The organism is Bradyrhizobium iriomotense (genome assembly GCF_018130765.1).
In the GTDB taxonomy this organism is placed as follows: domain Bacteria; phylum Pseudomonadota; class Alphaproteobacteria; order Rhizobiales; family Xanthobacteraceae; genus Bradyrhizobium; species Bradyrhizobium iriomotense_A.
Window position 1 is genome coordinate 54,915 of sequence record NZ_JAFCJZ010000029.1, and the last position, 54,135, is coordinate 109,049.

Consider the following 54,135-nt stretch of genomic DNA (forward strand, 5'->3'; position numbering starts at 1 on the left):
CAGATCCTCGGCGCGGATCGGGTTCTGCGCGATGTCGGCGATGACGCCGTCGATCACCTGCTCGACCTCGCTGAAGCTGACGCCGGGCTTCGGCGCGGCCGAGATCGCGAACTGGGTCGGGTCGAGCGAGATGCTCGAATAGCTGGCGCTGGCGGAGACCGCGAGCGGCTTGTCGACGACGAGCGCGCGGTAGAGATAGGAGTTGCTGCCGCTGCCCATCAGCTGCGCCAGCACGTCGAGGGCAGCGCTCTCGCCGGCTGCGGCCGTGGTTGCGGAGGGCGCCAGATAGTAGCGGCGCAGGCTCGGCTGCTCGACGCGCGGGTCAGCCAGCGTGACGGTGCGCGGGGCGGCCGGCTCCGGCTCCTGCGGGCGGACGCGGCGCGCCGGGATCGCGGGCTGCGCCGGGATGGAGCCGAAATTACGCTCGACCAGCGGGCGGATGTCGGCGGCCTCGACGTCGCCGGCGATCACCAGGATCGCGTTGTTCGGCGCGTAGAAGCGGCGGTAGAAGGCCAGCGCATCCTCGCGATCGAGCTTCTCGATCTCCTGGTGCCATCCGATCACCGGCCGGCCATAGGGATGGTTGAGATAGAGCGCGGCCATGATCTGCTCGCTGAGCCGCGCCTCGGGATTGTTGGCGACGCGCATATTGTACTCTTCGAGCACGACGTCCCGTTCGGGCAGCACGTTCTCGTCCTTGAGGATCAGGCCGGTCATGCGATCGGCCTCGAACTCCATCATGGTCGGCAGCTGCTCTTTCGGCACGCGCTGGTAGTAGTTGGTGTAGTCGACCGAGGTCGAGGCGTTCTCGTTGCCGCCGACGCGAAGCACGGTCTGGGAAAATTCGCCGACCGGATGCTTCGAGGTCCCCTTGAACATCAGATGCTCGAGGAAATGCGCGAGCCCGGATTTGCCCGGCGTCTCGTCGGCCGAGCCGACCTTGTACCAGATCATCTCCGTGACCACGGGCGTGCGGTGATCGGGGATCACGACGACCTGGAGGCCGTTGGGAAGCGTGAAGCTGGCGGGTGGTGCCGATGTCACCGTGGTCTGGGCAACGGCGGCGCCGGCCGACAGGACACTGGTCAAAAGCAGCGCGGCAAGGAGGCAGGCAGCCGATCGGTTAGCGGACATCATGATCCTTATGACAGGCCGAGCCCGGATGTCCGGCTCGGAAGGCACGGCATGGTATACCGTGCGGCTGAGGCTTCGCGTCACGAAGCAGAGAACTCAACGCTTAGGCAAGTTACTGATAAGCAATTTATAGACCGCGTCCGGCGTGCAGCAGCCGCCGGTGCCAGGTTGGCGTCTATCGGGATGTCACGACGGACGAGGAACGCTATTGTTCCTTGTCCTTGCCCGACATGATGTCGAAATAGGTCCGCCGCGACTTGTCCGGCCCGGCGCCATAGGCGTAGTTCGGCGACGGCGTCTGGTAGCCCGGCGGCGGCTCGACCAGCGACTGACGCGGCGGCTCCGACTCGAACTTCTTTTCTTCGGAGCCGTTGCCGCCCTTCATCATGTTCCACAGACCACCGGAGAAACCGAGCTGGGCGGGGCTGAGCGAGGGGTTGCCGTTGGTGCCCGGCTGGATCGGGTCATTGCTCGTGCGTTCCGGGGCGGCGACCTGGCCGGCCTTCATCTCGGCGGGCGTCAGCGGCCGGGCCGCCTGCCAGCTCTCCGTCGCCTTGACGGCCTTTTTCCGCTGGGCGATCGCTTCCTTGCGGCGCTTCTCGTCGGGGTCCTTCGGCCAGTTCGGCGCGTTCTTGGCTTCGGTCCCGGCGGGCGGCGGCAGGTCGAGCTTGGGCGGCACCACCAGCGGGGAGCGCTCGCGGTACTCGATACCCTTCTTCTCCATGCTCTTGGCGCCGATGCCGGACATCAGGTTATCGATGAGCTTCTCTTCGAAGGTCATGTCGTCGTCATCGTCGCCGTCGTCGCCGGCGCGGGCCGCGCCTGCCGCCATGACGAGACCGATGCCGAGCGCGACGGCGGACAATTTCAATGCCTGCCAGAACCCCGACCGGGGATCTCGAACCATCGAACCGCTGGTCTTCGAGCTGCGCATCACTGTACCTGTTCCAAATTGTGGCAGTTTGCCGCTCGCACGCGGCTTAAACCCTCGCAAAAGCAAGGTTCCACCTGCCGGTCGTATCGGCCGGGATCAGGGCGCTTTTGCGGCGGGTACCCCCAGGAAGGAATCATACAATAGCCCCGCCACCCCAGCAACGATGGCCACGTCCGCGAGGTTAAACACGTACCAATTATAGGTATTTCCGCCGATATCGATGTGAAACAGGGCGAAATCGACCACCGCGCCATAGGCCAGGCGGTCGATGCCGTTACCGATAGCGCCCCCGATGATCAGACCGAGCGCGATCGTGGCGAGCAGGGTGTGCGAGCGGGCCATCCAGATCGCCAGCGCGACCACCGCAACGGCCTTGACCGCCATCAGCGCGATCTGCGCCGCCTGGCCGTCGTTCTGGAGCCAGCCGAAGCTGATGCCGATGTTCCAGGCCAGCACGAGGTCGAAGAACGGCGTGACCTTCACCACGCCGCGACGGGCGAGGTCGAATCCGTTCAACAGCCAGAGTTTTGAGGCCTGGTCGAGGATGACCGTGACCACGGCCGCGAGGATGCCGGCGCGGAGCGGGGTCATGGCTGGCCGATCAGACGCTCACGCCCAGCGCCTTCCACTCGCGCAGCGCCTTCGCGTCGCGCGGGGTGACGTCGGGATATTCGGGGTCTTCGCCGACCGTCGGCGAGATTTTCCAGGAGCGGGCGCATTTGGTGCCGACGGCCTTCTCGACCACGACGGCAACGCCGGGCACGGCATCGAGACGGAACGCCGAAGCCGGCGCCTCGCCCTCACGCACCTCGTAATTCGAGGTGATGCAGATTTCGGCGAGGTCGGTGTCGAACAGCGTCATCAGCACGTTCCGGTCGGCGACATAGATCACCGGCGAAGCCTCGAGCGAGGAGCCGATGTTCTTGGCGGCGCGTTCGAGCTCGAGCGCGCCGGTGACGACGCGGCGGACGTCGCGGATCATCTCCCATTTCGCGGCGAGCTTGTCGTCGAGGAATGCGTCCATTGCACCGGGGAACACCGTGAGATGGACTGACGGTTCGGCCTGCGGCCTGTACATCCGCCAGGCCTCCTCGGCGGTGAAGCTCAGAATCGGAGCGAGCCACTTCAGGACGGACTCGCACAACAGATCGATCGTCGTCAGCGCCGCCCTGCGCGCTGGCGAGGACGGCGGATCGCAATACAGGGTGTCCTTGCGGATGTCGAAGTAGAAGGCCGACAGCTCGCTGTTCAGGAAAGCGGAGAGCGTGGCGACGACGGTCTTGTAGTCGAACACGGTGTAAGCCGAACGAATGACGGCGGCCCGCTTTGCAAGCTCGTGCAGCATCAGCCGTTCGAGCTCGGGCATCTCGGCATGAGCGACCTTCTCGCTCGCCTTGAAGTGATGCAGCGTTCCGAGCATCCAGCGGACCGTGTTGCGCAGCTTGCGATAGGTCTCGATCGTGTTCTTCAGGATCTCCGGGCCGATGCGCTGGTCGTCGGCATAGTCGGTGGCGCAGACCCAGAGGCGCAGGATGTCCGCGCCCGAATCCTTGATCACCTTCTGCGGCTCGACGGTGTTGCCGATCGACTTCGACATCTTGCGGCCGTTCTCGTCGAGCGTGAAGCCGTGGGTGAGCACGATGTCGTAGGGCGCGCGGCCGCGCGTGCCGGCGCTTTCCAGCAGCGAGGAATGAAACCAGCCGCGATGCTGGTCGCTGCCTTCCAGATACATCACGGTGTCGTTGCCGCCGTCGACCTTGCGGACGATGTTGCCGAGCTGCGGGAAGTTCTGGCGATCCTCGAGCACGAAGGCGTGCGTGGAGCCGGAATCGAACCAGACGTCGCAGATGTCGTCGACCTTCTTCCAGTCCTCACTCGCGCGCGAGCCAAGGAAGCGCTCGCGGGCGCCGTCCATGTACCAGGCGTCCGCGCCTTCCTCCATGAAGGCTTCGGTGATGCGCTGGTTGACGATCTCGTCCTGCAGGATCTCGGCCGAGCCGTCTGCCTTTTCGCGCACGAACACGGCGATCGGCACGCCCCAGGCGCGCTGGCGCGAGATCACCCAATCCGGGCGATTGGCGATCATGCCGTTGATGCGGTTCTCGCCCGACGGCGGCACCCATTGCGTGACCGAGATCGCATGCAGCGCGCGGGCGCGCAGCGTGTCGCCCTTCTTCGCATGGCCGTCCTCGCTGATGTCCTTGTCCATCGCGATGAACCATTGCGGCGTGTTGCGGAAGATCACCGGTTTCTTCGAGCGCCACGAATGCGGGTATTGGTGCTTGAGCCGGCCGCGCGCGAGCAGCTTGCCGCCCTCGATCAGCGCCTTGATCACGGCCTCGTTGGCATCGCCCTTCTCGCCCTTGTCGTTGAGCACGCGCTTGCCGGTGAAGCCGGGGGCCTGTGCGGTATAGGCGCCGTTCTCGTCGACGGTGTAGGGGATCGCGGTCGAGATGCCGCGCGCATCGAGCTCGCGGGTGTTGGCCATCCAGACGTCGAAGTCCTCGCGGCCATGGCTCGGCGCGGTGTGCACGAAGCCGGTGCCGGTATCGTCGGTGACATGTTCGCCGGCGAGCAGCGGCACGATGAACTCGTAACCGCCGCCGAGGCCACGCAAGGGGTGGGCGCATTCGACGGCATCCAGCGTGTCGCCGGGAATGTCGCGCACCTTCTCGTAAGCCGTGACGCGCGCCTGCTTGAACACGTCTGCCGCCAGCGCCTCGGCCAGGATCAGGAGATCGCCGTTCCTGGCCCAGTTGTCCGCGGGCGCATCCGTCACCTTGTAGAGGCCGTAGGCGATCTTCGGCGAGAACGAGATGGCGCGGTTGCCCGGCAGCGTCCAGGGCGTGGTGGTCCAGATCACGACGCTGGCGGAAGCCAGCACGCCATGCGCGGGCGAGGTGACCGGGAATTTCACCCAGACCATGTCGCTTGTGTAGTCCTCGTACTCGACCTCGGCCTCGGCCAGCGCGGTCTTCTCGACCACGCTCCACATCACCGGCTTGGAGCCGCGATAGAGCGTGCCGTTGGCGGCGAACTTCATCAGCTCGCGCGCGATCTGCGCTTCGGCCGGATAGGTCATCGTCTGGTAGGGATGATCCCAGTCGCCGATGATGCCGAGCCGCTTGAATTCCTCGCGCTGCACGTTGATCCAGTGCGTCGCATAGGCGCGGCACTCCTTTCGGAAGGCCACCATCGCGGTGGAGTCGCGGAAATCGGGCTTCTGCTTGCCCTTCTTGCGGTAGTTCTCCTCCTCGATCTTCCATTCGATCGGCAGGCCGTGGCAGTCCCAGCCCGGCACATAGTTGGAGTCGAAACCGAGCATCTGCTGGCTCTTGGTCACGACGTCCTTGAGGATCTTGTTCAGCGCATGCCCGATATGGATGTTGCCGTTGGCGTAGGGCGGGCCGTCATGCAGCACGAATTTGGCGCGGCCTTCGGCTTCCTTGCGCAGCTTGTCGTAGAGGCCGATGTCGTTCCAGTATTTCAGGATCTCCGGCTCGCGCTGCGGCAGGCCGGCGCGCATCGGGAATTCGGTCTGCGGCAGGAACAGGGTTTTGGAATAGTCGTTGACTTCAGACTTTTGGGACTTCTGCGGCTTTTCGGACATGAGGATGACTGGCTCGGAAGGGCGCGGGAACGGATGGCGACATGGAATCGCGGGGGTGAAACGACAAAATCCCGGTCTTGCGCCGAGCCAAAAGCTCAGGCGGAAGCCGGGCCGCTAATCCCTATGATGCGCCGCGCAAACATGGGCTCTCCATAGCAGCCGGGCGGAGGAAGCGCAAAGGTCCGGCAGAGGCGGTTTTCGGCCTCAATCGACCGCGCCGAGCCGCGGAAACGCATCCGGGGCGGCGGCCAGGATCGTGCGGGCGCGGGCGGAATCGTCGTCCATCTGGCGGATCAGGGCCTCCAGACTGTCGAATTTCAGCTCCTCGCGGATGAAGCCGACAAAGGCGCAGTCCAGCGTCTGCCCATAGAGGTCGCCCTTGAAGTCGAACAGGAAGATTTCGAGCAGGGGAGCGCCATTATCAAAGGTCGGACGGCGGCCGAAGCTGGCCACCCCGTCCAGGCGCTCAGGCCCGCGGCCGACCCGGACCGCGTAGATGCCGTGCTTGAGGCCGCAATTGGCGTCCAGGCGGATGTTGGCGGTGGGATAACCGAGGTCGCGGCCGCGCTTCTCGCCATGGATCACCTCGCCGGTGACGAACCAGGGCGCGCCCAGCATGGTGGTGGCCTCGTCGAGCTGGCCCTCGGCGAGCGCGATCCGGATGGCGCTGGAGGACACCGGCCGCTCGTCGATATCGACATGCGGCTGTACGTCGACCTCGATGCCGAGGCGGGGTGCCTCGTTCACAAGCAGGCCTGGCGAGCCGACCCGCCCCTTGCCGAAATGGAAGTCGTAGCCGACTGCGATGCCGCTGACGCCAAGGCGCCGGATCAGGTCATGGTGAATGAAGTCTTGCGCGCTGGTGCCGGCCCTTGCCTTGTCGAACGTCATGACCACGGCGCCGGCGAGCCCGGTGCCGGCCAGTAGCCGCAGCTTGGCCCGCTCGTCCGTCAGGCGGAATTGCGGGGTGTTGGGGCTGAAAAACCGCCGCGGATGCGGCTCGAAGGTCAATGCCAGCGCAGGGCGGCCATGCGTCCGGCCCATTTCCAGGGCGGCGGCGATGACGGCCCGGTGGCCGAGATGAACCCCGTCGAAATTGCCCATGGCGACCACGGCGCCCCGGGGAATAGCGGAATCCGGCGTGCTGTCGCGAATAACGGTAAATTGCGGGGCCATCAGGGGAATTCTCGAACCGGCGGGACCGGCCGGGACCGTGGCTTGAGCCGCCCGATGAAGTCAAGCGGGGAAAGAGGGCCTGATTGAACACGATTTCAATTCTTCGGGGGCGGCCCCAGTTAACGCGCTGTTTAACGCCTTGGTGCTAGTCCTTGGAACGTGGAACTGCACGGGCCTCCCGCCTGGCAGGTCCGATCGTAATATTCCTGGGTATGCGTTGGGGGAGTCGAGATGGCGGTTGATTTGTCGATGTCGGTTCTGGTGGTTGATGACTACAGCACCATGATCCGAATCATCAGGAATCTGCTGAAGCAGCTTGGCTTTGAGAATATCGATGATGCCAGCGACGGTTCGGCGGCGCTGAACAAGATGCGCGGCAAGAAGTACGGGCTCGTGATCTCCGACTGGAACATGGAGCCGATGACGGGTTACGACCTGCTGCGCGAAGTGCGCGCGGATCCGAACCTCGCCACCACGCCCTTCATCATGATCACGGCGGAATCGAAGACCGAGAACGTGATCGCGGCCAAGAAGGCCGGCGTGAACAATTATATCGTCAAGCCGTTCAACGCGGCGACGCTGAAGACCAAGATCGAAGCGGTCTTCCCGGACATGGCGAGCGCGTAAGCGCGATCGAAACTATTCAGTGAATTCGGAGAGCCCGGGCTTTGTCCCGGGCTTTCTGTGTTGGGATTGTCATTCCGGGGCGGTGCGCCAGCGCCGAACTATGGTGCGCGATTGCGCACCTGAGAATCTCGAGATTCCGGGTTCGCGCTTCGCGCGCCCCGGAATGACAGAAGTTAGGCCATCACCACTTCAATTCGCGCATCAAGGCCTTCGGCGGGTGGCCGAACAATTCCATCACCGAGGCCGGGTCGAGCTGGTCGAGGCCTTCGAACTCCTCGGCATGGATGCCGCGGGTGACGAAAAGGCAGTCGATGCCGAACTCGCGCGCGCCGGTAAGATCGGTGCGGACGGAATCGCCGATCGCCAACACCTTTTTCCGATCGATCTGGTGGCCCTGGCGCTCGCCGGCAAGCCGCATGGCGCGCTCGTAGATCGGCCGGTGTGGCTTGCCGTAGAAGATCACCTCGCCGCCGAGCTCGCGGTACAGCTCGGCGATCGCGCCGGCGCAATAGATCAGTCGGTCGCCGCGCTCCACCACGATGTCGGGGTTGGCGCAGACCAGCGTCAGCTTGCGCTCGCGCGCCTTCAGCATCATGCCGCGATAGTCTTCGGCGGTCTCGGTCTCGTCGTCATAGAGACCGGTGCAGACGATGTAGTCGGCTTCTTCCAGCGGTGCGGTCGTCGCATCGAGGCCGCGGTAGATCGAGTTGTCACGCTCGGGGCCGAGCCAGAACATCTTGCGACCGGGATGCTCGGCGACATAGAGCCGGGTCAGGTCGCCCGATGACACGATCGCGTCATAGGTCTCGTCGGCGACACCGAGCTTGCGCAGTTGCCGCTGCACGGAGTCGGCCGGGCGCGGCGCGTTGGTGATCAGGATCACCGTACCGCCACGGCTGCGATAGGTGTGCAGCGCCTCGCAGGCTTCGGGGAAGGATTCGAGGCCGTTGTGAACGACACCCCAGATGTCGCTGAGCACGACGTCGACGCCGCCCACGAGCTCGCGCAGGCTTTCGGCGAAATGCAGCGTGGTCATGATGCGTGCGGCCGATCAGATGCGGCGCGCGAGCGCCGCGTTGCCGGTAATGCGCTGTGGCGAAGGCGCCGAAGGCGTCGCGCCTGAGCTTTGTGTGCCGGAGCCATTGGGTCCCTGAGTGTCCTGCGCCTGGTTGGGCGAGGCCACGCCGGTAGCAGATGCCCCCTCCGGCCGCAATGGCCGGGGCGGCGCGAACAGGAACCCCTGGCCGAACCGCACGTCATAATCGAGCAGATCGACCACGGCGCGCTCGCCCTCGATCCGCTCGGCGATCAGGTCGATGCCGAAGCGGCCGAGCAGGTCCGAGAGGTCGGACGGGTGGATGTCGGACGTCGAGGCCTGCCTGGGGTCGAGCAGCAGGGTGGCCGGCACCTTGATGAAGCGCACGCCGCGGTCGGCGAGCTCGCGCGGCTCGATCCGGAGATCCGTGACATGGTCGATCGAGAAGCGGAAACCGCGCTGGGCAAGCGCGGCGAGGTTCTCGGTCTCGGCCGGACCGAGATTGCGGAAGGTCGACTGCTTGAACTCCAGCACCAGTGACGGCGCCAGCGCCCGGTTGGCCTCGAGGAAGTCGAGGCATTGCGCGAAGGTGGTGGAATTGCCGAGCGTGGAGGCCGCGACGTTGCAGAACACGCCGACATCCTTGTTGCGCACCATCAGGCGCCGCAGCACCTGCACACAGCGCAGCATCACCATGTTGTCGATGCGCCCGATCAGCCCCGAGGCCTCGGCGATGCTGATGAAGTCCTCGGCAGCGATCAGCTGGTCGCGCTCGTCACGCACCCGCGTCACCGCCTCGTAGAACCGCACCTTGCGCTGCGGCAGCGTCACCATCGGCTGGAGGAAGATGTCGATGCGGTTCTCGTCGATCGCGTTGCGCAGGGTCGCCAGCAATTGGGTCTGGTTGCGTCCGTTGGCGGCCTGGACCGCATTGGCGGTCTGGGTCTGAACCGCCGCTGCCGGCCGCGGCTGCACCACGGGAGGCGGAGGGGCGGGGGAAAACGGCGGCGGCGCGGCCTGTCGCTCCTCGAACGGTGCGATCAGGTCGATCGGCGCTTCCGGCTCCGCTCTCGCCGCCGGCGCTGCAGCAGGCCCAGGTGCGGCGCCGGCCAGCAGGTCCTCATGAGCCGACACGGTGGTGGCAAGCTGCCTGACCAGGCCGCCGAGCTCGTTGATCTCGCCGACCACCGACTGGATGCGGTCGGAATTGGTCGAATTGGACGAGGCGATGCGCCCCTCCATCGCCGCCAGCCGGCGGCCGAACTCGGCCACCTGGCGGGCGAGGTCGGCGGTGCCGCGGGAGAGATCAGCGATCTGGCCGCCGACGTCGCTGCGGTCGCGCAGCCGCATCGACACCGCATTGTAGAGGATCAGGAAGGTCAGCGCGGTCAGCGCCACGATCGCGGATTCGGTTCCGCTGATGCCGGCGACCGCGTAGAGCACCAGCCCGAGCGAAGCCGCGACCAGAACCATGCAGATGGCGATGAAGATCGTCGAAATGCGAATCATGCCGCGCGTTACGCCTCAAGAGCTGGAAGCCTCACCCGGGAAAACACGGGCCGCTGTGCGACCCCGTCACGCCTCATGCTCCCCCAAGCCGCAGAAGCTTAACATCATTGTTGATTCGAGGGGATAGCAGCCTGTTCGGGCTTCAAGTGAGGCCAGCCCGGCGAAAGCCTTCGAGGTAGCGCTCGCGGTCATCGGCGAGCTTGATCGGCATGAACTCGGCGATCCAGGCGAGCGAGACGTTCGGTTGGGCGCGGCGCAGTTCCCTCAAGGCCGCGGCGGCGATCTCGCGATGCCCGGCCATGCCGGCGGCCGCAGTCAGCACCCGGTGCGCGCCGACGAAGTCGCTGCGCTGGCGCAAGGCCTCCTGTGCCAAGCGGATGGCCTCCTCGTCGTCGCCGCCGAGGAAACGGGCATAGGCGGCGATGCCGAAATAGACCGGGGCATAGGGGTCGCGCGGGCTGAGGCGGATCGCCCGCCGGGCCGCCTCGTCGGCCTCCTGCCAGCGGCCGCAATAGCCGAGCGCCAGGCCATAATAGCCCTGTGCCAGCGCGAAGTTCGGATTGAGCTGGAGCGCCGTCTCGAACTCGGCCAGCGAATCCTCGAACCGTCGCGCGAACAGATGGACGTGGCCGAGCGCGTTGTGGGCCCAGGCATCCTCGTCGTCGGCGCGGATCGCGGCACGCGCCGCGCGCTCGGCGGCGGGTATCGCAATGGCCATGTCCATCCAGCCCATATGCGCGGTGAACATGTAGCTGGTGCCGAGCAGGCCGAGCGCCTTGCCGTAGGTGGGGTCGAGCGCGATGGCCTTCTCAAGCAGGGCCTGCGCCACCACGTGATCCTGCCGCGTCACCCGCCAGTAGTGCGAGAGCGCGCGCATGACGAGGTCCCAGGCGTCCATGCTGTCGGGCGGCTTGCGCTGGGCGCGAAAATTCTCCGCGGCATAGAGCTGCGGCTCGATCGCGGCGACGATCGCCTCGGTGATCTCATCCTGGACGGCGAAGACGTCGGCGAGCTCGCGGTCGTAGCGTTCGGCCCAGAGATGGCTGCCGGTGGCGACGTCGTTGAGCTGCGCCGTGATGCGGACGCGCTCGCCATCCTTGCGGACGCTGCCCTCGACGACGTAGCGCACGCCGAGCTCTTCGGCGACCTGCCGCAAATGAACCGTGCGGCCCTTGTAGATGAAGGAGGAGTTGCGCGCGATGACGAAGAACCAGCGCAGCTTCGACAGCGCGGTGATGATGTCCTCGCTGATGCCGTCGGAGAAATAATCCTGCTCGGCCTCGCCGCTCATGTTGGTGAAGGGCAGCACCGCGATCGCGGGGCGATCGGGCAGCGGCAGGCCCGTCGGTGGCGGCGCGGGTGCCTCGTCTGCCCCTGCTGGTTTGGCGGCGCGGGCCAGCTCGGTCACCGCGCCGACGAACCGCACGCCCTTGCGCGCGACGGTGCGGATCAGCCGTTGCTCCTCGCCATTGTCGCCAACCGCGCGGCGCGCTGCGTTGATCCGGCTCGTCAGTGTCGATTCCGAGACGACGCGGCCGTTCCAGATCGCATCGAGCATATTGTCCCGCGTCACCACGCGATCGCGGTTGCGGACGAGGTAGGTCAGGAGATCGAACACTTGCGGTTCGAGCGCGACGAGCGTGTCCGCGTGCCGCAATTCGCGGCGCTCGGGGTCGAGCAGGAAATCCTCGAACTGAAACGTCACGCGTCCCCCTCGGCTCCCGCTAGGAAAATCAAGGCGCTCTCAGCGTAAAATAACGCCGCTCTCAAGGCCAGCGAACCGCATGCGCCCTATCGTCCCGGCGTTTTCAACCGCAGGAGATTGCCATGTCGACATCCGCCGCGCTCAAGCCAGCCGCAGCCCAGCCTGATCTTGCCGCCGTCAAGCAGCGCCAGCACGGCGCCTGGTCGTCGGGCGACTATGCCGTCGTCGGCACCACCTTGCAGATCGTCGGCGAGCAGCTCTGTGAGGCACTCGACATACGCGCCGGCAGCAAGGTGCTGGACGTCGCCGCCGGCAACGGCAATGCGACGCTGGCCGCGGCGCGGCGCTGGTGCGACGTCACGTCCACCGACTACGTGCCGGCGCTGCTCAAGCGCGGGCGCGAGCGCGCGGCGGCCGAACATCTCATGATCGAATTCCGCGAGGCGGATGCCGAAGCGCTGCCGTTTGCCGACGCCAGCTACGACGTCGTGCTCTCGACCTTCGGCGTGATGTTCACGCCGGACCAGGACAAGGCGGCCTCCGAGCTCGCGCGGGTCTGCAAATCCGGCGGCAAGATCGGCCTCGCTAACTGGACGCCGCAAGGTTTCATCGGCCAGCTGTTCAAGACCATCGGCAAGCACTTGCCGCCGCCGGCCGGGGTGAAGTCGCCGGCCCTCTGGGGCACACAGGCGCGACTTGAGGAGATGTTTGGCAGTCAGGCCTCGGAAATCGCCGCCGAGCCGCGCATGTTCGTGTTCCGCTATCGCTCGCCGGAGCACTGGCTCGAAATCTTCACGACCTTCTATGGGCCCACGCTGAAGGCGTTTGCCGCGCTCGACGAGACCGGCCAGGCGGCGCTGAAGCGCGATCTCCTGGCGCTGCTCGGAGAGTTCAATCATGCCGACGACGGCACGATCGTCGTGCACAGCGAATATCTGGAAGCCGTGATCACCCGGCGCTGATACGCCCGGGATGCGGTCAGGCCGGCCCCGGCCTGACCGCCATCTCATCAAAATGGCGTGGCGGCGCCGACGGTATCGGCCGAGACGGCTTCGCAGCTGCCGAGCGGCTTGGGGCGACCGGTCGTCGTGTCCCGCAGGGTCTGCCGTTCGATCTCCGAGTTCAGCTCGGCGCCGAACATGATGACGATCGCCGACATCCACATCCACATCATCAGGCCGATCGCGGCGCCGAGCGAGCCGTAGGTCGCGTTGTAATTGGCGAATTCCGAGAGATACCAGGACAGCAGCGCCGAGCCGGCGATCCAGAGGATGGCGGCCGTCACCGCGCCGACGCTCAGCCATTGCCAGCGCGGCGAATCGCGACTGGGTGCGAAGCGGTAGAGGATCGCGAGCGCCACCAGCAGGATGAGGAACAGCAGCGGCCATCGTGCCAGCGCCACGATCAGCTTGCTTTCGGGCGCCATGCCGAGATGGTTGAGTGCGAGCGGGAAGGCGACGACGGCGCCCACCATCAGCAGCAGCGCCACAATGCCGCCCGCCGTGAAGGCCAGCGACACCAGGTTCAGCTGGATGAAGCTGCGCTTCTCGCGCTCTTCATAGGCGACGTTGAGGGCGTCGAAGATGGCTTTCACGCCGGCATTGGCGCTCCAGATCGCGAGCGCGAGGCCGACCAGGAAGGTGATGCCGAGCGTTGCATTGCCGTGCGAGACGACACGTCCGACCTGGTCCTCGACGATCTGGAACGCCCCCTCCGGTAACATCATCGCGAGCGTCTGCAGATTGTCGGTGATGGTCGAGGGATTGGCGAACAGTCCGTAGGAGGAGACCAGCGCGGTCACGGCGGGGAAGATCGCGAGCAGTCCGAAGAACACGACCCCGCCCGCGGTCGCGAGCAGGCGATCATCATCGATGCGCTGATAGGTGCGCCAGAAAATGTCCTTCCAGCCGGCCCAGGGGATCGCGAACGGGCTCTTTGAGCGCCGGCCATGGCCCGGTTGCACGGCTGCGTCCGCGGGGCTGGTTTCCGGTGAGTTCGCCTCGCTGTTGCGGTGGTCCGATGGAGGACCGGATCGGCCGAAGCCGGAGTCCTGAAAATAGTGCTCTGCCGTGAGCACGAAGACGGCCGTCGCCGCCACCAGCAGCCAGCTGTCGATTGGCTCGGAGCGTCGCACCAGCATGTCACGTCTCCAGCCTCTGCCCGTGGCGTCGCCGGCGCGCCGCCGTGATGCCCAGCAGCCCGAGCGCTGCGAGCATCAGGCCAAGCTGCACGGACCGGTTGGTGCGAGCTGGCCAGGTCCTGTTGCCATGGCCGCGCTCGCCCGGCGCGAGCGGCGCCAATGGAATTGTCGTTGCGACCTCCTTCACGGCCTGCTTGACCGTTCCGCGCGGGATACGGGGCGTTGCGACCGCCACGCGCAGACGGCTCGCGAGCGGCACGATCGGCTTGGGCTTGCGTTTCATCTGTGCCATCGCCACCCCGGCACAGACCGCAGCCAGCACCAGCAGCACTGTGCTGACCGCGCCAAACCCCCAGAACTGCCCGTAGGTGATGGCGACCCAGCGGTACAGGGCGATCAGCCCGACGAAGAAGGCTGCGATAACGAACAGGCCCGCGACCGCGAACAGCCCGCCGGCCACCGCGTAAGACGTCACCTTGCCGGTGGCGTGGCTGGTCTGGTCACGCAGATAGGATTGAGCAGCGCGTTTGACGTGATTGAGCTTGAGCGCCATGCCGGCGCGCAGCAATTCGCCCGATGGCGCGAGCATGCGAACATCCTCCGAGCGCGAGACGATGCGTCGGGGGATGAACGTGGCGGAATTTGACTTGTTCCGTCGAAGTGGGGCGGCCGCGGCGGATCAGCCGAGATCGGCAGCCGAAATCCAGAACACTTCGCCCTCGGAGTCTTCCGTGTCGAGCCAGAGCAGCGGCAGTTCCGGAAAGGCCTCGTCGACCAGTTCGCGGCCGCGGCCGATCTCGCAGATCAGTCCGCCGCCAGGCGTCAGGTGATCGGGCGCATCGCGTAGGATCTTCCGCACCACGTCGAGACCATCGGCACCGCCGTCGAAGGCGAGTTTTGGCTCGGCCCGGCACTCCGGCGGCAGCGCGGCCATGCCTTCGGCATCCACGTAAGGCGGGTTGGTGATGATGAGGTCGTACCGCGCATCGCCAAGCGGAGCGAACAGGTCGCCGCGATGCAGCGTGACTCGCTCATCGAGCCCGTGCTCGGCGACATTGCGTGCGGCGACCTCGATCGCGCCCTTGGAAATGTCGACGGCATCGACCACAGCGTTCGGGAAATGATACGCAGCGAGGATCGCCAGACACCCCGAGCCCGTGCAGAGATCGAGCACGCGCTCGACCGTCGTGGGATCGTCGATCAGCGAGCCCGCCTCGCCGTCGCCGCCGAAATGCGACTCCAGGAGCTCGCCAATGAAGGAGCGCGGGACGATGACGCGCTCGTCGACATAGAAGGGCAGGCCGCGCATGTAGATCTTGTTGACGAGATAGGCGGCCGGTTTGCGCGTCGTGACGCGCTTATGGATCAAGTCGAGGATGGTCTTGCCTTCCGCGGCGGTGACGCGCGCGTGGGCAAAGCCCTCGAACTGGTCGGGATTGAGATGGAGCGCCTCGGAGACAAGGAAGGCGGCTTCCGCGACCGGGTCGGTCGTGCCATGGGCAAAGGCGAGTCTTGCTTCAACGAAGCGGCTGACCCCATAGCGGACGTAGTCGATCAGCGTGACAAGCTCCCCGGGCCCCACCTTCGCAAGTTTCGGCGCGGCGCGGCCGCGCGCGGTCTTTTTCGCAATTTTTGCCATCAGGATTTGGTCCAGCGTGCGGCGGCCTCGTCGTCACGGGCCTGGGCCTCGACCCAGCCGGTGCCGGTGGCGCTCTCTTCCTTCTTCCAGAACGGGGCGCTGGTCTTGAGGTAATCCATCAGGAACTCGGCCGCCTGGAATGCGGCCTGGCGATGCTGCGAGGCGGTCAGCACCAGCACGATGTTCTGGCCCGGCATGAATCGTCCGACGCGGTGGATCACCGTGACGCCATTGAGCGGCCAGCGCGAAATGGCCTCGTCGGCATGGCGCCTGATCTCTTCCTCCGCCATGCCGGGATAGTGCTCGAGCGTGAGCGCGGCGATCTTGGCGCTGTCGTCGTCGGCACGGCAGATGCCGGAGAAGCTCACGACCGCGCCGATGTCGGTCCGGCTCTTGGTCATGACCGTGATCTCGCGCGCGATGTCGAAATCGTCTTCCTGGATACGGATGGTGACGGGGCAGCTGGTGACGGGGGAGGTCATGAGCCTACCCGCCGGTCATCGGCGGGAAGAACGCGATCTCGCGGGCGCCCGCGATTGCGGTGTCCTGTTTGACGTGGGCATGGTCGATCGCGGCGCGGATCACCTTTGGCTTTTCGAACGCATACGCATAAGCCTCGCTCCGGCCGGACAGCCAGGCGATCAACTCCTCCACGGTGCGCACGGTCGCCGGCGGCTCGATGGTCTCCTCGGCCTTGCCGACGCGCTCACGCACCCAGGCAAAATACTTCACCTTCATCCCTCATCCTCCTTGATGAGATGATGGATGCCGGCGCGGAAATAGTCATAGCCGGTGTAGATGGTCAGGATCGCCGAGGCCCACAGCAGCGCCAGTCCGATCATCGTAACGACGGGCACCACCTCGTCGCCGGCAGGTCCCGCGAGCAGGAAGCCGATCGCGACGAGTTGGACCGTGGTCTTCCACTTCGCAAGCTTGGTCACGGGGACGCTGACGCGGAGCGCGGCGAGGTATTCGCGCAGGCCCGAAACCAGGATTTCGCGGCACAGGATCACGATGGCGGCCCACAGCGACCAGCCGTGGATGATGCCGTCGGCGGCCAGCATCAGCAGGCAGGAGGCGACCAGCAGCTTGTCGGCGATCGGGTCGAGCATCCGGCCGAACGCCGATTGCTGATTCCAGATCCGCGCGTAATAGCCGTCAAGGTAATCGGTGACCGCAGCCGCGATGAAGATGGCGACCGCGAGCCAGCGCAGCCAGAGCGGCTGATCCAGAATCGACTGCGCGTAGATGCATCCGACCACGACCGGGATCGCGGCGATCCGGCCATAGGTCAGGATGTTGGGGAGGGACATCGCGCGGCTGGTCGTCCCTCGTGTCGTGGCGATGTTCATCCGTCCTACCAATACCGCTCAAGGCTGAAGGTCAACCGTCCCGCTCACAAATGGGATGCGGGATGCGACGCCCTTATGACCATGGCTCCCCTTGGGTCCCCTTGTAGTTCACCCCGGCTGGGGATGGAAATATTCGAAAATCCTGCGGGCGCTTTCGGCGCTCACCCCCGGAACCTTGCCGAGATCGGCGATCGAGGCCCGTTCGATCTCCTTCAGGGTTCCGAAATGGTGCAGCAAGGCACGTTTGCGTGACGGGCCGATCCCCGGAATCTCCTGCAGACCGGCCTCGCGGATGTCCTTCTTGCGCAGCTTGCGGTGCGAGCCGATGACGAAGCGGTGGGCCTCGTCGCGCAGGCGCTGGATGAAATAGAGCACGGGGTCGCGCGGCTCCAGCTTGATCGCCTCGCGCTCCGGCATGAACAGGGTCTCGCGACCGGCATCCCGGTCCGGCCCCTTGGCGACCGACATCAGCGACACCTGGGTCAGGCCGAGATTGGCAAAGATCTCGCGCACCGCGTTGAGCTGGCCGCGGCCGCCGTCGATGATCACGAGGTCGGGCCATTGCGGGAAGTCGTCGTCCTTGGCCTTGGCGCCCTCTTCGGGCGGATTGATCAGGCGCTTGAAGCGGCGCTCCAGCACCTCGCGCATCATGGCGAAGTCGTCGCCTGGCGTGATCCCTTCCGACTTGATGTTGAACTTGCGGTACTGGTTCTTCACGAAGCCGTCGGGGCCGGCGACGATCATGGCGCCGACCGCATTGGTGCCCTGGATGTGGCTGTTGTCGTAGACCTCGATGCGCTTGGGCGCATGCGGCAGGCTCAGCGTCGTGGCCATGGCCTCCAGCAGCCGGCTTTGTGTTGCGGTGTCGGCGAGCTTGCGGCCGAGCGCCTCGCGCGCATTGGTCAACGCGTGGGCGACGAGCTCCTTCTTCTCGCCGCGCTTGGGCGCGGTGACCTCGACCTTGTGGCCGGCCTTGATCGAGAGTGCGTTGGCAAGCAACTCGCTCTCCTCGATCTCGTGCGAGAGCAGGATGACCTTCGGCGGCGGCTTGTCGTCGTAGAACTGGGCGAGGAACGAGCCGAGCACTTCCTCCGGCGTGAAAGTCTTTTCCGCGCGGGGGAAATAGGCGCGATTGCCCCAGTTCTGGCCGGTGCGGAAGAAGAACACCTCGACGCAGGAGAAGCCGCCCTCCTGGTGGATGGCGAAGACGTCGGCTTCCTCCACCGTGCGCGGATTGATGCCCTGCTGCGACTGGATCGCCGACAGCGCGGCGAGACGGTCGCGGTAGAGCGCGGCGCGCTCGAACTCGAGCTCGCCTGAGGCCTTCTCCATCTCTCCGGCGAGCTCCTGCTTCACCGCGTGGCTCTTGCCGGAAAGGAAATCGCTCGCCTCGCGCACCAGCGTTGAATAGCCGCCGAAGTCGATCTCGCGGGTGCAGGGACCGGCGCAGCGGCGGATCTGGTAGAGCAGGCAGGGGCGGGTGCGGCTCTCGAAGAAGGAATCGGTGCAGGAGCGGATCAGGAACGCGCGCTGCAACGCCGTGATGGTGCGGTTGACCGCGCCGGCGGAGGCGAACGGGCCGAAATAGCGGCCGGGCCGTGTCTGCGCGCCGCGATGTTTCAGGATCTGCGGCGCCCAATGGTCGCCGGTGATCAGGATATAGGGAAACGACTTGTCGTCGCGCAGCTGCACGTTGAAGCGCGGCCGGAGCTGCTTGATGAGATTGGCTTCCAGCAGCAGCGCCTCGGTCTCGGTGTTGGTCGAGACGATCTCCACGGTCACCGTGGCTGCGATCATGCGCAGGATGCGCGCCGGCTGCGGCGCGCTCTGGCGCGCGTAGTTGGACAGGCGCTTTTTGACGTTCTTGGCCTTGCCGACATAGAGCACATCGGCGTTGGCATTGAGCATGCGGTAGACGCCGGGCGAGGTCGGGGCGAGCCGGACCGCGCGCTCGATCGCCTCGTGGCCGGTCGCCAGCGGCTCTTCGCCGACCGCGCCGCTCTCTTCGAGGATATCAGGCAGCAGCGCATCGTCCTCGTCGTCGCCGCCTGTGGTGGCGGGATCGACGTCCGGCGCCGCCAACCCCGCGGGCGGCGTGTCGTTCGTAGCGGCCTGCGGCGATTTGCGCGCGCGGTCGTCCGGATTGTCGGTGGAATCGTGAACCATGATGCGAATTTAGGCGCTGGGGGTGCCGATTTGAAGTTCCGGCGGTGCCGCACACACAGGATGGCGATGCAGTTCCCGGTAACGCTTGCTTAAGCCTGTTAACAGCGCGGTAACCCGGCTTAACAGCCCTTTAACTTAAAACTCTCGATAAATCCGACGCGAAAGGGTCTTGGTTCCGTAACCATGCGGTTTTGCCTCGCGCGGCGGCGCGGGCATCGCGGGGCGGCAGTTGCGTTGGAGTTGAGTGATGAAGAGGCTCGTTGTGCGCGCAGCCGCGTTGGTTGCAGCCGGCTGGACAGCTTCGGCAGGGGCCGCCGACATGAATTATGGAGGGCGCGCGCCCTATACCGTCAACCAGCCGCTCAATGCGTATAGCTGGGCCGGTCCCTATCTCGGCGGCAACATCGGCTACGAATGGGGCTCGGTCGACAACAATCCCTCAAAGCCGGCCGGCTTCGTCGGCGGCGTCCAGGCCGGCTACAATTTCCAGAACGGCCCGTGGGTGTTCGGCGTCGAGGGCGACATCCAGGCTGCTGGCGCCGACGACACCTTCGCGCCGTGGAAGTTCTCCAACCCGTGGTTCGGCACGCTGCGCGGCCGCGCCGGCTATGCCTTCAGCAACGTGCTGTTCTACGGCACCGCGGGCCTTGCCTTCGGCGAGCTGCGCGCGCAGACGTTCGGCTGGACGGAGTCGCACACCACCGCCGGCTGGACCATCGGTGCCGGTGCGGAAGTCGGCCTCGCGCCGAACTGGAGCGCCAAGCTCGAATATCTCTACATCGATCTGTCGACGAGCCAGTTCGCAATTACCGGCGTGTCGAATGGCTACAGCGCCAGCGTTGTGCGCGCAGGCGTGAATTATCACTTCTGATAGCTGAAGAAGAAAATACCGGACCACAGCCTCCCGGCCGCTCGCGGCCGGGACTTTTTTTCGCGTCAGGCGTTTCGCGGGCAGGCCCGCTAGGACAGGATCACCAGGTTGACTGCCTTGGGTCCCTTCCCCTTCTTGTCCGGTTCGACTTCGAAAGTAATACGCTGTCCTTCGGCAAGGTCTTTCAGTCCCGCACGCTCTACAGCCGTAATATGAACGAAGACATCGCGACCGCCGTCATCAGGCTTGATGAAGCCGTAGCCGCGTTCGCCGTTGAAGAACTTAACTGTTCCCGTCATGGCCATCGGGAAACTCCCCCTCATTGCTCCTCCGTCGCGACGCAGACGCACGTCACGACATGACCGGGCGTTACGAAGCCCGTGAGAGCTGGCCATCCTTGGTCGGACCTCATTGGCCCGGCGGGATCTTTCTTAGGCCTTCACTCCGCCGCAACCATTCGCGGAAGCGGAACGTAAAGCCAGTCACGGAAACAGCATAATACGGTTCTTTGCAGATTGACTACCGCTACTGCATATTTTTCCCAAGAATGCCGGAGTGTTACGGCTTCGGCACCTCTAATCGGAATCTGGCAGCTCCGCCCTGGCCGAGCGGCATTTCCAGCTCGGGCAGGATGGTCTTGAGCTCGCTGTGCAGCGTGTAGGGCGGGTTGACGATCAAGAGCCCGGTGGAGGTGAGGGGCCCGCCATCGGCTTGCGGCGCAGCGCTGAATTCGAGACGCAGGCATTTGCCCGGTGGTTTTGCTGCGGCTGCGAGCCGCGCCACTGATTGTGCCAGCGTGTCGGTGGCGCGGCGGTTCTTGGCAGGATACCAGATTACATAGATACCGGTCGGCCACTTCGCGAAGGCTGCGGAGAAGGCTTCGCCCAGCCGTTCGAACTCGTCCTTTGCCTCGAACGGCGGATCGATCAGCACGAGACCGCGCCGCTCTTTTGGCGGCACGAAGGCCGGCAGCGCCATCCAGCCGTCGAGATCGACCACGCGGGCCTGCTCGTCGCGGCGCAGCACGTCGATCAGCGCCTTGCGCGCCTTCGGCTCGAGCTCGCAGGCGACGAGGCGATCCTGCGGCCGCAGCAGGCCGCGCGCGATCAGCGGCGAGCCCGGATAGGCCTTGAGCTCGCCCTTCGGATTGAAGGCGCGGACGATGTCGAGATAGGGCTTGGTCAGTGCGATGGTCTCGTTCGACAGGCGCGCCTGCATCAGCCGCGCGATGCCGGTCAGCCATTCGCCGCCGCGGCGCGCCTCGTCGCTCTCGAGATCGTAGAGGCCGGCGCCGGCATGGGTGTCGATGACGCGGAACGCCCCCGGCTTGTCCTGCAGATAGGTGATGATGCGCGCCAGCACGATGTGCTTGATGACATCGGCGAAGTTGCCGGCGTGGAAGGCGTGGCGGTAGTTCATGACGGAGAGTTACGACATCGGCGCCATGAAAGTAACTCCCGTCATTCCGGGGCGGTGCGTCAGCACCGAGCTATGGTGCGCAATTGCGCACCTGAAAATCTCGAGATTCCGGGTCTTGGTGCTAACGCACCATCCCGGAATGACGCTGAAAGTGTTGCGCCTCTACCCACCCCTGATCGGCGGCATCGTCACCTGGTCGCGGCGGCAGGCGCGACGGTCGATCTCCTCGCAGGCGCGGAATTGCAGGTCCTTGCTGAGGCAGATGCGGACCTCGGACAATCGCGTCCGGTTGCAGGTGACCGAGACGGCGGCGCTGCTGAGGCCCGGATTGGCCTTGATGAAGGCCTCCTCGACGTCACCGGGCGCCACGGTCTTGGCCTGCGACAGATCGAGATATTCGGCCGGAATCTTGATCGCGGCGCGCGCTTTGCGGATCGTCTCGAAATAGCTGCGATCGGCGAGGCCCGAGCAGGTGCCGTGCTTGTCCCACTCGTTGAAGATCAGGCCCGGCGCCGGCATCAGGTCGAGCATCGAGGAGACGATGCTGCGGTTCAGCCGCGGCGCCGGCCGCTGGCAATATTCCGGAAAGCCGTTCTCATATTGCGGCCACAGCCCATGCACCACGAAGGCGTAGGGCCGGCCGCTGCACTGCATCTGGGAGCGGCCGCCACGCTCGGCCGCTTCCTCGCAGAACGAGGGCGACCACGACAGCGACAGCACATAGAAATCGAATTCGCCCGGCGTGTTCTGCCGCCTGTCCTGCGCCTTCGCGCCGACGGCGAGCGACGCCAGGCTGGCGGCAAGGGTGAGTGAGATCACAAGACGGGAGAACGAACGCAATCTGGAATGAAACATGGCGACGCCCCTCAACTAGACTGTGCAAGCGAGCCTAGCAGGCGATGAGAACATTTCAAGAACAAATTTCGGGCGCTGATCGTTCGGCCGCTTGATCGGGCCGAATCAGTGCGTTCGAATTACTGCCTCGCGGCGCGGCAGGCCGGGTTGTAGGCCCAGTTGCGATCGAGCCCGACCACGCACCATTCGACGCCATTGCCGTAACCGGCAAAGCCGCCATCCTCGATGATCGAGAAATGCACCCTGCGCACCTTGCCGTCAGTGAGCATGGCCTCGCCGGTGCAATAGCGGCGCGGGATGTTGTCGGACTGCCAGGGCCGGAACGCGACCTCGCGAACGCCCGAGAAGCCCGTGATCTTCAACGAGGAATTCCAGAACGAGCTTTCCTTCTCCCAGAACTGGGTGGCGATCGTCGGCAGCGCCCTGTCGCAATCGGCGACGGCGCCGTCATAGCGCGGCCCGCTCAGCCAGAAGTTGAGCTCCAGCGGATTGGCGGCCCGGGCCTCGCCGAGCGACAGCGCCCCGAACATGAGGCCGAGCACGGCGGCGAAGCGGAGCGATTTCAGGGAGGGGGCGCGCATGGGCAATCCGGACAGCTGGGTCTTCGAAGCTGGGACGGTGCCGCGAAGGCCGGAAGAGGTCAAGTGCAGCGCGGCAACACTTCGTCAGGAGTTGACCAGAACGTCGCGGCCGGCAGGCCTCGGTTCTTTTCACTTTGGCCCCGGCACCGTAAACTGGCCCCAATCAATTGGAGTGACGGGAATGCGAATCATTGCGGCCGCGGGCCTTCTTGCCCTGGGTATGATGGCGAGCCAGTCGGCGCGCGCCGATATCCTTCCAGTGCCTCCGTTCAAGGGCAACGACACCGGCGGTATCATTGCCTATTCGATGGCGAACCAGGTCGATGCGCGGCAGGTCGCGGTCGATCATTGCGCGCGCTACGGCAAGGTCGTCAAATTCCTGGGCGTGCAGGCCTATGAGGGGGGATACATCTCGTTCTCCTGCCGCTGGGTGCCCTATGGCGCCGCCGACCAGCCGATCCGCACGCTGTACTGAGGCGTTCTCGTAACGCGGCACTCTCTCAGCCGGGAGCTTCCCACATGACGCGCAAACTCGCTTTGCTCGGCTCGGCCCTTTGCCTTGTGTTGTCGGCAGGCAGCGCCTCTGCCGACGATCTGCCCGTGCGCAAGGCCGGTCTCTGGGAAATGAAGCTGGTCACGAGCGGCTCGCCCGTGCCCGAGATGACCATGCAGCACTGCACCGACGAGACCGTCGACAAGGAGATGAGCAACAACATCTCCCCGATGGCCAAGCAGGTCTGCGCCAAGCAGGACATCAAGAAGACTGCGAGTGGCTATGTCAGCGATTCCGAGTGCAGCGTCGCCGGCGTCAGCACGACCTCGCATGCCGAGATCACAGGCGACTTCAACTCGGCCTATACGGTGAAGTCCTCCTCGCATGCGCAAGGCGGCGTCGCCGGCGCTGCGGGGCGCGATACCACCATGACGCTGCAAGCGAAGTGGTTAGGGGCCTGCAAGCCGGACCAGAAGCCCGGCGATATCGTCATGCCCGGCGGCTTCAAGATGAATGTGCGCGACATGGACAAGCTGAAGGCGCTGTTGCCGAAGTAGGTGAGATCGTAGCCGGGACGATCTTTCCCTCTCCCCTTGTGGGAGGGGGTGGCTCGCCGCGTAGCGGCGAGACGGGTGAGGGGTATCTCTCCGCGCGTGACTCTTTCAATTCTAAATTCGTAGAGGCAACCCCTCATCCGGCGCTTCGCGCCACGTTCTCCCACAAGGGGAGAAGGAAGAGCGCAGCTACACCGGTATCCTCACGCTCGCCCGCAATCCGCCCATCGGGCTGTCACCCAGCGTGATATCGCCGCCATGGGAGCGGGCGATGTCGCGGGCGATGGCAAGGCCAAGGCCGGTGCCGCCTTCGTCCTGGTTGCGGGCGTTGTCCAGCCGCAGGAACGGCTTGAACACCTCTTCGCGCAAATGCGCGGGAATGCCGGGGCCGTCGTCGTCGACCGTGACGGTCAAATAACGGTGATCGCGCTGGCCGGTGATGGCGATGCTCTTGCCGTAGCGCGCCGCGTTGGTGACGAGGTTGGCGAGGCAGCGTTTGAACGAGGCCGGCTTCACCGTCACCACGGGCAGGCCGTTGAACGCCACGGTCGCGGTGTGGCCGTGGCGCTCGGCGTCGCTGCGCAGCTCCTCGAGCGCCTGCGCCATGTCGGTCGGCTGCGACTGCTCGCCGGAATCGCCGCGAGCAAACGCGAGGTAGTCCTCCAGCATCATCGACATCTCGTCGACGTCCTTGCGCATGCCCTCGAGCTCCGGGCTGTCGCCGATCAGCGCCAGCTCGAGCTTGAAACGGGTCAGGATGGTGCGCAGATCGTGGCTGACGCCGGCGAGCATCGCGGTGCGCTGCTCCATCGTACGCTCGATGCGTGATTTCATCTCGAGGAAGGCGACCGCCGCGCGCCGCACCTCTCGCGCGCCGCGCGGCCTAAAGTTCGGCGCCTCGCGGCCCTTGCCGAAACTTTCCGCGGCATCGGCAAGGCGCAGAATCGGCTTGATCTGGTTGCGCAGGAACAGCACCGCGACGATCAGGAGGATCGAGGACGTGCCGACCATCCAGAACAGGAAGATTTCCGAGTTCGAGGCATAGGCGGCGCTGCGCTGCGCGAACACGCGCATCACGGCATCGTCGAGCTGGATGCGGATTTCGACGAGGTTGGAGCGGCCGACCGTGTCGATCCAGAACGAGCGGCCGATCTGGCGGCCGAGCTGCACCGACAGCGTCTGATCGAGCAGCGAGAAGAACGGCTTCGGTCCCGGCGGCGGCATGTCGCCGGCGGGGAGGAAGTCGACGACGAGGCCGAGGCGTTGCTGCGCGATGCGGCGGATCTGGTCGCGGTCCTTGTCTTGCGGATAGCCCTTGTAGACGTCGATCAGCGCGGCGATGTCCTGCACGACAGCCGCTGACAGGCGGCGCGTCACCGTGTTCCAGTGCCGCTCCATGAACACGAAGGCGACGACCGATTGGAGGATCACCATCGGCACGATCATGATGAGGAGCGCGCGGGCATAGAGGCCGGTCGGCATCCAGCCCTTGAACGCATTGCCCATCCAGCCATTGGCGGCGGAGACGCGGCCGGCGGCGCTCTTCAGAAGCGTCAGGCCGGTATCGATCGTGCTCATCTAGCGCGCTTCACTGATCTATGGCGAGGCCACCAGGCGATAGCCGATGCCGCGCACCGCCTGCAGGAACAGTGGATTGGCGGGATCGGTCTCGATCTTGCGCCGGAGGCGGTTAATCTGCACGTCCACGGCGCGCTCGTTGACGCTGCCATTGCCGGTCAACGCGCTGCGCGGCACGGTCTCGCCCGGCGTCTCCGAGAGAATGCGCAGCATCTCGCGCTCGCGGTCGGTGAGGTGGATGACCTCCTCGCCCTGACGCAGCTCGCCGCGATCGAGATGGTAGACGTAGGGACCGAACGCGATCTTCTCGACCGTCGTGGCCTGCGGCGGCGGCGCGGCGCGCTTGAGGATGTTGTTGATGCGCAGCGCAAGCTCACGCGGCTCGAACGGCTTTGCGACGTAATCGTCGGCGCCGATCTGGAGGCCCTCGATGCGGGCTTCGGCCTCATGGCGCGCCGTCAGCATCACGATCGGCACCGAGGAGGAGGTGCGGATGAAGCGGGCGAGGTCGAAGCCGGTCTCGCCGGGCATCATGACGTCGAGGATCAGGAGGTCGAAATGCAGGCCCAGCAGTTTCGAGCGCGCATCGCCCGCGCTTGCCGCGGTGGTGACGCGATAGCCCTCACTGGCGAGAAAGCGCGAGAGCAGGTCGCGGATTCGGCGGTCGTCATCGACCAGCAGCAGATGCGGGGCATCGTCGGCCGGTTGCACCGGCGAACGGGCGAGCGTGGCTGCGAGCGGCACGGTCACTCCTTCGATTCTTGATTGACGGAGGCGAAGATCGTCTCCAGCACCTTGTCCGGATCGTCGCGGTCGATCATCGCGCGCAGGAAGCGCTTGACGGTCTCGGCATCCTGCGGCGCCATCTCGGCGAGCGCCTTGGTGATCCGTGTGGTCTGCAGCCCGGCCAGCTTCTGTACCAGCGCTTCGCCCTTCGGCGTCGCGTAGAGCAGGCGTTGACGGCGGTCATTGTCGCCGGTCTTCTGCACGATGTAGCCCTCGTCCAGGAGCTGCTTGAGCACCCGGCCGAGCGACTGTTTTGTGATGCGCAGGACGTCGAGCAGGTCGGCGACCTTCAGCCCGGGATAGCGGTAGACGAAGTGCATGACCCGGTGATGGGCCCGGCCGAAGCCGAACGCCTCCAGCTCCTGGTCGGGATCGCCGACGAAATCGCGATAGGCGAAGAACAGCAGCTCGATGATATCCCAGCGCAAATTGCTTCCTTCGGACGCGGCTGGCCTAGGCTCGGCGGCGTCATGAGAGGGAGTCGCGAAATTTATGTCAGGCATATTGACGTATCTTGGGTTCAATGTTACAAAACGATCGACCCGCACGAAATTTTAGATCGTTCCGCGTCGGGTAGCCATCGTAGCAGGGCGGCCAGAGAGAGCCGGACAGGCGGCGACGGCCGAAGCAGATCTACCGTGCGATTGTCGAGCGGCATTTCGGCAAAACATACTGGACTTCCGCCTTCCGCAAAAGCATGTCCTCGGCGACATGCTGGCCACGGAAACCGGCCGTAACATGGCTGGCGGCGGTCCGGCCAGAAACCCAATCAAGCCAGCCGGCCCGAAACGGGCAGGCGGGCGCCAGAAACAGCGCCGCCACCGGCAGCGGGAGGCAAGGACATGAGCATGAAATTCGACATCCAGCCCGCATCCAATCCGACGCCCGAAAAGGACCGTGTTGCCAAGCTGGTGGACCCCGGTTTCGGGCGGGTCTTCACCGACCATATGGCGGTCGTCCGCTACAACCAGGCCAAGGGCGGCTGGTACGAGGCCCGCGTCGAGGCGCGCGCCAACTTCCAGCTCGATCCGGCCGGCGCGGTCCTGCACTACGCCCAGGAGATTTTTGAAGGCCTCAAGGCCTACAAGCGCGACGACGGCGGGGTGAACCTGTTCCGTCCCGACGCCAATGCGCGGCGCTTCAGGGACTCCGCCGACCGCATGGCGATGGCGCAATTGCCCGAAGACGTCTTCATCGAGGCGGTCGAGCAGGTCGTGCGCATCGACCGTGCCTGGATGCCGGGCGGCGAAGGCAGCCTTTACCTGCGCCCCTTCATGATCGCGAGCGAGACCTTCCTCGGCGTCAAGCCGTCGTCCGAATACATCTTTGCGGTGATCGCTTCGCCGGTCGGCTCGTACTTCAAGGGCGGGCCTGCGCCGGTGTCGATCTGGGTCTCCGAGAATTATACGCGCGCTGCGATCGGCGGCACCGGCGCCGTCAAGTGCGGCGGCAATTATGCCGCGAGCCTGCGCGCGCAGGCCGAAGCGATCCAGCACGGCTGCGATCAGGTCGTGTTCCTCGATGCGGTCGAGCGCCGCTATATCGAGGAGCTCGGCGGCATGAACATCTTCTTCGTGTTCGACGACGGCTCGCTCTCGACGCCGCCGCTCGGCACGATCCTGCCCGGCATCACCCGCGACTCCATCATCGCGCTCGCCCGCGACGCGGGCAAGACGGTGCGCGAGGAGCCGTATTCGCTCGATCAGTGGCGCAAGGATGCGGCCTCAGGCCGGCTGAAGGAAGCGTTTGCCTGCGGCACCGCCGCCGTGATCTCGCCGATCGGCAAGGTGCGTTCGGTGAGCGGCGATTTCGAGATCTCGGGCGGTGCCGCCGGCCCCGTCGCCATGGGCCTGCGCAAGCAGCTCGTCGATATCCAGTACGGCCGCACCAACGATCCGCACAACTGGATCCGCAAGGTGTTTTGATACGAAGTACTCGCTGCGCTCTTCCTTCTCCCCTTGTGGGAGAAGGTGGCATAGGCGGCCTTCGGTCGCCGTTCTCAGGAACGCCGAAGCGAAGCTTCGGCTATGGCGCCGGATGAGGGGGCTCTCGCCACGCAGTCAAATCGACGCCCGCGGATAGAACCCCTCACCCGTCTCGCCGCTTCGCGGCGAGCCACCCTCTCCCACAAGGGGACAGGGGAAAAGCGCAATGCTTGTGGACTTGTGCGCTATGAACTCCGCGCAACAACAACGCGACAAAGCCAGGACACAACAAGCATCCTGGACATCGCGAACATGGCATCCAAACTCTCCCAGCCCATGAAATGGGTGGTTCTCGCCGCCATCACCGGCGTCTGCGTTTTCGGCATCCTGACCATCGGCCCCACGCATGAGGTGGTCGCGCAGGACCGCTCGCCGATCGTCGACGTGCGCACCACCGACCCCGAGATGAACGCCGCGATCGCCCGCGCCCGAGGCACGCTGCCGACCTTCTGGGCCTCCTATGACGCGCCAAAACCGTCGGAGACCGGGCACGCCCTGAAGGTCCGCTTCTCGACCCGCAAGGGCGGCGAGCACATCTGGATCGGCGAGGTGAAGAAGCAGCCCGACGGCAGCTATTCCGGCCTGTTCGCCAACGAGCCGCGCGATCTGCCGGGGAAACGGGCCGGCGACCAGGTGAAGTTCACCGAAGCCGACATCTCGGACTGGATGTTCATGCGCAACGGCAAGATTGTCGGCGGCGAGACCATCAAGCCGACGCTGAAGTCGCTGCCCAAGGCGGATGCGGACGCCCTCCGGGCCCGGATGGAGCGGCCGTAGGCTCTTCTTCCCTTCTCCCCTTGTGGGAGAAGGTGGCGCGAAGCGCCGGATGAGGGGTTGGCTCCTCAATTTCAATCGCGCGAGGCGGATTCGGGGATAGAACCCCTCACCCGTCTCGCCGCTTCGCGGCGAGCCACCCTCTCCCACAAGGGGAGAGGGGAAAAGGCCCCGGTTGCCGCCTCGCGCCCCGGCTGGTAAACGCCGCGCATGGCCGAGAAACCCAAAAAACCCCAGAAACTGAAGGCGCGCCTGCCGCGCGGGCTCGAGGATCGCGATCCCGCCGCGATCCGGGCGACGCGCGAGATGGTCGAGAAGATCCGTGCCGTCTACGAGCTCTACGGTTTCGAGCCGGTGGAGACGCCGGCGATGGAATACACCGACGCGCTCGGCAAATTCCTGCCCGACCAGGACCGTCCGAACGAGGGCGTGTTCTCGTTCCAGGACGACGACGAGCAGTGGATCTCGCTGCGCTACGATCTGACCGCGCCGCTCGCCCGTTACGTCGGCGAGCGTTACGGGACCGATGGTCTGGTCTTGCCTTACCGCAGCTATCGTGTCGGCTACGTGTTCCGTAACGAAAAACCCGGCCCCGGCCGCTTCCGCCAGTTCATGCAGTTCGATGCCGACACGGTCGGCTCGGCGACGCCGGCGGCGGATGCCGAGATCTGCATGATGGCGGCGGACACGATGGAGGCGCTCGGCATTGCGCGCGGCTCCTATGTCGTGAAGGTCAACAACCGAAAAGTGCTCGACGGTGTTCTGGAAGCCATCGGGCTCGCCGGTGCCGAGAACGCAGGCCGTAGACTGACCGTGCTGCGCGCGATCGACAAGCTCGACAAGTTCTCCGCCGACGAAGTGCGCAAATTGCTCGGCCCCGGACGATGGGATGGCGGCGAGGAAGGCAAGGGCGACTTCACCAAGGGCGCCAATTTGAGCGCAGCTGAAGCCGACGTTGTTCTCGCCATCACCAAGCCGCGCGACGATTGGAAAGAGGCGGTTGCCGCCGCTGAAACGTACCTCGCCAAGAGCGAAGTCGGTCAGGCCGGCGTGAGCGAGCTGGAAGAAATTGCAAAACTGGTCACGGCCTCGGGGTACGGCGCGGACCGCATCAAGATCGATCCGTCCGTCGTGCGCGGCCTCGAATATTACACCGGCCCGGTCTACGAGGTCGAACTGCTGCTCGACACCAAGGACGAGAAGGGCCGCCCGGTGCGGTTCGGCTCGGTCGGTGGTGGCGGACGTTACGATGGCCTCGTCTCGCGCTTCCGCGGCGAGCCGGTGCCGGCGACCGGCTTCTCGATCGGCGTCTCGCGGCTCCAGGCGGCACTGACGCTGCTCGGCAAGCTCGACACGCGGCCCGAGTTCGGGCCCGTCGTCGTCACCGTGTTCGACCGCGACCGCGTCGCCGACTACCAGAAGATGGTGGCAAGCTTGCGAGGTGCCGGCATCCGTGCCGAGCTCTATCTCGGCAATCCCAAGAACATGGGCAACCAGCTCAAATACGCCGATCGCCGCAACTCACCCTGCGTCATCATCCAGGGCTCGGATGAAAAGGCGCGCGGCGAGGTGCAGATCAAGGATCTGGTCGAGGGCGCGAAGGCAGCCGCCGCGATCGCTTCCAACCAGGAATGGCGCGAGACGCGGCCGGCGCAGTTCTCGTGCAGCGAAGCCGACCTCGTCGCAAAAGTGCGTGAAGTCCTCGTGCGCCATGACGTGAGCTGGGGCTAGCCATTCGCTCCATTCGTCATGCGCGGGCTTGACCCGCGCATCCATCTTTCAAATGATGAATGGCCGGAACAAGCCCGGCCATGACGACCAGCAGCAGGGAGACAACGATGCCTGAGATCACCATCAGCATGGCCGAGGGCCGCACCGACGAGCAGAAGGCCGGCATGATGCGCGACATCACGCAGGCGCTGGTGAAGAACCTCGGCGTCGACGCCGATGCCGTCGTCATCCAGATCAACGAAGCCCCGCTGCGTCACAAGATGAAGGGCGGCAAGACCTTTGTGGAGCGCGCCGCGGCGGCGAAGAAGTAGGCGGCGCTGGTTCGTCAACCGCCGCCGTCGTCCCGGACAAGCGTCAGCGCAGATCCGGGACCCATAACCACAGGGAGTGGTTATCCGGTGCAGCGGTCACTCCGAGTCCCCGTAACCACGACGTCCTGTGGCTATGGGTCCCGGATCGGCGCGCGCTTAAGGCGCGCTTGTCCGGGACGACACCGTGTGTGAGGCCCCCATGGACGCACGCGAGTTCATCAAGATCGGCATGAGCGCCGAGCGCACGCTGGTGGTGCCGGTGGAGCGCACGGTCGGGCATTTCGTGCCCGGCATGCCTTTTGTCTATGCGACACCGATGATGATCCTGGAGATGGAGATGACCGCGGGCGATGCGATCCGCGCCGCGCTTCAGTCGGGCTGGGTCACCGTCGGCACCGAGGTCGACATTCGTCATCTTGCGGCCGCTCTCGTCGGCGCGACAGTGCGGACCACCGCAAAAGTGGTCGCGGTCGAACGCCGCGTCATTCGCTTCGAGGTCGAGGCGTTCGAGGGCACGCGCAGGCTCGGCGAAGGCCGCCACGCGCGCGGGCTCGTCAATGTCGAGATGTTCAACAAGCGGCTAGCCGCAGGCTCGAAATCGTAGGGTGGGCAAAGGCGCGAAGCGCCGTGCTTTGCCCACCCCACGGCACCGTCTTACTTCGCCAATTCCTTTGACCGCTTCGTCGCCGCCGCGATCGCGCGGATCATCAGCTCGCGCAGGCCCGGCTCGCCCATCAGCACGCCGAGCGCAGCGGCCGTGGTGCCGCCCGGCGAGGTGACGTTCTGGCGCAGCGTGGCGGAGGGGAGCTCCGACTGGTGCAGCAGCTCGCCGGAGCCGGCGACGGTCTCGCGCGCGAGCCTGGTTGCGAGCGCCTCGGGCAATCCCGCTTCGACGCCGGCCCGCGCGAGTTCCTCGGCGAGCAGGAAGACATAGGCCGGACCCGAGCCGGAGACGGCGGTCACCGCGTCCATCAGGCCTTCGTCCTCGACCCATTCGACCGAGCCGGTGGCGCGCAGCAGCGCATCCGCCACCGCGCGCTGCGCGGCGCTGACGGTCTTGGCCGCAACGGCGACGGTGATGCCGCGGCCGATCGCGGCGGGTGTGTTCGGCATCGCGCGCACCACGGCGCCGCCGCAGACCTCCTCGAGCGAGGCGATCGTGGTTCCCGCCATGATCGACACCACGGACGTCTTCTCCGAGACGAACGGTTTCAGCTTCGCGCCGGCATCGCGGAACATCTGCGGCTTCACCGCGACGACCAGCGTCTCGACCGTGCCCGCCGCCGTCACATCGGGATTGAGCGCAACGCCCTTGGCGGCCAGCGCGGTGATCTCCGGCGAGATGAACGGGTCGACCACCGCGACACGGCGCGGGTCGAGCCCGCCCGCGAGCCATCCGGTCAGCATCGCGCCGCCCATCTTGCCGGCGCCGGCAAGCAGGATGGTGCCGGTGATGTTTTGGAGGGTGCTGTTTGCCATTGCTGTTGCCACAAAATCCGCCATCGTCCTGGCGAAAACCAGGACCCATAACCCCGGCTGGTTCTAGTGGATGGAGGGCAGAGCAACAAGCGCCGTGCCGCACACGGGCACCTCGCGGTATGGGTCCTGGATCAGCGCTCGCTCCGCTCGCTTGTTCAGGACGACGATGAAGAGAGCGCCGTGGCTCGCTCACCGCCTCGGGAGAGCAGGCCCTACGCCTCTCCCACCGTATCGAACATCGCCGCGTCCATCGCCTCGGTTGTGGTCTTGCCCGCCCACACCACGAACTGGAACGCCGGGAAGTAGCGCTCGCAGGCGTGGATGGCGCCGGCGAGCATGGCCTCGCATTGCGCGGGCGAGGCGGTGAGGCCGCCCGGCAGCACCAGGGCCTGGCGGTGCATGACCATGCCGGTGTTGGTCCACAGATCGAAATGACCGACCCACAATTGCTCGTTGACGGCGGCGACGAGCCGCTGCACTTCGCTCCGCCGCGCGAGCGGAATCTTTATGTCGAACGCGCAGGCCAGATGCAGCGCCTCGATCTCGCCCATCCAGGTGAAGGAGAGCTGGTAGTCGGTCCACTGTCCCTTCGAGACGATCGTGAGTTCGTCTTCGCCGGAGCGTTCGAACGGCCAGTTGTTGTTGGCAGCGATATCCTCGACCACCGCGAGAGGATGGCTTTTGGAATCGATGTTGCCTTCGAGCAGGGACATGCCGTCTCGACCTCTTGCCTTCTTGTTGTCGTTGATACGCACGCGGTCGGCCCGGCACGCTCCCTCATGTCGCTGTCGCGTTCCCTCGGATCAGCGCGGGCCTGTCGCGGATCAAGTGATGTGATTTGCGGAATCTGCGCAACGGGGTCCCGAGTCCGTCCACAAGCCAGGACTCGTTCGTCCACAGCTCATCTCCGCCACAATTCGTAACGCAGGAAGCCGCAATCCGGATGGAGGAGAACAAACCGGAATCGGATTCGAGCGGGCCGGCCAATCGTTAATTCCGCCGGGTGAGGGCTGGATGGCCATAGCGGCATGGGACCATGCGCTTTCCCCATGCGGAACGCGCTTGCTGCGGCCGCCGGCCGGCGTCATATTTCCGGTCAGGCCGTTCATTCCGGACGGCCGATGTTCTCAGGGCGGGGTGAAAGTCCCCACCGGCGGTAAGGGCCGAAAGGCCTAAGCCCGCGAGCGCCTCCCCCAAGGACTTTCCTGAAAAGGTTTTGTCCGAAGGGAAGGGTCAGCAGATTCGGTGCAACTCCGAAGCCGACGGTTAAAGTCCGGATGAAAGAGAACGGTCGGTGGCAGACGCATCGCGAGATGCGGCTGTTTGTCGTTCCGTGTGCCCTGATTCTGGTCCTTGAACCGAGGAAAGCCATGAATCAGATGTTGCAAGATCCCCAAGCCGAAACGTCCCAACCCACTCAAACGCCGCCGCCGGTTCCGCAAGACCCGGTACCCGCGCATCCGCGCTTCGCCAAGCCGCAGCGGGTGGCCTTCGTGCAGGCCCGCTGGCACCGCGACGTGGTCGAGGAAGCCCGCATCGCCTTCATGAAGGAAGCCGAGGCGCGTCACCTCACCCATGTCGACGTGTTCGAGGTGCCGGGCTCGTTCGAGATCCCGCTCCATGCGCAGGTGCTCGCCAAGACCCGGCGCTACACCGCGATCGTTGCCGCCGGCCTCGTCGTCGACGGTGGCATCTATCGCCACGAGTTCGTCGCGGACACCGTGATCAAGGCGCTGATGGACGTGCAGCTGCGCACCGAGGTGCCGGTGTTCTCCGCGGTGCTGACGCCGCAGCAGTTCCACGAGACCGAGGTGCACTACGATTTCTTCCGCAGGCACTTTGCCATCAAGGGCGTCGAAGTCGCGGCAGCCTGTGCGGAGACGTTGCACGGTCTGGAGCGCCTGCGCGGCCAGGTCGCGGCGGGGATCGTGGGGTAGGCAGACTGCCGTAGGGTGGGCAAAGCGCAAGCGTGCCCACCTCCTCTCGCGAAACAAAAAAGGTGGGCACGGCGCGTCGCGCCTTTGCCCACCCTACGAGACCTTCTGGGATCGGAAAGACTAGTCGAACAGGCTCGACACCGACTCTTCCGCGGCGGTGCGCGCGATCGCATCCGAGATCAGGCTGGCGATCGGCAGCGTGCGGATGTTCGGTGCCTTGGTCACCGCTTCGGTCGGCAGGATCGAGTCGGTGATCACGAGCTCTTTCAGCTTCGAGCCCGCGATGCGGGCGGCGGCGCCGCCGGAGAGCACGCCATGGGTGATGTAGGCGTAGACGTCCTTGGCGCCCTTGGCGATCAGCGCATCGGCCGCGTTCACCAGCGTGCCGCCGGAATCGACGATGTCGTCGACCAGGATACAGCTGTAGCCGGAGACGTCGCCGATCACGTTCATGACTTCGGATTCACCCGGACGCTCGCGGCGCTTGTCGACGATCGCGAGCGGGGTGTTGATGCGCTTGGCGAGGCCGCGGGCGCGGGCCACGCCGCCGACGTCGGGCGAGACCACCATCACCTTGCCGAGGTCGAAACGTTCGCGGATGTCGCGCACCATCAGAGGGGCAGCGAACAGATTGTCGGTCGGGATATCGAAGAAGCCCTGGATCTGGCCGGCATGCAGGTCGAGCGTCATGACGCGGTCGACGCCGGCATGGGTGATCAGATTGGCGACGAGCTTGGCCGAGATCGGCGTGCGCGAGCCGGAGCGGCGGTCCTGCCTAGCATAGCCGAAATAGGGGATCACTGCGGTGATGCGGCGCGCCGAGGAGCGGCGCAGCGCGTCGGTGATGATCAGCAGCTCCATCAGATTGTCGTTCGCCGGAAACGAGGTCGACTGGATGATGAAGGCATCCGAACCGCGGATGTTCTCCTGGACCTCGACGAAGATCTCCATGTCGGCGAAGCGCCGGACCACCGCCTTGGTCAGCGGCATGTTGAGGCCCTGCGCGATGGCCTGCGCGAGAGCCGGATTGGAGTTGCCGGCGACAAGCTTGATGGAGCCGTTCTTGGCCGACATGGACGCTTCCTCCCGCGCTTTGCTGGATACGACGTTCAACATCAGAAAATACCCACTGGCAGCACGGTTACGACGGGCGAGGAAATATCAGGCCGGGGGCCGCAATGGCAACCCGGGATGCTACGTTTTCCCTCTGAAAATCCTGAGTCGGGCCAACGGCTTGGCCGCATCTTGAGCCCGTGGTTTAGCGGGGGTTATCGCTCGGCATAGCCGAGTGCCGAGGCCGGCATGTCCGCCGCCGGCGCCTCCTTGATCACGCCCGCGACCGCCGGCCCCCGCAGGCCGGGAGCCGCGCCCGGGGCATCCGGCGTCCCATTGATCATATTGGAAAGTCCGCTGAATCCGGCCTGGGCGATCTTGCGCAGCACGAGGTCGTCGGCCGCGGCCCAGGGATCGCGGCCGCCCTTGGCGGAGGTCGGTTCCTCGCCGGACAGGCGCAGCGCCCGCTGCTGGTTGGCGTCGTAGACGTCCCAGACCCAGGCGATCACGGTCTTGCCGCGCACCACCTGGGCTGAGAGGTAGCTGCGCACGCGGTAGGCAGCCGTCCCCTCGCGGGAGACCACGGACAGGCTGCGCAGCTTGGATTCGCTGTCGAGTACGCCGACCATGCGGTCGAACACCTGGGGGGGCGGCCCGTCGATCGACTCGAATGCCACCGTCGCTCCCGAGCCGGTGCTCGGCGCCATCGCATAGGAGTTGGCGGCACTGCCGCCGCCACCGGCGCAGCCGCCAAGCGCGGTCGCCGCCGCCAGCAGCATAAGCGCCAGCACGCGCGAACCCGCACGGCCCAGGATGAATGACGCGTCCCTCATTATGGAGGGCAGCGATATCGTTAAAATCGATTAAGGTCTAGGGCAGGAGCGCCACAACACACGGTCATTCCGGGGCGCGCCTCTTGGCGCGAGCCCGGAATCCATTTCGCCGTGTGAACTGCTGCACAATGGATTCCGGGTTCTCGCTTCGCGAGCCCCGGAATGACACAGAGTGTTGCCTGTGTGTTCACCCCTCAAGCGCGATGGCGTGAACGTGCCGGCCGTAATCCGGCTCCTTGCGATGCACCGAGCGGCGGTAGCTGAAGAAGCGCTCGTCGGCGTAGGTGTCCAGACCAAGGTCGTCGATCATCAGGATGCCCGCGGCTTCCAGCCGCTTGCGGATGAAGCCGGCGAGATCGAACATTGCGTGTCCCTCGCGCGCTGACGGGATGAAGAACACCGCGTTGTCGGCGTCCGCCTCGATGAAGCGCGCGACGAACTCGTTGCCGACCTCGTAGCTCTCTTGCCGGATCAACGGCCCGATCGCGGCGATGATGCCGCCGCGCGTGGCGCCGAGCTTCTCCATGGCCGAGATCGTAGATTCCAGCACGCCGGTCAGAGCGCCCTTCCAGCCGGCATGGGCACCGCCGATCACGCGCGCGTTGGGATCGACGAACAGCACCGGCCCGCAATCGGCGGTGGAGACGCCGAGCGCGATGCCGGGCGTCTTCGTGACCAGCGCGTCGCCCTTTGGCCGCGGTCCGCTCGGCCACGGCATTTCGGCGATGAGCACGTCGGGCGAATGGATCTGATGCAGGCTGACGAAACGTTCCGGCGCGACGCCGACATGCTCGGCCATGCGGCGACGGTTTTCCGCGACGAGGGCCTGATCGTCGTTGGAGCCGAGCCCGCCGTTCAGCGCGGAATAAATGCCGCCGGAAACGCCGCCTTCGCGGGTGAAGAAGGCATGGCGCAGGCCGGGAACCGCCGACAGCAGCGACGAAGCGAGGGTCATCAATTTCCTCCGGCGTGATCGAGATCGCTGAGCCCGGCAATGCCCATCAGCCGCGGCTCGGAGATGCCGAGCACCTTGAACATCGAGCCCATGCCGCTGCGTCCCGTATCGGTCAGGCGCTTCAGAGCCACGGAAATATCGGTGGCGACCTCAGGCGTTGCCTTCTGCATCAAGGCCGCCGCGCGAGTGTCGATGCCGACACGCTTGAGGAAGTCGCCCTGCGTCACCGGGCCGTGCACACGTGCACCGACATCCTCGGCTGCGCGCGCGAGCGCCTGGAAATCGACATGGGCGGTGACGTCGGCCTGGCCCGGCGCCTTCAGGGGATCGGTGAAGGTGTGGCGCGCGATCGCCTGGAAGGTGTCGCCGGCATCGCTGCGTAAGTGGCCGTAGTCGATGATCAGGGCCGCGCCGTCCTGGTCGCGCACGCGCGTGGCGAGCTTCATGATCTCGCCGTCGGGCCGCCATTCGAACACGGCGCCGACGGGAGCTGCGCGCACCAAAGGCGGCAGCAGCACGTCGAAGCGCGGCGTCGGCTCGGACGCCGCGCCGAATTGAAGCTTGCCGTTCGGGTCGATCTCGATCACGCGCTCGTGCCAGCCGTTCTCGCCCTTCACCATCTGGTGGATCGGCAGCACGTCGAAATATTCATTGGCGAGGATGATGCCCGGTCCTTCCGGCACGTCGTCGATGCTGTCGTGCCAGGAGATGTTGCGCACGCTCGACAGCGTCGCACTCTGCCGCTCGCGCAGCACGGGATTGACCTCGACCATGTGGATGTGAAGCGCCTGGTAGAGCGGCGGCAGTACGCGGAGCGCGCGCAGCGCATCCGCCATCATGGTGCCGCGGCCGGGGCCGAGCTCGATCAGCCGCAAGAATTGCGGCGAGCCCATCTGCTTCCACACCGAGGCGGTCCACAGGCCCAAGAGCTCGCCGAACATCTGGCTGACCTCGGGCGCGGTGGTGAAGTCGCCCTCACGTCCGAGCGGATCGCGCGAGACGTAATAGCCATAGCGCGGATGCATCAGGCACAGTTCCATGTAGCGCCAGACCGGCATCGGGCCTGAGGCTTTGATCAGCGCCTTGATCTCGTTGAGTAGCGGCTGGTCGGTCACGGCGTGCTTTCTCGAAATGAATTAACGAACGGCCTCGATCGGCTTCGGCGCACCGCGCCGCACTGCCAATACAATAAGTATGAGGCCGACAATAAGCATCGGGATCGACAACAGCATGCCCATGGTTAACCCGCCCCAGAGGTAGCCGAGCTGGACGTCCGGCTCGCGGAAATGCTCGCCGATGATCCGGGTCAGGCCGTAGATCAGGATGAAGCTGCCGAGGATGAGCCCCGGCCGCTTCAAGGCGCCGCGGCGGATCATCACGGCGAGCACGATGAAGAGCAGCAGCCCCTCCATGCCCGCCTCGTAGAGCTGGCTCGGATGGCGCGGCACGTCACCGCCGGTCGGAAAGATCATGGCCCAGGGCAGGCTGGGGTCTGCGGCGCGGCCCCACAATTCGCCGTTGATGAAGTTGGTCAACCGCACCAGGAAGATGCCGATCGGCGCAACGCCGCAGGTGATGTCGCCGAGCGACAGGATCGAGATGCCGTTCTTCCGGGCGAACCCCATCACCGCGACGACGCAACCGAGGAAGCCGCCATGGAAGGACATGCCGCCTTCCCACAATTTGAAGATGGCGGCGGGGTGCTCGATGAAGAAGGGCAGATTGTAGAACAGGACGTAACCGGAGCGGCCACCGACGATGATGCCGAGCGTCACCCACAGGATGAAATCGTCGATCTGCACCAGGCTGATCGGCGATGAGCCGGCCCACAGCCTGTCGTTCTTGATCAGTGCGCGGGCATAGAGCCAGCCGAACGTGATCCCGCAGATATAACCGAGCGCATACCAGCGGATCGCAAACGGCCCGATCTGGAGTGCGATTGGACTGAACGAGGGAAAGTCGATGAGCAGAAAGGGCATCACGCCTTCTATGTCTAGACGAGATTGCGGCGATCGAGCGCCAGCAGACGCCGCGTGATTCTTTTTATGCCGGGACGTTGAATACGATTGCAAGGAAACCGGGGCATGACAAGGATACCGCCGCTTCGCTCTTGAACCGGCCCAATCGGATTGCCATTGTCTTTCCGAGTGTTCGCGCAAAGTTTATCGCAAGGCCGCCAGGAGACCGACATGACCCAGACCAGCAACCGGTTTTTCGACGAGATCGGCCGCCTGATGAACGACGCAGCCGGTGCGGCCCAGGGCGTCAAGCGCGAGTTCGACACTGTCATGCGCACCCAGGCCGAAAAATTCCTGCGCGACATGGACCTCGTCAAGCGCGAGGAGTTCGAGGCGGTCAAGGACATGGCCCGCCTGGCGCGTGAAGAGAACGAGGCCCTGAAGGCCCGGATTGCCGCGCTGGAGGCCAAGCTCGGCGGGTAACGACGGTCTAGGACGTCTCTGACCTCCAGGGGAGGGTAAGAACCCGGGCAACCGCCCATTCTCCTTGTCATTTCCACATCTTCCGGGTAAAAGCCGGCCACGTTCGCGGCCCCCGCACCCCTGGAGGCTTGCTGCGGACGATGCCATGGGCCGCCTTGCGGCCCATTAACTTTTGCAAAAACAAGGACTTAACGACATGGCGACGACCGTCAAGGAATTGAAGGCGACCGCACGTCCGAAGAGCGGCAAGGGGGCCGCCCGGGCTGAGCGTCGCGCCGGGAGAGTGCCCGGAGTGATCTATGGCAACAACCAGCCCCCCGTCACGATCTCGATCGAAGATCGTGAACTGCGCCAGCGCATCCTCGCCGGCCGGTTCCTGACCACGCTGGTCGACATCGATCTCGAGGGCAAGAAGCACCGCGTGATTCCGCGCGACTACCACCTCGATCCGGTCAAGGACTTCCCGATCCACGTCGACTTCATGCGGCTCGGCGAAGGCGCCACCATCCGCATCAGCGTTCCCCTGCACGTGGTGAAGGCGGAAGGCTCCCCCGGCGTGAAGCGCGGCGGCACCGTCAACATCGTTGCCCACGCCATCGAGCTCGAATGCGGCGTCGAGAGCATTCCGCAGTACATCGAGGCCGATGTCGGTTCGCTCGAAATCGGTCACTCGCTGCATCTGTCGGACGTCAAGCTGCCGGCCGGCGTGAAGGCGCTGACCCGCGAGGACGCGACCCTCGTCACCATCGTGCCGCCGTCCGGCTACGCCGAGGAGCAGAAGGCTGCTGCTGCGGCTGCGGCTGGTGGTGCGGCTCCGGCCGCGGGTGCTGCTGCTCCGGCTGCCGCTGCTCCGGCTGCGGGTGCTGCTGCTCCGGCGGCTGCCGCCAAGGCTCCCGCCGGCGGCGACAAGAAGAAGTAATCTCTCAAAGCTGGCGCGCGGTCCCTGACTGCGCGCCGAGCGAGGGGCGCGCCGCGTCATGCGACTCTTTGTTGGGCTCGGCAATCCCGGCGCGAAATACGCACGTAACCGGCACAATATCGGCTTCATGGCCGTCGACGAGATCGCGCGGCGTCACAGCTTCTCGCCGTGGCGCCGCCGCTTTCAGGGCGAGACCTCGGAAGGCACGCTCGGACCTGAGCGCGTGATCCTGCTCAAGCCCACGACCTACATGAACGAGTCCGGCCGCAGCGTTCAGGAAGCGGCGGCCTTCTTCAAGATCGCGCCGGGCGACGTCACCGTGTTTCATGACGAGCTCGAACTGCCGCCGGGCAAGGTGCGGGTGAAGATCGGCGGCGGCATCGCCGGCCATAACGGCCTGCGCTCGGTCTCGGCGCATATCGGCAACGACTATCGCCGGGTGCGGCTCGGCATTGGTCATCCCGGCGTCAAGGAAATGGTGCACGGCCACGTGCTGTCGGACTTCGCCAAGGCCGACAACGAATGGGTGGCAACGCTCTGCGACGCGGTCGCCGAGCACGCCGCACTGATCGCCAAGGGCACGGACGCGACCTTTGCCAACAGGGTGCATCTGGCCATGCAGGCGAAGGGATTTTTGACCAAGGACGAGAACGGCAAGGAATAACGCTCGTGGGATTTAAATGCGGGATCGTCGGGTTGCCCAATGTCGGCAAGTCGACCTTGTTCAATGCGCTGACCGAGACGGCCGCGGCGCAGGCCGCGAACTATCCGTTCTGCACCATCGAGCCGAATGTCGGTGAGGTCGCCGTCCCTGATCCGCGGCTCGACAAGCTCGCAGCGATCGCCAAGTCGGGCCAGATCATCCCGACCCGGCTGACCTTCGTCGACATCGCCGGCCTCGTGCGCGGCGCTTCCAAGGGCGAAGGCCTCGGCAACCAATTTTTGGCCAACATCCGCGAAGTTGACGCCATCGCGCATGTCGTGCGCTGCTTTGAAGATTCCGACATCACCCATGTCGAGGGCAAGATCGCCCCGCTCGCCGACATCGAGACCATCGAGACCGAGTTGATGCTCGCCGACCTCGACAGCCTTGAGAAGCGCGTCGACAACCTCACCAAGAAGGCCAAGGGTAACGACAAGGACGCCAAGGAGCAGCTCGACCTCGTCAACCGCACGCTGGTGCTGCTGCGCGATGGCAAGCCCGCCCGTCTCGTCGAGCGCAAGGCGGAAGAAGAGCGCGCGTTCTCGATGCTTGGCCTGCTGTCGTCGAAGCCCGTGCTCTATGTCTGCAACGTCGAGGAAGGCTCGGCCGCCACCGGCAACGCCTTCTCCAAGGCGGTCGAGGAGCAGGCGGCGAAAGAGGGCGCGGTCGCCGTCGTCATCTCCGCCAAGATCGAATCCGAGATCGCGACGATCTCGCGCGAAGAGCGCGCCGATTTCCTGGAGACGCTGGGTCTTGAAGAGGCCGGCCTCGACCGCCTGATCCGCGCCGGCTACTCGCTGCTCCAGCTCATCACCTATTTCACGGTGGGACCGAAGGAAGCGCGCGCCTGGACCATCCATCGCGGCACCAAGGCGCCAGGAGCTGCCGGCGTGATCCACACCGATTTCGAGAAGGGTTTCATCCGCGCCGAGACCATCGCGTTTGACGATTACGTCGCGCTCGGCGGCGAAGCCGGCGCCCGCGATGCCGGCAAGCTTCGCCTCGAAGGCAAGGAATACGTCGTCGCCGACGGCGACGTGATGCATTTCCGGTTTAATACGTAAGGCACCAGCGACGGTGCCGTAGGGTGGGCAAAGGCGCATCGCGCCGTGCCCACCATCTATCCAATATCGCGACGGAAGAGGTGGGCACGCTTCGCTTTGCCCACCCTACGGCACCTGTACCGTCCTCACCGCATCCCGCCGCCCTGGTCCCGGATCGCGCCGAGATGCTCGTTGATGCGGAAGACGATCAGGATCAGCTCCGCGACGATGCGCGAGAACACGATCCCGACCACGACGCTCGCGATCGACGACAGCAGCACCAGGAAGCCGCCGAACGGGCTGATCGCCATCGCAGCCAACCCAGAGAAGATGCCGGAGAGGCCGAACAGGCAGATCAGCGCGATCACCAGCCAGTAGAAGGTCTTGATGATCGTCGGCGTGATGAAGCGGTCCCATTGAAACAGGTCGCTGAATGAAAACATCGCTCTCCCCAGGGCAGATCGGGACTCCAAATCGGGCTTCGGCCGTCGATCGATCCGACTCAAATCAACGCCGATCCCCCGTATGTAGCACGAGCCATGCGGGCCGGCGGGTTGAGATTGCCGCAAAGTGCGGCCACAATCTGTCATTCCCGCAAAGCTTTCCCAAGATGACCCTGACCTTCGAAGATTTCCCGCCCGGCCGGTTCGGAACATTCGGCCCGCGCCATGTCACCCGCGACGAGATTCTGGCCTTCGCCGCCGAGTTCGATCCGCAACCGATGCACCTGGACGAGGATGCCGCCAGCAAAAGCATGCTGCGCGGCCTGTCCGGCTCGGGCTGGCACCTCTGCTCGCTGATGATGCGGATGATGGCCGACGGTTTCATCACCCGCGCCGCGTCACTGGGGTCTCCCGGCGTCGACGAGGTGCGCTGGCTCTCGCCGCTCAGGCCCGGCGATGATCTCACGCTCGACGTCGACGTGCTGGAGGCGCGGGTCTCGAAGAGCCGCCCCGGGCTCGGCATCGTCAAGTTCAAATGCAGCGCGCGCAATGCGGCGGGGCAGGTGCTCGCCGAGATGACCTCGCCGATCCTGATCAAGCGGCGCGAGGGAGCGGTCTGATGCGGTTCTTCGAAGACATCGCGATCGGACAGCGCCGCGAGATCGGCGCCTATACGTTCACGGCGGAGTCCATCAAGACGTTCGCCGCGAAGTTCGATCCACAGCGCTTTCACCTCGACGAGGACGAAGGCAAGAATTCGTTGTTCGGCGGGCTCGCCGCCTCGGGCTGGCATGTCGGCTCGGCCTGCATGAGCCTGCTTGTCGCCGACGGCCAGCGTCTGGCGCGCGAGGCCACCTCGCGCGGCGAGGAGGTTGCGGTGTGGGGCCCGTCGCCGGGCTTTCGCGATCTGCGCTGGATCAGGCCTGTGCTCGCCGGCGACACCGTCTCCTACGTCAACGAAGTCATCGACAAGCGCACTTCCGCCTCGCGTCCCGGCTGGGGCATTTTGACGGCCCGCACCATCGGCACCAATCAGCGCGGCGAGGAGGTCTACTCCATCACCGCCAGCGCCTTCGTGCCGCTGCGAAAGAGCGCGTAGTTTAGAATAAGTCGAGCTGCGTTCTTCCTTCTCCCCTTGTGGGAGTAGGTGGCGCGAAGCGCCGGATGAGGGGTTGCCTCAGCGAACTCCATTGCGAGCGGCTCTCGCCAAGAGAAACCCCTCACCCAGGCGAGCTTGCATCCACTTGCGTCGCTGCCCTCTCCCACAAGGGGCGAGGGCGCAGCAATGCGCATCCCGCCCGTTGCTGGAGTGGGAACACCGCCGGGGTCAGAAACCAGCCAAGTGTTGCCCGCGCGCTATGGACGCTGTTCGGAGCGGCTGCCATAAGCCTGCGCAACATGGTTACCGCAAAGCAATTGCCGGAACCATCAAGTTGCTAACCAATTATGAACCTGTCGCTGTCTATTTGAACGAATAGGCAGAGGACAGGGGACGAGGACTATGGCTGACCGCGGCGCACTCAAGTTTGTTGGATTTATCTTCGCGACCGCGACGCTGGCCGTGATGCTGGTCGCCGGCATGGTGGTGAAGGGCTATGCCGACGGCGCCTACACCCTGGAAGCCTCGACCGTGGACGCTGCCCGGTAACGGTCTGTTAACGTCCCGGGGCCCGCGGCCCCGCCTCAGCGGCTATAGACGAACGCCAGCACCGCGATCGCAACCGCCAGCAATCCGACAAAGCGCAGCATGATCGTGCCGAACTGGTTCGGCGCGGGCCGCAACGGTATGGGGTCCGTGGTGTCGGGCCGAATGCTTTCCATCTGACATGTCCCCTGAGCCCGGCCGTGGCGGCACGGGCGCTTGGCATTGGTCGCCGGTGAGGGGCGGAGGGTTCAAAGCCTCCGCAGTCATGTCCCGCGAAGGCGGGGCATCCAGTACGCCGCGGCTTCTCGGTTCAATCACTGCCGTCTCTGGAATACTGGATCGCCCGCCTTCGCGGACGATGACAGCGAGAGTGTGGCCCCAGAATCAAAACCGCCGCGCTCCCTTCCGGGAACGCGGCGGCCGATGATGCGTCGTGTCAGCGATCAGCTGTTGCGCAGGCCGTCGGCGGCGCGCTTCCACTGCGCGACGTTGTCGGCGATCATGCGGGTCGACTTCATCGCGGCCTGGCTGAGCTGGGCGTAGCCGGAGATCTCGCGCTGGACGCGCTGGCCCTCGGCATGCAGCAGGTCACGCAGGCTCTCGAGCTCGGAGATCAGGTTCTCGATCTCGGCGAGCGAGGTGCCGGCGACGCGCTGGATCAGCGAGTTGACGTTGGTGACGGTGGCCTCCGCGCTCGGATCGAGCGGCGGCGCGTCGGTGGTCGCCGCAGGACGGCGCAGATAGGCGATGTCGTTGCGGACGAAATCGCGGATGCCGGCTTCGACTTCCGTCACCGCCGCGAGATTGTTGTCGACGGTTTCGGTCTCGGTTGCTTCAACCTTTTCCGGACGGATGGCGTTCATCGTTGTTCCCCTGTTCGCGTTGAGCGCAGCGCGAGTGTCCCCCGCACGACGATGTCTGTAAGGCAACCCGCATCAGGGCGTCCGATTTTGACCGCAAAGGGGCCGAGATGCGGCAAGGGCAGACCATTCGGGGGTATTGCCGTGGCGTATGGTTCCGTATGGTTAGGGGAGTGTAAAGGGCGCAACGCGCATCGGAATCCATCCCCTCATGGTGAAGGAGCGCGCCCCTTCGCGTGCGTCTCGAACCATGAAAGGCCCCGCTGCGGCGGTGCGGGCCTCGATCCTTCGAGACGCGCTCCTTCGGAGCGCCCTCAGGATAAGGGGACAGAGTGGAGGCTCGGTCTACCAGCTCTTCTTGAAGCCGGCAGTCACGCTCTTGTTGATCGCCCCTTGCGAGGTCTCGCCGACCGAGCCGGAGACGGTGACGTTGTCGAACAGCTTCTGCTCTGCGCCGACCTTGCGCAGCCATTTGTCGTCGGTGGTCGACAGCGTCTGGCCCGCGGTGATGCTGGTGCCGGTGTCGGTATTGGTGACCTTGGCCGTCTGGTCGGTCTCGTAATTGCGCGTGATGTGGCCGCCGATGCCGGGGACGGCGGTGGTGCCCTGCTGGTTGACGCTGTAGCCATTCTGCAGCGTCAGCGAGGTGTCGCCCGACAGCGGCATCGACTTGGTCAGCGACGCCCCGATCTTGCTCTGTTCGGAGCCGGGGTCGACGCGGGCCTCGACCGCGGTCTTGTCCCAGATCACCCCCGCGCCCGGCGCGGTCGCGGTCGCCCAGGCGCTGCCGGAGGATTGCGGCAGGCTGCCGCCATTGGCGGCCTTTTGTGCCAGCAGCTCGGACATCGTCCGCGGCTCGCTCGCCACCGTCATGTCGGCGCCGATCCGCGTATCCCAGAACTCGAACACCGACTGCTTCACCGTCACCGCCGAGGAGCCGTTGGCGTTGGCGTTCGACGACCAGTTCAGTCCGCTGCTGGCCGCGGCCTGCGCCCGCTTCTTGGCGGCAATGATGTCGTTGAGCGTGCCGGCGTCGATGGCGAGCTGGCTCCAGTCGAGCTTGTCGACGTCGATGCCCTTCATGATGTCGGGATCGTTGACGCTGGGGGCCTCCACCGTCTCGGCCTCTTCGTCGTCGGGCACTACGGCCGGGCCGGGGGAGAACGGCGGAATGATCTGCGCCGAGACCGTCAGCACCGATCCCAGCATGAATGCGGCCGCCAGCACCGGCAGCCTGGCCCAGCCAAAACCCGTCGAGAATTCCATCGTCCTGCCCGCAAACCCCAGCGCATGCCGCCCGCCAATATAGTGCGGACTTCCGCAATGACCATGCGCCATTCCGCAGCGAGGATGCTGACCTATCGTTGCGAAATTGTGGCGACTCGCGCGGGGACGCGAACCAACGGGCCGCGCGAAGAGAGCGCGCCCGATGACGGCTTGCGTGCGACGGCATCCGGCGGGGCTGGAGGCCAGGACGTCGCGGTCGGCTTGTCACCGGTCCCGGGAAAGGGGGCCCGTTGGCGTCCCCCTCAGCCGACGCTGGTCATCTTCGGCAGATGAATGGCGCGGCCGAGTGCCTGCTCGACCAGGTCGAAGGTGTCGATCAGCACCCGCATGCTGATGAGCTTGCCCGCCCTGAACTGGGCGAACTGAGCCACTCGCAGCGAGATCGGCTTGCTGGAATCGAGCGCCGTCAGCGAGTAGCGCAGCATCGAGGCGGCGGAATCGACGCCCAGCATGATGCTCTCGCGGTCGAAGCGGCGGACCTGGAAATTGTCGGCGAGCTGGCGGATGACGTCGAGCACGGCGTCCTTGCCCTGCCGCGCGCCGAAGAACGGAAACATGTCGATCGGGCCATAGAGCGCCCACTCGACGTCCTCGTCGATCAGGGCCTCGATATCCTCAAAGTGCCGGTCGTTGATCGCACGGTGCAATGCGCGCGAGAAACGCCAGAGGCTGTGCTCTGTCATTTTGGGCAGTCCTGACGCTGGCTTGCAGAAAAAACGGAAAACAACCCCATGCACCGTAAAGGTGTCCCGGGGCGCTCAACTCATTTGTATGCGAACGAAATACCCGATTTCGGCCAAAACGCAATTCACAATTTCGCAATGCACAATTGAGCGCGCTTTGTGAGATTTACAACAGAACCCCGTAATCTACCGGTCCCCGGGGTCGTCTACCGATCCCCGCGGACTGCGGGTTCCCGTTCGATCGCGATCGCATCGTCCCGCAGCGCCAGCAGGGCGAACAGCACCGCGCCGCCGATTCCGCCGATCGCAGCGCCCGCGGGCATGAAGGCGAAGAACACCAGCATGCCGTTTTGCCCTTCGAAATTCGTGGTTTGCGCGATTTCGACGAAAGCGAGCCCGGCCCCGATGCCGAGCGCGGCCCCGCCCAGCGTCCCCAGGAACAGCCCCAACATAGCAAGCAACACGACTTTCATCGGCCCATGACCCAGCCGGCGTGCACAACGCCCCGGGATGGGTCTCGGCGAGGGGGAGGGAGGTTCAACGGGACTTCTTCACCTCTCCCCGCTTGCGGGGAGAGGTCGACGCGCGCAGCGCGGCGGGTGAGGGGGTACAGGTCTCTCGACAATCCCACGCGCGGCGAGAGGCCCCTCACCCCAACCCTCTCCCCGTAAGAACGGGGAGAGGGAGCGCAGCAGCGATGCCGCTACACCCCGTCCACCCCCGCCCCCGTGATCAGCGGCCCGATCTCCCGCTCTAGCACCTGCTGCACCAGGTCGTAGGAATCGATGATCTCGCGGATCTCGGCCACCAGCCCGCCGCGGAAGGCGTAGAACACGGCCATGTCGAACTGCACGATGCGGCCGTTGCTGCGCTTCCTGAAATAGGTCTGGATGTAGGTCGCGACCTCGTCGCCGTCGGCGAGGATGTGCGGCACCTTGTAGCGAACTTCCGAATAGCGCGACCAGACCGTCTGCCACAGCTCGCGCAGCTCTTGCTTGCCGTGGCGCGGCACCATGTGCGGCAGCACGTCGATCGGCGCGTGGGTGAGGAAGTCGACGTCGTCGGTGCAGCACGCCAGCGCGGCCTCGATATCGCCGCGCGCGAAGGCGTCGAGCAGATGCACGACGCGCTGCCTGTTCAACGATTCAACCGTCATGCCGCGCCGCCCTCATTGCCCATGACCTGCGAACGCTACCGCGCAGCCCGCGCGTGCTTCAATCCGCAAGGACACAGGGCTGATTGCAGTCTATGACGCGCGGGCGCAATGCCCGGTTCATGGGGGGACAATTGCGGGTTGCACGCCTGTTCGCCTGCAAGAAACGAGCGGCCTTTGCGTTCCTGCGATGACGCCGCGTGCATATCGGCTGACGCGCCGTGCAAGACCCCGCGCAAGGGAACCTGGATCCTGCGGTATCCGTTGATGTCAGGACATCGCATCCGGAGACATCGTTTCATGAGATCTACGCTTCTCACTGTGGCTGCCGCGCTCCTCATGCTCGGCGCGAGCCCCGCCGCCAACGCCAAGGGCTGCATCAAGGGCGCCGTCGTCGGCGGCGTCGCCGGCCACTACGCCGGCCATCACGGCATGCTCGGCGCCGCCGCCGGCTGTCTCTATGGCAGGCATCACGCCAAGGAACAGGACAAGCAGCGGCAACAGCAGGGCCAGGTGAACGGGCAGGGGAAGCTGTAGAGGCACGGAAAACCCCGCGCCCCACCGTCTTCTGTCCGGCATGCCCCGATGGTAAGTTCCAGCTGCAAACGCTGGGGTTGAGTCGAGCGAGGGGACGATGGATGTCGGGAAGTTCTTGTGGGGCCTCGTCCTTGCAATTCTGTTCCTGTGTTTCCTCGCTCGCTTTATGAGAAACGCGTTCCGCTCGCGGGGTGTCAAATACAATTGGCTTGGCGTTCTGCTGTCGTTCTCGACGGTCGGCGTGGCGATCTACCTCGTCTTCTTCCGCCAGCTCTGACGCCATTCATTTGTCCGCGCCGCAGAGGGGCTCCCGGCAGGGAGTGACCCATCTCACATCACCCCTCCGGCCTCGCGGCTATCGTCATCCCCATGTCATCAGGGAGACGTGCCATGGCCGCCATCGCCGCCGCGAGAAAGTCCCGCCTGCACAACGCGCTCGAAGGCCTCGCGCTGACCGCGACGCTGCAGAGCTTCCCGACCTTCGCCGCCGCCGCCTTCCTGCTCAAGCTCGTCGGCAATCACGACCTCGTCGGCGACCCCGGCGTCGCCATCTTCGTCGCAATCGCCTCGCTGATGCACGCGCTGCTCGCGGTGTCTATTGGCCCGAGCTTCCCCGCCGTCTTCAAGACCGTCTACGAGCCGAAGTTCTTCGAGGCCCATCTGTCGCTCTCCGACAAGATCACGGCATGGCGCACCCAGCCGGTCGCCTCGCTCCAGCTCATGACCATCGTGCTGCTGCTGTCGGTGATGGCCGTGGTGACCGCGAGCGTGGGGTAACGAGGGAAAATCTCTCCGCCGTCATTCCGGGGCGCCGCGTAGCGGCGAGCCCGGAATCCATAGCACGACGAGCGCGGATGCGCCGCCTACCTCTTCTTCCACCCCCCGCGTCTTCCCGGCGCGCCACCCGTCGACTTCGGCGCCGGCCCGAACTCCGGACCCGACTGCCGTGAGTCCGTCGGCTGGATGATCCGGCTGGTGCTGCCGAACGGTCTTGCGGGCAGACTGGGGTTCTCGCGATAGGGCAGGGATTCCGGGCCGTGCATCTCGTCGAGATGCGGCTTGTGCACCTTCGAGCCGCTGCCGGCGCCGCTGGCCTTCAGCGCGGAGCCCACGGTCTTCTTCTTCATCGCGCTCACCGGCAAATTCGCGGCGTCGCCATACTTCTTCGCGCCGGCATAGGCGCCGGCCTTGCTCTGCACCGCGCGCTGCTTCGCGGTGGGGTCGTCCACCACCGCAAGCTCCGTCGCGCGCAGGCGCTTGACTTCGTCGCGCAGGCGCGCGGCTTCCTCGAAGTTCAGATCGGCGGCCGCCTCGCGCATCCTTGTTTCGAGGTCGGCCAGCACGGCCTCAAAATTGTGGCCGATCGAGATGACGTCGTCGGTCATGTCGTGGCCGCCGACCTCGACCAGCACGTGATCGCGCTCGTAGACGGAGTTGAGGATGTCGCCGATCTGCTTCTTCACGCTCTCCGGCGTGATGCCGTTGGCGGTGTTGTACTCGACCTGCTTCTCGCGGCGGCGGTTGGTCTCGGCGATGGCGCGCTCCATCGACCCCGTCATCTGGTCGGCGTAGAGGATCACCTTGCCGTCGACGTTGCGCGCGGCGCGGCCGATGGTCTGGATCAGCGAGGTCTCGCTGCGCAAAAAGCCTTCCTTGTCGGCATCGAGGATCGCGACCAGCGCGCATTCGGGAATGTCGAGGCCTTCGCGCAAGAGGTTGATGCCGACCAGCGCGTCAAAGGCGCCGAGACGGAGGTCGCGGATGATCTCGATGCGTTCGATGGTGTCGATGTCGCTGTGCATGTAGCGGACGCGAATGCCCTGCTCATGCAGATATTCGGTGAGGTCCTCCGCCATGCGTTTTGTGAGTACCGTGATCAGCGAGCGATAGCCGGCCTGCGCGGTGGCGCGGACCTCGCCGACGAGGTCGTCGACCTGGGTGCGGGCAGGGCGAATATCAACGGGAGGATCAATAAGTCCGGTGGGACGAATGACCTGCTCGACGAACACGCCGCCGCTCTCGTTGAGCTCCCAGCCGCTCGGCGTCGCCGACACCGCGACGGTCTGCGGCCGCATCATGTCCCACTCCTCGAAGCGGAGCGGGCGGTTGTCCATGCAGGAGGGCAGGCGGAAGCCGTATTCCGCCAGCGTCGCCTTGCGGCGGAAGTCGCCGCGGAACATGGCGCCGATCTGCGGGATGGTGACGTGGCTCTCGTCGGCGAAGATCAGCGCGTTGTCGGGGACGTATTCGAACAGCGTCGGCGGCGGCTCGCCGGGGCGGCGGCCGGTGAGGTAGCGGGAATAGTTCTCGATGCCGGCGCAGCTTCCGGTCGCCTCCATCATCTCGAGGTCGAAGGTGGTGCGCTGCTCCAGCCGCTGCGCTTCCAGGAGGCGCCCCTGGTCGTGCAGCTGGTCGAGCCGCTGCTTCAATTCGAACTTGATCGACTTGATCGCCTGCACCAGCGTCGGGCGCGGCGTCACATAGTGCGAGTTGGCGTACATCTTGATGAATTCGAGCTCGTCCTGCTTGTGGCCGGTGAGCGGATCGAACTCCTCGATGGCCTCGATGGTGTCGCCGAACAGGTTCACGCGCCAGGCGCGGTCTTCATAGTGCGCCGGGAAGATGTCGATGACGTCGCCCCTCACACGAAAGGTGCCGCGGGTGAAATCGGCCTGGGTGCGCTTGTACTGGAGTGCGACGAGGTCGGCGATGAGCTGGCGCTGGTCGATGCGCTCGCCCTTCTTCAGCGCGAAGGTCATCGCGGTGTAGGTCTCGACCGAGCCGATGCCGTAGATGCAGGACACCGACGCCACGATGATGACGTCGTCGCGTTCGAGCAGTGCGCGCGTCGCCGAGTGGCGCATGCGGTCGATCTGCTCGTTGATGGACGAGTCTTTTTCTATGTAGGTGTCGGTACGCGGAACGTAGGCTTCCGGCTGGTAGTAGTCGTAATAGGAGACGAAATATTCGACGGCGTTATCGGGGAAAAAGTTCTTGAACTCGCCATAGAGCTGGGCGGCCAGCGTCTTGTTCGGCGCGAGGATCAGGGCAGGGCGCTGTGTCGCCTCGATCACCTTGGCCATGGTGTAGGTCTTGCCGGAGCCGGTGACGCCGAGCAGCACCTGTGAGCGGTCGTTGCGCTCGATGCCTTCGACCAGCTCCGCGATCGCGGTCGGCTGGTCGCCGCGCGGCTCGTAGGACGACTTGATCTCGAAGCGCACGCCGCCTTCGGACTTTTCCGGACGCGGCGGCCGGTGCGGCGTCCATACCTTCATGGAGCCGTCGTCCTTGCGGAACTCCGGGCGGCCCTCGCGGATCAGCGATTCCAGCGCCTCCGCGGTCGCCTTGACGCCGAGCGCCTCCATCTTGTTGCGTGGCGGACGCGCCAGCGCTTCCGCATCGTCCTCTTCCGTGGGCAGGCCGAGCTGCCGGGCCAGTTCCGGATCGAGTGTCGGGATCGTGGCCGCGGTGCCGTAATTGGCCTGCGGTGCCTCGTCCAGTCCCGCCGGGCGGTCGCTGGGGAAGTCCTTCGGCGTCGAGGCGCGCGCGCGATGTGCGGCGGCCTCGCCCCCGGCGCGGCGGTCGCGCGAATTGTCCGGCGGCGGCTGCAGGCCGGTGCCCGAGCCAAGCCCGGCATCGCCGCGGTTGATCGCGGGATTCAGAAGTTCGGCCAGCGCCGGCCCGATCGGCTGCACATCGGGCCGATGCGCTTTCGAGTTCGGGGCCTTGGATTTAGGGGATTTCGGGGGAGCAGGTTTCTTCGCCATGAGGCGAATATGGGACGAGTCCGCCCCTCAATAAAGGGCGAATGATCCGCCATGCTCAGGCTGCTGACAGCAGGTTGGCAGCAGGCCTGTCGCCGATTCCTGGCTCACGCCGCCGGCAGCGGTCCGTCGTCGTCCTCGCTCGCCTGGCGCGGCTTCAGGATGTCGAGATGGATGCTGCCGCAATCGGTGCAGCGCATGGTCCAGTACTCGCATCCGGCGCGGCCGCCGATCACACGGAGCACCGTGAGATCGCCGTCGCACTCCGGGCATTTCGACAGCACCGATCGTGCGTAGGATCGGGCCAGCGGCTGGGTCTCTTCGATCTCGATATACGACATCACCGGTTCCTCGTTTCGCGCCGCGCTGTGCTGGAAGATATCTATTCGTCGTCGTGGTCGGCGCGCCGGCGGAAGCGATCGATGTGGTGCTTGGCGTCGGCGATCGCGGCGTCGGGATCGGGCCAGGCGAAGCCGACTTCCATGGCCGGAAACAGCACGCCGTCGATGGCAACCGGGCTGAAATCGGCGCGCCGGATGCGGGCGTGCCACAGCCCCTTGCCAGCTTCGAAGGATTCGATGTCAAAGCCGTCGTAGAGAGTCGTCATTGGTAGTCCCCAAAGTGATCCGTAAGTGTCTTTTTGGAGGATCAGGGGACCACGTTTGCGGATTTTGGGATGTGAAGCCGTTCACAAGGGGCCGGCTTTTTTGCCGCGTGGGGTCGCGAAACTAGGTTCCGCAAACACGGTGCGCTCCCTCTCCCGCTTGCGGGGGAGGGTTGGGGTGGGGGTGCTTCCGCAACGAACACTCCCAATGTGGAGAGAGCCCCCACCCGGCGCTTCGCGCCGACCTCCCCCGCAAGCGGGAGAGGTGCACCGTGTTCTGGGCTTGCAGCGCTCCAACCCACATTGGCTTGGCTGAGATGCTCAGCTCCGCGCGGAACTGCGGCCGGCCCGCCGCACGGGGCGGGTCGCGGGTTCCGATGCCGCGCGCATGATCCAGCGGCGGAACGCGGCGAAGTCGCGCTGCTCGGTCTGGAAGCTGCGATAGAGCAGGTACCAGCGCATGCCCTTGGGCACCGAGAGGTCGAACGGGGCGACAAGCCGGCCGGCGGCGAGATCGTCGTCGATATAGGGCCGGATGCCCATGGCGATGCCGAGCCCGTCGGCGGCCGCCTGCAGCGCCTGGCCGTAGAACTGGAACTCCGGTCCGCGTGCGTTGATGCGAGGCAGGTTCGCGGCCTTCAGCCAGATCGGCCAGTCCTCGGGCGAGTGCGCGACGCGGATCAGGCTGGGTCCTCTGAGATCGGCCGGCCGCTTCAATGAGGTGGCGAGACGCGGCACGCAGACCGGCGTGAGGTCGCCGGCAAACAGCGGCTCGGCGACGAGGCCGGGCCAGTCGCCGGTGCCGAGCTTGATGCCGCAATTCCAGTCTT

General features: G+C 65.4%; 60 protein-coding genes and 1 riboswitch (2 of these 61 running past the window's edge). Of the genes, 20 read left to right on the plus strand and 40 right to left on the minus strand.

Annotation, left to right across the window (positions count from 1 at the left end; all coding sequences use genetic code 11):
* From JQ635_RS34650 to JQ635_RS34670, 5 genes are all read right to left on the minus strand, one after another.
* Positions 1-1,137, minus strand: the 5' portion of a protein-coding gene (locus tag JQ635_RS34650; RefSeq protein ID WP_433996589.1) for a M16 family metallopeptidase. Its footprint begins 258 nt before the window's first position; 1,137 of the gene's 1,395 nt are visible here — the first part of the coding sequence; the start codon lies at positions 1,135-1,137; its stop codon lies beyond the left edge, outside the window.
* Positions 1,138-1,339: 202 nt separating this feature from the next.
* Entirely contained in the window at positions 1,340-2,068 is a 729-nt protein-coding gene (locus tag JQ635_RS34655) for a hypothetical protein (RefSeq protein ID WP_211414314.1), read from the minus strand.
* A 96-nt stretch (positions 2,069-2,164) separates the two neighbouring features.
* Positions 2,165-2,659, minus strand: a complete 495-nt coding sequence (gene lspA / locus JQ635_RS34660) for a signal peptidase II (RefSeq protein ID WP_211414256.1) — start codon at positions 2,657-2,659, stop codon at positions 2,165-2,167.
* Between the two features lie 10 nt (positions 2,660-2,669).
* Positions 2,670-5,678: an isoleucine--tRNA ligase gene (ileS, locus tag JQ635_RS34665; RefSeq protein WP_211414257.1), complete on the minus strand. Its 3,009-nt coding sequence runs from the start codon at positions 5,676-5,678 to the stop codon at positions 2,670-2,672.
* A 204-nt stretch (positions 5,679-5,882) separates the two neighbouring features.
* Entirely contained in the window at positions 5,883-6,854 is a 972-nt protein-coding gene (locus JQ635_RS34670; RefSeq protein ID WP_211414258.1) for a bifunctional riboflavin kinase/FAD synthetase, read from the minus strand.
* Positions 6,855-7,085: 231 nt separating this feature from the next.
* Between JQ635_RS34670 and JQ635_RS34675 the strand changes: the two genes are divergently transcribed.
* Positions 7,086-7,481 carry a response regulator gene (locus JQ635_RS34675; RefSeq protein WP_007596883.1) on the plus strand — a complete coding sequence of 132 codons (396 nt, stop codon included), beginning with the start codon at positions 7,086-7,088 and terminating at the stop codon, positions 7,479-7,481.
* A gap of 181 nt (positions 7,482-7,662) precedes the next feature.
* Here the strand turns inward: JQ635_RS34675 and JQ635_RS34680 are convergent, their stop codons facing one another.
* From JQ635_RS34680 to JQ635_RS34690, 3 genes are all read right to left on the minus strand, one after another.
* On the minus strand, positions 7,663-8,517 hold the full coding sequence (locus JQ635_RS34680) for a TIGR01459 family HAD-type hydrolase (protein ID WP_211404464.1): 855 nt from the start codon (positions 8,515-8,517) through the stop codon (positions 7,663-7,665).
* A gap of 15 nt (positions 8,518-8,532) precedes the next feature.
* Positions 8,533-10,026 carry an EAL domain-containing protein gene (locus tag JQ635_RS34685; RefSeq protein WP_211414259.1) on the minus strand — a complete coding sequence of 498 codons (1,494 nt, stop codon included), beginning with the start codon at positions 10,024-10,026 and terminating at the stop codon, positions 8,533-8,535.
* Positions 10,027-10,168: 142 nt separating this feature from the next.
* Positions 10,169-11,731: a winged helix-turn-helix domain-containing tetratricopeptide repeat protein gene (locus JQ635_RS34690; RefSeq protein WP_211414260.1), complete on the minus strand. Its 1,563-nt coding sequence runs from the start codon at positions 11,729-11,731 to the stop codon at positions 10,169-10,171.
* A gap of 122 nt (positions 11,732-11,853) precedes the next feature.
* Here JQ635_RS34690 and JQ635_RS34695 point away from each other — a divergent pair, with 122 nt between their 5' ends.
* Positions 11,854-12,693, plus strand: a complete 840-nt coding sequence (locus tag JQ635_RS34695) for a class I SAM-dependent methyltransferase (protein ID WP_211414261.1) — start codon at positions 11,854-11,856, stop codon at positions 12,691-12,693.
* Between the two features lie 47 nt (positions 12,694-12,740).
* On the opposite strand, the gene JQ635_RS34700 is transcribed toward JQ635_RS34695, so the two are convergent.
* The 7 genes from JQ635_RS34700 to uvrC all read right to left on the minus strand — a co-directional run bounded on the left by JQ635_RS34700 (position 12,741) and on the right by uvrC (position 19,028).
* A complete protein-coding gene (locus JQ635_RS34700; RefSeq protein ID WP_211414262.1) occupies positions 12,741-13,871 on the minus strand; it encodes a YihY/virulence factor BrkB family protein in 1,131 nt (376 codons plus the stop codon).
* 1 nt (position 13,872) lies between these two features.
* The gene (locus tag JQ635_RS34705; RefSeq protein WP_211414263.1) at positions 13,873-14,460 is read right to left on the minus strand and encodes a phage holin family protein; all 588 of its coding nucleotides are present in this window, start codon (positions 14,458-14,460) and stop codon (positions 13,873-13,875) included.
* Between the two features lie 90 nt (positions 14,461-14,550).
* Positions 14,551-15,510, minus strand: a complete 960-nt coding sequence (gene prmB, locus JQ635_RS34710; protein WP_211414264.1) for a 50S ribosomal protein L3 N(5)-glutamine methyltransferase — start codon at positions 15,508-15,510, stop codon at positions 14,551-14,553.
* Positions 15,510-15,992 (minus strand): molybdenum cofactor biosynthesis protein MoaE, encoded by a 483-nt coding sequence (locus JQ635_RS34715; RefSeq protein ID WP_211414265.1) that lies wholly within the window; start codon positions 15,990-15,992, stop codon positions 15,510-15,512. The genes prmB and JQ635_RS34715 overlap by 1 nt, the downstream gene beginning before the upstream one ends.
* Before the next feature lie 4 nt (positions 15,993-15,996).
* Positions 15,997-16,248, minus strand: a complete 252-nt coding sequence (gene moaD / locus JQ635_RS34720; RefSeq protein WP_211414266.1) for a molybdopterin converting factor subunit 1 — start codon at positions 16,246-16,248, stop codon at positions 15,997-15,999.
* Positions 16,245-16,862, minus strand: coding sequence for a CDP-diacylglycerol--glycerol-3-phosphate 3-phosphatidyltransferase (gene pgsA, locus JQ635_RS34725; protein WP_211414267.1), 618 nt, complete (start codon positions 16,860-16,862; stop codon positions 16,245-16,247). The genes moaD and pgsA overlap by 4 nt, the downstream gene beginning before the upstream one ends.
* Before the next feature lie 108 nt (positions 16,863-16,970).
* Positions 16,971-19,028 (minus strand): excinuclease ABC subunit UvrC, encoded by a 2,058-nt coding sequence (gene uvrC / locus JQ635_RS34730; protein WP_211414268.1) that lies wholly within the window; start codon positions 19,026-19,028, stop codon positions 16,971-16,973.
* 247 nt (positions 19,029-19,275) lie between these two features.
* On the opposite strand from uvrC, the gene JQ635_RS34735 reads away from it, so the two are divergent.
* Entirely contained in the window at positions 19,276-19,899 is a 624-nt protein-coding gene (locus tag JQ635_RS34735) for an outer membrane protein (RefSeq protein WP_211414269.1), read from the plus strand.
* Positions 19,900-19,988: 89 nt separating this feature from the next.
* Here the strand turns inward: JQ635_RS34735 and JQ635_RS34740 are convergent, their stop codons facing one another.
* The 4 genes from JQ635_RS34740 to JQ635_RS34755 form a co-directional block, all read right to left on the minus strand.
* Positions 19,989-20,204 (minus strand): cold-shock protein, encoded by a 216-nt coding sequence (locus JQ635_RS34740; RefSeq protein ID WP_008544396.1) that lies wholly within the window; start codon positions 20,202-20,204, stop codon positions 19,989-19,991.
* Between the two features lie 253 nt (positions 20,205-20,457).
* Positions 20,458-21,318 (minus strand): 23S rRNA (adenine(2030)-N(6))-methyltransferase RlmJ, encoded by an 861-nt coding sequence (locus tag JQ635_RS34745; RefSeq protein ID WP_211414270.1) that lies wholly within the window; start codon positions 21,316-21,318, stop codon positions 20,458-20,460.
* A 162-nt stretch (positions 21,319-21,480) separates the two neighbouring features.
* Positions 21,481-22,173 carry a ribonuclease T2 family protein gene (locus JQ635_RS34750; RefSeq protein WP_211414271.1) on the minus strand — a complete coding sequence of 231 codons (693 nt, stop codon included), beginning with the start codon at positions 22,171-22,173 and terminating at the stop codon, positions 21,481-21,483.
* A 119-nt stretch (positions 22,174-22,292) separates the two neighbouring features.
* A complete protein-coding gene (locus tag JQ635_RS34755; protein ID WP_211414272.1) occupies positions 22,293-22,754 on the minus strand; it encodes a hypothetical protein in 462 nt (153 codons plus the stop codon).
* 181 nt (positions 22,755-22,935) lie between these two features.
* On the opposite strand from JQ635_RS34755, the gene JQ635_RS34760 reads away from it, so the two are divergent.
* Positions 22,936-23,229 carry a hypothetical protein gene (locus JQ635_RS34760; protein ID WP_211414273.1) on the plus strand — a complete coding sequence of 98 codons (294 nt, stop codon included), beginning with the start codon at positions 22,936-22,938 and terminating at the stop codon, positions 23,227-23,229.
* A 44-nt stretch (positions 23,230-23,273) separates the two neighbouring features.
* Positions 23,274-23,804, plus strand: a complete 531-nt coding sequence (locus tag JQ635_RS34765; protein ID WP_211414274.1) for a DUF3617 domain-containing protein — start codon at positions 23,274-23,276, stop codon at positions 23,802-23,804.
* Positions 23,805-23,990: 186 nt separating this feature from the next.
* Here JQ635_RS34765 and JQ635_RS34770 read toward each other — a convergent pair whose 3' ends face one another.
* From JQ635_RS34770 to JQ635_RS34780, 3 genes are read right to left on the minus strand one after another with little or no spacing between them, the layout of a single operon-like run.
* A complete protein-coding gene (locus JQ635_RS34770) occupies positions 23,991-25,379 on the minus strand; it encodes an ATP-binding protein (protein WP_211414275.1) in 1,389 nt (462 codons plus the stop codon).
* Between the two features lie 18 nt (positions 25,380-25,397).
* Positions 25,398-26,129, minus strand: a complete 732-nt coding sequence (locus JQ635_RS34775) for a response regulator (RefSeq protein ID WP_211414276.1) — start codon at positions 26,127-26,129, stop codon at positions 25,398-25,400.
* Positions 26,126-26,668 (minus strand): MarR family winged helix-turn-helix transcriptional regulator, encoded by a 543-nt coding sequence (locus JQ635_RS34780; RefSeq protein ID WP_211414277.1) that lies wholly within the window; start codon positions 26,666-26,668, stop codon positions 26,126-26,128. Before JQ635_RS34780 ends, JQ635_RS34775 begins: the two co-directional genes overlap by 4 nt.
* Positions 26,669-27,007: 339 nt before the next feature.
* On the opposite strand from JQ635_RS34780, the gene JQ635_RS34785 reads away from it, so the two are divergent.
* From JQ635_RS34785 to JQ635_RS34805, 5 genes are all read left to right on the plus strand, one after another.
* On the plus strand, positions 27,008-28,090 hold the full coding sequence (locus JQ635_RS34785; protein ID WP_211414278.1) for a branched-chain amino acid aminotransferase: 1,083 nt from the start codon (positions 27,008-27,010) through the stop codon (positions 28,088-28,090).
* A 312-nt stretch (positions 28,091-28,402) separates the two neighbouring features.
* Positions 28,403-28,927, plus strand: a complete 525-nt coding sequence (locus JQ635_RS34790) for a YegJ family protein (protein ID WP_211414279.1) — start codon at positions 28,403-28,405, stop codon at positions 28,925-28,927.
* Between the two features lie 207 nt (positions 28,928-29,134).
* Entirely contained in the window at positions 29,135-30,655 is a 1,521-nt protein-coding gene (gene hisS / locus JQ635_RS34795; RefSeq protein ID WP_211414280.1) for a histidine--tRNA ligase, read from the plus strand.
* A 107-nt stretch (positions 30,656-30,762) separates the two neighbouring features.
* Entirely contained in the window at positions 30,763-30,966 is a 204-nt protein-coding gene (locus JQ635_RS34800; RefSeq protein ID WP_025033847.1) for a tautomerase family protein, read from the plus strand.
* A gap of 199 nt (positions 30,967-31,165) precedes the next feature.
* Positions 31,166-31,570: a thioesterase family protein gene (locus JQ635_RS34805; RefSeq protein WP_211414282.1), complete on the plus strand. Its 405-nt coding sequence runs from the start codon at positions 31,166-31,168 to the stop codon at positions 31,568-31,570.
* Positions 31,571-31,620: 50 nt separating this feature from the next.
* Here the strand turns inward: JQ635_RS34805 and proC are convergent, their stop codons facing one another.
* Both proC and JQ635_RS34815 read right to left on the minus strand, forming a co-directional pair.
* The gene (gene proC / locus JQ635_RS34810) at positions 31,621-32,445 is read right to left on the minus strand and encodes a pyrroline-5-carboxylate reductase (RefSeq protein WP_211414283.1); all 825 of its coding nucleotides are present in this window, start codon (positions 32,443-32,445) and stop codon (positions 31,621-31,623) included.
* A gap of 212 nt (positions 32,446-32,657) precedes the next feature.
* Positions 32,658-33,158, minus strand: a complete 501-nt coding sequence (locus tag JQ635_RS34815) for a YbjN domain-containing protein (RefSeq protein ID WP_211414284.1) — start codon at positions 33,156-33,158, stop codon at positions 32,658-32,660.
* Between the two features lie 406 nt (positions 33,159-33,564).
* Positions 33,565-33,738: riboswitch (FMN riboswitch) on the plus strand.
* 77 nt (positions 33,739-33,815) lie between these two features.
* Between JQ635_RS34815 and JQ635_RS34820 the strand changes: the two genes are divergently transcribed.
* Positions 33,816-34,382: a 6,7-dimethyl-8-ribityllumazine synthase gene (locus tag JQ635_RS34820; protein ID WP_211414285.1), complete on the plus strand. Its 567-nt coding sequence runs from the start codon at positions 33,816-33,818 to the stop codon at positions 34,380-34,382.
* Positions 34,383-34,502: 120 nt separating this feature from the next.
* On the opposite strand, the gene JQ635_RS34825 is transcribed toward JQ635_RS34820, so the two are convergent.
* The 5 genes from JQ635_RS34825 to lgt all read right to left on the minus strand — a co-directional run bounded on the left by JQ635_RS34825 (position 34,503) and on the right by lgt (position 39,202).
* Positions 34,503-35,456, minus strand: coding sequence for a ribose-phosphate pyrophosphokinase (locus tag JQ635_RS34825; protein WP_183242970.1), 954 nt, complete (start codon positions 35,454-35,456; stop codon positions 34,503-34,505).
* A gap of 194 nt (positions 35,457-35,650) precedes the next feature.
* On the minus strand, positions 35,651-36,268 hold the full coding sequence (locus tag JQ635_RS34830) for a hypothetical protein (RefSeq protein WP_211414286.1): 618 nt from the start codon (positions 36,266-36,268) through the stop codon (positions 35,651-35,653).
* Positions 36,269-36,455: 187 nt separating this feature from the next.
* Entirely contained in the window at positions 36,456-37,223 is a 768-nt protein-coding gene (pgeF, locus tag JQ635_RS34835) for a peptidoglycan editing factor PgeF (protein ID WP_211414287.1), read from the minus strand.
* Complete coding sequence (locus JQ635_RS34840; protein ID WP_211414288.1) at positions 37,223-38,338, minus strand: class I SAM-dependent methyltransferase; 1,116 nt, start codon at positions 38,336-38,338, stop codon at positions 37,223-37,225. The genes pgeF and JQ635_RS34840 overlap by 1 nt, the downstream gene beginning before the upstream one ends.
* A gap of 21 nt (positions 38,339-38,359) precedes the next feature.
* Positions 38,360-39,202 carry a prolipoprotein diacylglyceryl transferase gene (gene lgt, locus JQ635_RS34845; protein WP_211414289.1) on the minus strand — a complete coding sequence of 281 codons (843 nt, stop codon included), beginning with the start codon at positions 39,200-39,202 and terminating at the stop codon, positions 38,360-38,362.
* A 210-nt stretch (positions 39,203-39,412) separates the two neighbouring features.
* Here lgt and JQ635_RS34850 point away from each other — a divergent pair, with 210 nt between their 5' ends.
* From JQ635_RS34850 to ychF, 4 genes are all read left to right on the plus strand, one after another.
* Entirely contained in the window at positions 39,413-39,664 is a 252-nt protein-coding gene (locus JQ635_RS34850) for an accessory factor UbiK family protein (RefSeq protein WP_018648337.1), read from the plus strand.
* Positions 39,665-39,860: 196 nt separating this feature from the next.
* Positions 39,861-40,583: a 50S ribosomal protein L25/general stress protein Ctc gene (locus tag JQ635_RS34855; RefSeq protein ID WP_211414290.1), complete on the plus strand. Its 723-nt coding sequence runs from the start codon at positions 39,861-39,863 to the stop codon at positions 40,581-40,583.
* 58 nt (positions 40,584-40,641) lie between these two features.
* Entirely contained in the window at positions 40,642-41,247 is a 606-nt protein-coding gene (gene pth, locus JQ635_RS34860; protein WP_211414291.1) for an aminoacyl-tRNA hydrolase, read from the plus strand.
* 5 nt (positions 41,248-41,252) lie between these two features.
* Positions 41,253-42,350 (plus strand): redox-regulated ATPase YchF, encoded by a 1,098-nt coding sequence (ychF, locus tag JQ635_RS34865; RefSeq protein ID WP_211414292.1) that lies wholly within the window; start codon positions 41,253-41,255, stop codon positions 42,348-42,350.
* Positions 42,351-42,475: 125 nt separating this feature from the next.
* Here the strand turns inward: ychF and JQ635_RS34870 are convergent, their stop codons facing one another.
* Entirely contained in the window at positions 42,476-42,772 is a 297-nt protein-coding gene (locus JQ635_RS34870) for a DUF4282 domain-containing protein (protein WP_018648333.1), read from the minus strand.
* A gap of 167 nt (positions 42,773-42,939) precedes the next feature.
* On the opposite strand from JQ635_RS34870, the gene JQ635_RS34875 reads away from it, so the two are divergent.
* From JQ635_RS34875 to JQ635_RS34885, 3 genes are all read left to right on the plus strand, one after another.
* The gene (locus JQ635_RS34875; RefSeq protein WP_211414293.1) at positions 42,940-43,392 is read left to right on the plus strand and encodes a MaoC family dehydratase; all 453 of its coding nucleotides are present in this window, start codon (positions 42,940-42,942) and stop codon (positions 43,390-43,392) included.
* Positions 43,392-43,871, plus strand: coding sequence for a MaoC family dehydratase (locus JQ635_RS34880; RefSeq protein ID WP_211414294.1), 480 nt, complete (start codon positions 43,392-43,394; stop codon positions 43,869-43,871). The genes JQ635_RS34875 and JQ635_RS34880 overlap by 1 nt, the downstream gene beginning before the upstream one ends.
* 402 nt (positions 43,872-44,273) lie before the next feature.
* Positions 44,274-44,420: a hypothetical protein gene (locus JQ635_RS34885; RefSeq protein ID WP_211414295.1), complete on the plus strand. Its 147-nt coding sequence runs from the start codon at positions 44,274-44,276 to the stop codon at positions 44,418-44,420.
* Between the two features lie 35 nt (positions 44,421-44,455).
* Here the strand turns inward: JQ635_RS34885 and JQ635_RS34890 are convergent, their stop codons facing one another.
* The 6 genes from JQ635_RS34890 to JQ635_RS34915 all read right to left on the minus strand — a co-directional run bounded on the left by JQ635_RS34890 (position 44,456) and on the right by JQ635_RS34915 (position 48,403).
* Positions 44,456-44,593 (minus strand): hypothetical protein, encoded by a 138-nt coding sequence (locus JQ635_RS34890; RefSeq protein WP_018648329.1) that lies wholly within the window; start codon positions 44,591-44,593, stop codon positions 44,456-44,458.
* Between the two features lie 267 nt (positions 44,594-44,860).
* Positions 44,861-45,280 carry a hypothetical protein gene (locus tag JQ635_RS34895; protein ID WP_211414296.1) on the minus strand — a complete coding sequence of 140 codons (420 nt, stop codon included), beginning with the start codon at positions 45,278-45,280 and terminating at the stop codon, positions 44,861-44,863.
* Between the two features lie 342 nt (positions 45,281-45,622).
* Positions 45,623-46,543: a hypothetical protein gene (locus JQ635_RS34900; RefSeq protein ID WP_211414297.1), complete on the minus strand. Its 921-nt coding sequence runs from the start codon at positions 46,541-46,543 to the stop codon at positions 45,623-45,625.
* 263 nt (positions 46,544-46,806) lie between these two features.
* The gene (locus JQ635_RS34905) at positions 46,807-47,247 is read right to left on the minus strand and encodes a nuclear transport factor 2 family protein (protein ID WP_211414298.1); all 441 of its coding nucleotides are present in this window, start codon (positions 47,245-47,247) and stop codon (positions 46,807-46,809) included.
* Between the two features lie 206 nt (positions 47,248-47,453).
* On the minus strand, positions 47,454-47,720 hold the full coding sequence (locus JQ635_RS34910) for a hypothetical protein (RefSeq protein ID WP_211414299.1): 267 nt from the start codon (positions 47,718-47,720) through the stop codon (positions 47,454-47,456).
* A 230-nt stretch (positions 47,721-47,950) separates the two neighbouring features.
* Positions 47,951-48,403, minus strand: coding sequence for a nuclear transport factor 2 family protein (locus JQ635_RS34915; RefSeq protein ID WP_211414300.1), 453 nt, complete (start codon positions 48,401-48,403; stop codon positions 47,951-47,953).
* A gap of 297 nt (positions 48,404-48,700) precedes the next feature.
* Here JQ635_RS34915 and JQ635_RS34920 point away from each other — a divergent pair, with 297 nt between their 5' ends.
* Positions 48,701-48,937 carry a hypothetical protein gene (locus JQ635_RS34920; protein ID WP_211414301.1) on the plus strand — a complete coding sequence of 79 codons (237 nt, stop codon included), beginning with the start codon at positions 48,701-48,703 and terminating at the stop codon, positions 48,935-48,937.
* Positions 48,938-49,327: 390 nt separating this feature from the next.
* Positions 49,328-49,714 carry a hypothetical protein gene (locus tag JQ635_RS34925; protein WP_211414302.1) on the plus strand — a complete coding sequence of 129 codons (387 nt, stop codon included), beginning with the start codon at positions 49,328-49,330 and terminating at the stop codon, positions 49,712-49,714.
* Between the two features lie 86 nt (positions 49,715-49,800).
* Here JQ635_RS34925 and uvrB read toward each other — a convergent pair whose 3' ends face one another.
* The 4 genes from uvrB to JQ635_RS34945 all read right to left on the minus strand — a co-directional run.
* Positions 49,801-52,704, minus strand: coding sequence for an excinuclease ABC subunit UvrB (gene uvrB, locus JQ635_RS34930; protein WP_211414303.1), 2,904 nt, complete (start codon positions 52,702-52,704; stop codon positions 49,801-49,803).
* A 104-nt stretch (positions 52,705-52,808) separates the two neighbouring features.
* Entirely contained in the window at positions 52,809-53,042 is a 234-nt protein-coding gene (locus tag JQ635_RS34935; protein ID WP_211414304.1) for a hypothetical protein, read from the minus strand.
* A 41-nt stretch (positions 53,043-53,083) separates the two neighbouring features.
* Positions 53,084-53,308: a hypothetical protein gene (locus JQ635_RS34940; protein WP_211404507.1), complete on the minus strand. Its 225-nt coding sequence runs from the start codon at positions 53,306-53,308 to the stop codon at positions 53,084-53,086.
* 318 nt (positions 53,309-53,626) lie between these two features.
* On the minus strand, positions 53,627-54,135 hold the 3' portion of the coding sequence (locus JQ635_RS34945; protein WP_211414305.1) for a LysR substrate-binding domain-containing protein. 409 nt of this gene lie beyond the right edge of the window; only the last 509 of its 918 coding nucleotides appear in the window; its start codon lies off the right edge, out of view; the stop codon is at positions 53,627-53,629.

Excerpts from the sequence above, each read along its gene's own strand:
- JQ635_RS34655 (WP_211414314.1), bottom strand. The coding sequence starts at position 2,068 with ATGCGCAGCTCGAAGACCAGCGGTTCGATGGTTCGAGATCCCCGGTCG.
- lspA (WP_211414256.1), bottom strand. The coding sequence starts at position 2,659 with ATGACCCCGCTCCGCGCCGGCATCCTCGCGGCCGTGGTCACGGTCATC.
- ileS (WP_211414257.1), bottom strand. The coding sequence starts at position 5,678 with ATGTCCGAAAAGCCGCAGAAGTCCCAAAAGTCTGAAGTCAACGACTAT.
- JQ635_RS34670 (WP_211414258.1), bottom strand. The coding sequence starts at position 6,854 with ATGGCCCCGCAATTTACCGTTATTCGCGACAGCACGCCGGATTCCGCT.
- JQ635_RS34675 (WP_007596883.1), top strand. The coding sequence starts at position 7,086 with ATGGCGGTTGATTTGTCGATGTCGGTTCTGGTGGTTGATGACTACAGC.
- JQ635_RS34680 (WP_211404464.1), bottom strand. The coding sequence starts at position 8,517 with ATGACCACGCTGCATTTCGCCGAAAGCCTGCGCGAGCTCGTGGGCGGC.
- JQ635_RS34685 (WP_211414259.1), bottom strand. The coding sequence starts at position 10,026 with ATGATTCGCATTTCGACGATCTTCATCGCCATCTGCATGGTTCTGGTC.
- JQ635_RS34695 (WP_211414261.1), top strand. The coding sequence starts at position 11,854 with ATGTCGACATCCGCCGCGCTCAAGCCAGCCGCAGCCCAGCCTGATCTT.
- JQ635_RS34700 (WP_211414262.1), bottom strand. The coding sequence starts at position 13,871 with ATGCTGGTGCGACGCTCCGAGCCAATCGACAGCTGGCTGCTGGTGGCG.
- JQ635_RS34705 (WP_211414263.1), bottom strand. The coding sequence starts at position 14,460 with ATGCTCGCGCCATCGGGCGAATTGCTGCGCGCCGGCATGGCGCTCAAG.
- prmB (WP_211414264.1), bottom strand. The coding sequence starts at position 15,510 with ATGGCAAAAATTGCGAAAAAGACCGCGCGCGGCCGCGCCGCGCCGAAA.
- JQ635_RS34715 (WP_211414265.1), bottom strand. The coding sequence starts at position 15,992 with ATGACCTCCCCCGTCACCAGCTGCCCCGTCACCATCCGTATCCAGGAA.
- moaD (WP_211414266.1), bottom strand. The coding sequence starts at position 16,248 with ATGAAGGTGAAGTATTTTGCCTGGGTGCGTGAGCGCGTCGGCAAGGCC.
- pgsA (WP_211414267.1), bottom strand. The coding sequence starts at position 16,862 with ATGAACATCGCCACGACACGAGGGACGACCAGCCGCGCGATGTCCCTC.
- uvrC (WP_211414268.1), bottom strand. The coding sequence starts at position 19,028 with ATGGTTCACGATTCCACCGACAATCCGGACGACCGCGCGCGCAAATCG.
- JQ635_RS34735 (WP_211414269.1), top strand. The coding sequence starts at position 19,276 with ATGAAGAGGCTCGTTGTGCGCGCAGCCGCGTTGGTTGCAGCCGGCTGG.
- JQ635_RS34740 (WP_008544396.1), bottom strand. The coding sequence starts at position 20,204 with ATGGCCATGACGGGAACAGTTAAGTTCTTCAACGGCGAACGCGGCTAC.
- JQ635_RS34745 (WP_211414270.1), bottom strand. The coding sequence starts at position 21,318 with ATGAACTACCGCCACGCCTTCCACGCCGGCAACTTCGCCGATGTCATC.
- JQ635_RS34750 (WP_211414271.1), bottom strand. The coding sequence starts at position 22,173 with ATGTTTCATTCCAGATTGCGTTCGTTCTCCCGTCTTGTGATCTCACTC.
- JQ635_RS34755 (WP_211414272.1), bottom strand. The coding sequence starts at position 22,754 with ATGCGCGCCCCCTCCCTGAAATCGCTCCGCTTCGCCGCCGTGCTCGGC.
- JQ635_RS34760 (WP_211414273.1), top strand. The coding sequence starts at position 22,936 with ATGCGAATCATTGCGGCCGCGGGCCTTCTTGCCCTGGGTATGATGGCG.
- JQ635_RS34765 (WP_211414274.1), top strand. The coding sequence starts at position 23,274 with ATGACGCGCAAACTCGCTTTGCTCGGCTCGGCCCTTTGCCTTGTGTTG.
- JQ635_RS34770 (WP_211414275.1), bottom strand. The coding sequence starts at position 25,379 with ATGAGCACGATCGATACCGGCCTGACGCTTCTGAAGAGCGCCGCCGGC.
- JQ635_RS34780 (WP_211414277.1), bottom strand. The coding sequence starts at position 26,668 with ATGCCTGACATAAATTTCGCGACTCCCTCTCATGACGCCGCCGAGCCT.
- JQ635_RS34785 (WP_211414278.1), top strand. The coding sequence starts at position 27,008 with ATGAGCATGAAATTCGACATCCAGCCCGCATCCAATCCGACGCCCGAA.
- JQ635_RS34790 (WP_211414279.1), top strand. The coding sequence starts at position 28,403 with ATGGCATCCAAACTCTCCCAGCCCATGAAATGGGTGGTTCTCGCCGCC.
- hisS (WP_211414280.1), top strand. The coding sequence starts at position 29,135 with ATGGCCGAGAAACCCAAAAAACCCCAGAAACTGAAGGCGCGCCTGCCG.
- JQ635_RS34800 (WP_025033847.1), top strand. The coding sequence starts at position 30,763 with ATGCCTGAGATCACCATCAGCATGGCCGAGGGCCGCACCGACGAGCAG.
- JQ635_RS34805 (WP_211414282.1), top strand. The coding sequence starts at position 31,166 with ATGGACGCACGCGAGTTCATCAAGATCGGCATGAGCGCCGAGCGCACG.
- proC (WP_211414283.1), bottom strand. The coding sequence starts at position 32,445 with ATGGCAAACAGCACCCTCCAAAACATCACCGGCACCATCCTGCTTGCC.
- JQ635_RS34815 (WP_211414284.1), bottom strand. The coding sequence starts at position 33,158 with ATGTCCCTGCTCGAAGGCAACATCGATTCCAAAAGCCATCCTCTCGCG.
- JQ635_RS34820 (WP_211414285.1), top strand. The coding sequence starts at position 33,816 with ATGAATCAGATGTTGCAAGATCCCCAAGCCGAAACGTCCCAACCCACT.
- JQ635_RS34825 (WP_183242970.1), bottom strand. The coding sequence starts at position 35,456 with ATGTCGGCCAAGAACGGCTCCATCAAGCTTGTCGCCGGCAACTCCAAT.
- JQ635_RS34830 (WP_211414286.1), bottom strand. The coding sequence starts at position 36,268 with ATGAGGGACGCGTCATTCATCCTGGGCCGTGCGGGTTCGCGCGTGCTG.
- pgeF (WP_211414287.1), bottom strand. The coding sequence starts at position 37,223 with ATGACCCTCGCTTCGTCGCTGCTGTCGGCGGTTCCCGGCCTGCGCCAT.
- lgt (WP_211414289.1), bottom strand. The coding sequence starts at position 39,202 with ATGCCCTTTCTGCTCATCGACTTTCCCTCGTTCAGTCCAATCGCACTC.
- JQ635_RS34850 (WP_018648337.1), top strand. The coding sequence starts at position 39,413 with ATGACCCAGACCAGCAACCGGTTTTTCGACGAGATCGGCCGCCTGATG.
- JQ635_RS34855 (WP_211414290.1), top strand. The coding sequence starts at position 39,861 with ATGGCGACGACCGTCAAGGAATTGAAGGCGACCGCACGTCCGAAGAGC.
- pth (WP_211414291.1), top strand. The coding sequence starts at position 40,642 with ATGCGACTCTTTGTTGGGCTCGGCAATCCCGGCGCGAAATACGCACGT.
- JQ635_RS34870 (WP_018648333.1), bottom strand. The coding sequence starts at position 42,772 with ATGTTTTCATTCAGCGACCTGTTTCAATGGGACCGCTTCATCACGCCG.
- JQ635_RS34875 (WP_211414293.1), top strand. The coding sequence starts at position 42,940 with ATGACCCTGACCTTCGAAGATTTCCCGCCCGGCCGGTTCGGAACATTC.
- JQ635_RS34880 (WP_211414294.1), top strand. The coding sequence starts at position 43,392 with ATGCGGTTCTTCGAAGACATCGCGATCGGACAGCGCCGCGAGATCGGC.
- JQ635_RS34885 (WP_211414295.1), top strand. The coding sequence starts at position 44,274 with ATGGCTGACCGCGGCGCACTCAAGTTTGTTGGATTTATCTTCGCGACC.
- JQ635_RS34890 (WP_018648329.1), bottom strand. The coding sequence starts at position 44,593 with ATGGAAAGCATTCGGCCCGACACCACGGACCCCATACCGTTGCGGCCC.
- JQ635_RS34895 (WP_211414296.1), bottom strand. The coding sequence starts at position 45,280 with ATGAACGCCATCCGTCCGGAAAAGGTTGAAGCAACCGAGACCGAAACC.
- JQ635_RS34900 (WP_211414297.1), bottom strand. The coding sequence starts at position 46,543 with ATGGAATTCTCGACGGGTTTTGGCTGGGCCAGGCTGCCGGTGCTGGCG.
- JQ635_RS34905 (WP_211414298.1), bottom strand. The coding sequence starts at position 47,247 with ATGACAGAGCACAGCCTCTGGCGTTTCTCGCGCGCATTGCACCGTGCG.
- JQ635_RS34910 (WP_211414299.1), bottom strand. The coding sequence starts at position 47,720 with ATGAAAGTCGTGTTGCTTGCTATGTTGGGGCTGTTCCTGGGGACGCTG.
- JQ635_RS34915 (WP_211414300.1), bottom strand. The coding sequence starts at position 48,403 with ATGACGGTTGAATCGTTGAACAGGCAGCGCGTCGTGCATCTGCTCGAC.
- JQ635_RS34920 (WP_211414301.1), top strand. The coding sequence starts at position 48,701 with ATGAGATCTACGCTTCTCACTGTGGCTGCCGCGCTCCTCATGCTCGGC.
- JQ635_RS34925 (WP_211414302.1), top strand. The coding sequence starts at position 49,328 with ATGGCCGCCATCGCCGCCGCGAGAAAGTCCCGCCTGCACAACGCGCTC.
- uvrB (WP_211414303.1), bottom strand. The coding sequence starts at position 52,704 with ATGGCGAAGAAACCTGCTCCCCCGAAATCCCCTAAATCCAAGGCCCCG.
- JQ635_RS34935 (WP_211414304.1), bottom strand. The coding sequence starts at position 53,042 with ATGTCGTATATCGAGATCGAAGAGACCCAGCCGCTGGCCCGATCCTAC.
- JQ635_RS34940 (WP_211404507.1), bottom strand. The coding sequence starts at position 53,308 with ATGACGACTCTCTACGACGGCTTTGACATCGAATCCTTCGAAGCTGGC.